Genomic DNA, 40,436 nt, shown 5'->3' on the forward strand with positions numbered 1-40,436 from the left:
CGGTGGTGCGCGAGGACGGGCGAGTGCTGGCGATCCGCCGGGCCGACAACGGGACCTGGGAGCCGCCGGGCGGGGTGCTGGAGCTGGCCGAGTCGTTCGAGGACGGCGTGCGCCGCGAGGTCTACGAGGAGACCGGGATCAAGGTCGGCGTGGAGCGGCTGACCGGCGTCTACAAGAACGTGAGCCGGGGGATCGTCGCCCTCGTCTTCCGCTGCCGACCGGAGAGCGGTGCCGAGCGGCTCTCGGACGAGTCGGTCGAAGTCGATTGGCTCACACCGGCCGAGGTCTCCGACCGTATGGCCGAGGTCTACGCCGTGCGCCTACTGGATGCGCTTCGGGACGACAAGGCACCGAGCATCCGGAACCACGACGGCCGAAATCTGCTCGGCCGGATGGACACGGGCGGGGAGCGCGGGTGCGGTCGGTCATAGTGGGTGGAGCCGCGTGGGGCCGCCCCTGACTCACGGTCGACGACAGCCCTGGACGCCCTCGGGGCTTTCGACCTGCACGGGCGGTTCCTCGTTCGGGTGAAACGATGGCGGGCCGCCCGGCAGTGCGGAACCATGGAGTACGGTCGGTTCGGATTCGCGTACGGAGTGGAGGTGCCGCAGTGTCGTACGAGCCGAGGCTTGCGGCCGCGCTGTCCGGCGCCACTCTGCGCCAGCTCTCGCACTGGCGAAAGGCGACGGCTTCACGGGGCCCTGTCCTAGTGCCGGAGCTTTCCGCAGCCCGACCGATCCTCTACTCGTTCAGGGACGTCGTCGCCCTCCGGATCTGTGTCCGACTGCGTCAGGAAGCCTCGCTCCAGAAGATCCGTCGCGCACTGGACACCCTGCGCGACGGTCTCGATGAACAGAAGCACCTGTCCAGCTACCAGTTGGTGGCCGGGGACGACACGATCTATTTCGTCGCGCCCGACCACGCTGTGGACCTGGTGCGCAGGCGCGGCAACGTGGTCATTCACGAGATGGTCGATGTGCTTCAGCCGTTCTACCGAAACGGCCGCCAGATTCCGAACTTGCTGCACCCCAGGAACCACCTGGCTGTGGATCCGTTGATCCGTGGCGGGGAGCCGGTGATCGAGGGAACTCGAATTCCCGCTTCCGAGGTCGCGGCCCTTCTGAAGGACGGCATCCCGCCGGAGTCGATCAAGGATTTCTACCCCGGTGTCACGCCCCAGGCGGCGCGTGACGCTGCGGACTTCACCGCCTACGTCGACAGTTACTCGGATGAGGGTCCCCGGCAGGCCGCATCTTGAGGATCCTGCTCGACGAGAACGTGCCTCTCCCCTTGGCGCACATGGCCCGACTACTCGTGAAGCAGCATGAACTTCAGCATGTGACCGAAATCGATGGCTGGGCGGGGACCAAAGACGTCGATCTCTATGCGCGAGCAGTCTCGGCAGGATTCCATGCCGTGATCACCAATGACACCAAGCAGATGTCCCGGCCCCAGGAAGTGGCCGCGATCGCCGAGTCAGGGCTGCACAGGATCGAGTACCGCCACAACCACAAACACGGTGGCCTGGTGGGTCTCGGCGTTGCGGTTGCGACCGTGTGTGCCGGACTTCCGCATGCGCTGGGCGAGTTGGAGAAGGCTACCGGTCAGCTCCTGATATCCCTCACCTCGATCGATCCCTCGCACCAGAGCCGACTTCGAATCGTCGACCCGTCCGCGAGCCCGCCGAAGCACTGGCCCGCCTCTGGGACGTGACTGGTGTTCCCCGGTCAGGTTGCGATGATGGCCCGCTCGGCGAGCAGGCCGCCGGGCAAGGGAGTTACCTACTGCACCTGCTGGTACCAGCGGCGGTGCACCAGGGGCTCGACGCACAGCATGGCGGCGCCCGCGACCGCGCCGACCAGCAGGCCGCACGCGCCGCCGCCGCCCAGGACCGCGCCGAGGCAGGCGATAGCGACGGCGAGCGGGCGCAGCAGGGTGAGCGGGCCCAGGCCGATGACCGTCGCGAGCGTGCTGGCGCGGAACGGCAGGGTGAAGTAGGCGGCGAGGGAGAGCAGTACGGCTGCGGCGTAGGGGATGAGCGGGAGCAGGTATCCGTTGCCGCCGGCGGCCATGGTGGCGTAGCCCGCCCCGAGGGAGCCCGCCATCGAGCGATCAGCCCTCGGCTCACCCGGCCGGAGGACTTCCCGGAGCCCGGCCCGGCCTGTCTGACCTGGGGGATCGCGCGATGCTGCGGTCCGGATGACGCACCTCGCGGGTACGCACGACGGGTGGCACCCAAACCGGGTGAGCGGGGGCGGTGGGGCGTGATAGACCAGTCGGCATTATGAATATCTGCGTTTTCTGCTCCGCGTACTCGCTCGATGACCGCTACACCGCCCCCGCCGCCGAGTTCGCCCGGCTCCTGGGGGAGGGCGGCCACACCCTGGTCTGGGGCGGGTCCAACGCCGGGCTGATGGGGCTGCTGGCCGACGAGGTGAAGGCGGCGGGCGGCCGACTGGTCGGCGTGCTGGTCGAGATGCTGAAGCACAAGGGGTACGTCGGCGCCGACGAGCTCGTCATGACCGCCGATCTCGCCGAGCGGAAGCGGGAGTTGGCTGCCCGCGCGGACGCCATCGTGGTGCTGGTCGGCGGGTTGGGGACCATGGACGAGGTCACCGAGGTGCTGGAGCTCAAGAAGCACGGGATCTTCGACAAGCCGGTGGTCGTCCTGGACACCGAGGGCTTCTACGCAGGTCTGCGCACCCAGCTGGAGCGGATGGACGCCGAGGGTTTCCTGCCGCGGTCGCTCTCCGAGCTGATCAGCTTCGCCGACACGCCCGCCGAGGTGTTTGCGCAGCTCAAGGCCTGAGAGGATCGGAGCCATGGCTGCACATCTGATCACCGGCGCCGGTTCCGGCATCGGCGCCGTCCTGACCGAGAAGCTCGCCGAGCGCGGGGACGAGCTCTGGCTGCTGGCCCGCGACGCCCGTCGGGCCGCCGAGCTGCGCGACCGCTTCCCGGGCGCCCGCACCCTGGTGGGGGACCTCGGTGACCCCGGCAAGCTGTCCTGGGCCTTCGGGCACCAGCAGCTGCCCGTCACCCTCGACTCGCTGTTGCACGTCGCGGGCACGGTCGAGCTCGGCACGGTCGGCGACCTGCCGGTGAAGGCCTGGCAGGAGACGCTCAACGTCAACCTGGTCGCCCCCGCCGAGCTGACCCGGCTGCTGCTGCCCTCGCTCCGCCTCGCCAAGGGCCACGTGGTCTTCGTCAACTCCGGCGCCGGCCTCACCGCCCACGCCGAGTGGTCGGCGTACGCAGCCAGCAAGCACGGCCTCAAGGCGCTGGCCGACGCGCTGCGCCAGGAGGAGCACACGAACGGCGTCCGGGTCACCTCGGTCTACCCCGGCCGCACCGCCACCGCGATGCAGGTCAAGGTGCACCAGCAGGAGGGCAAGGAGTACGACGCCGGCCGCTGGATCGCCCCGGAGTCCGTGGCCAGGGCGATCATCGCCGCCCTGGACGCCTCCCGGGACGCCGAGATCACCGACCTCACCGTCCGCCCGGGGCAGTAGGCCTGCTTCCAGGCGTACTGACCCCGCTTCCGAACCACCGGCGGCCCCCGGTGCCGAGCTCCGCGCTCGGCACCGGGGGCCGTTCGTGTGCAGGCCCAAGACCGGTCAAATCCGCGTTGGCGAGGCCCTCTTGGCTATGGAATGATCCGCTCCGCCCTCCGTTCGATCGTGTTCGGACAGCGGAGGGTCACAAAGCGTCATTCACGCTGAGAACATGCCCAGGGGGGCTCCCATTTCCAGAACCCGTACCGCGCTGACCGTCGGCGCGCTGCTCGTCGGGACGGTCGGTCTGCCGGCTGTCGGTGCGAGTGGTGCGGCCGCGGCGGGCAGCACGCTCTACGTCAACAACGCCGCGGGTGCCAACTGCACCGACAGCGGCACCGGTGCCCAGTCGGCGCCGTTCTGTACGATCGCCGCCGCCGCGGCGGTCGTGCAGCCGGGGCAGACGGTCGAGATCGCCGCGGGTGGCTACAACGGCTTCGCGGTGACGGTGACCCACTCCGGCACCGCCGACGCCCCGATCACCTTCCGCGGCCCGGCCCAGCAGTACTCGGCGGGCGGCCAGGCGAGCTTCTCCGGAGGGGCGCCGAACTACCCGGACAGCGCCATCGTGGTGAAGGGCGCCGACCACCTCCGGTTCGAGAACCTGTCGCTGCAGAGCCACCAGCGGCCGGCCGTCATCGTCGACGGTGGGCACGACATCTCGTTCACCAACATCGCGGCCTGGGGCGGCGGGGCCAAGATCACCAACGCCTCCGACAAGGTGACCTGGGCCCGCGGCGAGTTCGGCTACGCGCCGGGCCCGCTGTTCCAGGTCGACGGCGGCTCCACCGGGACCGTCCTGACCACCAACGTGATCCAGCCCAACAGCGTCGACAACATGACCGGCATCCTGGTCAAGGACGCCCCCAACACCGTCGTGGTGGCCAACACCATCAACTCGCCCTGTTTCAACGGGATCGTGCTGGACGGCACGTCGACCGGTGCGGTGGTCGAGAACAACGTGGTGAACACCGCGAAGAACCAGAACGCGGCCTGCGACACCCCGGCCAACGCCACCGGGATCAGCGTCGCCGCGAACGCCACGTCCGGCACCAAGGTCGACTACAACCTGATCGACCCGCGCAGCGGTGGCGCCGCTTACAGCTGGGCCGGTGCGAACTTCACCACCCAGAACCAGCTCGCCGCGAACACCGGTCAGGGCGTGCACGACTTCGTCGACCTGACCTACGTGTCGAAGGGCCCGAACGCTCCGGTCGACCACCGGATCGACTCGGCCGACGAGAACGCCCCGGGCATGCTGCCCACCGACCGTGGCGGCTACGCCCCGGTGGACGACCCGACGACGCCCAACACCGGTACGGGCAGCGGCATCCGCGACCGCGGTGCGATCGAGGCCCAGGACTTCGGCAGCGCCTTCACCCCGGCCGGTCCGACGCGTCTGCTGGACACCCGCCAGCCGATCGGTGTCCCGGTGGCGCAGCCCGTCCCGGCGTGGGGCACCGTCGATCTGCCGGTGACGGGTGTGGCCGGTGTTCCGGCCACCGGTGTGACGGCCGTGACGATGAACGTGACGGTGACCGAGCCGCAGCAGGACGGGCACCTCACCGTCTTCCCGCACGGTGACGGCCTGCCGACCGCCTCCAACCTGAACTGGACGGCCGGGCGGACGATTCCGAACCTGGTGACGGTGCCGGTGAAGGACGGCAAGGTCTCCTTCTACAACGCCTCCGGCGGCACCGTGCACCTGATCGCCGACCTCGCGGGCTACTACAGCCCGAAGGGCTCGCTGTTCCACGCCCAGGGTCCGACGCGTCTGCTGGACACCCGCCAGCCGATCGGTGTCCCGGTGGCGCAGCCCGTCCCGGCGTGGGGCACCGTCGATCTGCCGGTGACGGGTGTGGCCGGTGTTCCGGCCACCGGTGTGACGGCCGTGACGATGAACGTGACGGTGACCGAGCCGCAGCAGGACGGGCACCTCACCGTCTTCCCGCACGGTGACACCCTGCCGGACGCGTCGAACCTGAACTGGACGGCCGGGCGGACGATTCCGAACCTGGTGACGGTGCCGGTGAAGGACGGCAAGGTCTCCTTCTACAACGCCTCCGGCGGCACCGTGCACCTGATCGCCGACCTCGCGGGCTACTACGCCACCGAGGGCAAGCTCACCTACCGCCCGGTCGGCCCGGACCGGGTCGTCGACACCCGACAGGACACCTACTGGGAGACGGGCGTCCGACCCGCGGGCACCGTCCCGGCCTGGGGCACCCTGGACATCCCGGTCGGCGACCTCCCGAACCTCGCGGCGGTGACCCTGAACGTGACCGTCACCGAGCCGGGCGCCCAAGGCCACCTGACCGTCTTCCCGCACGGTGACACCCTGCCGGACGCGTCGAACCTGAACTTCCTCCCGGGGGAGACCATCCCGAACCAGGTCGTGGTCCCGGTGAAGGACGGCAAGGTCTCGCTCTACAACGCGAGCGGCACCCCGCTGCACCTCGTGGTCGACGAGTTCGGCTACCAGGGGTACTGATCCCGCTGACCCCGGTCCCCAGCCGACGGCCCCGGTCCCGAGCCCCGCGCTCGGCACCGGGGCCGTCCGCATGAGTAGGCTCGGACGGGTGAGCACTCCACACCCCTTCCCCGACCTGCGAGGCGCCGCGACCGGCGTCGGCTCGCTGCCCGGCACCGACGCCCGCGAGGCCGCCAAGACCTCCACCGGGGCGCTGGAGCAGCTGCCGTTCCTGCCCGAGCTGCCCGCGCGCGGCCCGGGCGCCGACATGATCGGCCGCAGCGCCGGCCTGCTGGTCGAGCTGTTCGCGCAGACCGAGCCCAGCGGCTGGCGCTTCGCCGACCGCCCCGGCCGGGACACCCGGCGCGCCCACTCCTGGCTCGGCGAGGACCTGGACGCGCTGGAGGAGTTCACCCAGGGCCACCAGGGCGCGCTCAAGGTCCAGGCCGTCGGCCCGTGGACGCTGGCGGCGAGCATCGAGCTCAAGCACGGCGAGAAGGCGCTCGCCGACCACGGCGCCTGCCGGGACATCGCCGGCTCGCTCACCGAGGGCCTGCGCCGCCACCTCGCGGACGTCCGCAAGCGCGTTCCGGGCGCACAACTCGTCCTCCAGCTGGACGAGCCCTCGCTGCCCGCGGTCCTCGCGGGCCGGGTGAAGACCGCGAGCGGCTTCCAGCGGCTGCGCGCCGTCGACCGGCAGATCGCCGAGGAGGTGCTGCGGGAGCTGATCCGCGGCCTGGACGCGCCCGTGGTCGTGCACAGCTGCGCTCCGGACGTCCCGGTCCCGCTGCTGCGCCGCGCCGGAGTCGCCGGGATCTCGCTCGACTTCTCGCTCCTCAGCGAGCGCCAGGACGACGACCTCGGCGAGGCGGTCGAGGCGGGCACGACGATCCTCGCTGGTGTCGTCCCCTCCACCGACCAGGCGGTGTCGGACCCTGCCGGTAGTGTCCAGGGGGTCAGGACCTTGTGGCGCAGGCTCGGGTTCGCCCCGGAGCTGCTGGGCCGCCGCGTGCTGGTGACACCGACCTGCGGGCTGGCCGGGGCCTCCCCGGCGTACGCGCGCAAGGCGCTGTCGCTCGCCGATCGGGCGGCACGGAGCCTGGTGGACAACCCGGAATGAGAACGTAGGAGGGCTTGCGGTGACGGCTGTCGAGGGCTGGGAGGACATCCCGGCGGAGGTGCGCAGGCGGCACGCCGAACTGGCGACGGAGATCACCGACCACCGGGCCCGGTACTACGAGCAGGACGCTCCGATCGTCAGCGACGCCGAGTTCGACACGCTGATGCGCGAGCTGGAGGCGATCGAGGCCGGGCACCCGGCCCTGATCACCCCGGACTCGCCGACGCAGAAGGTCGGCGGTGCCCCGACCGAGCTGTTCGCCGAGGTCGAGCACCGCGAGCGGCTGCTCAGCCTCGACAACGCGATGGACGACGACGAACTCGCCGCCTGGGCCGAGCGCGTCGCCACCGAGCTGCACGGCATCGACTACCACTACCTGTGTGAGCTCAAGGTGGACGGCCTGGCCGTCAACCTCACCTACGAGAACGGTCAGTTGGTGCAGGCGGCGACGCGTGGCGACGGCCGGGTCGGCGAGGACATCACCGCCAACGTCCGCACCATCAAGGAGATCCCGCACCAGCTCAAGGGCGACAACGTCCCCGAGCTGGTGGAGATCCGCGGCGAGGTCTACTTCCCGACCGAGGCCTTCGAGGCGCTCAACGCCTCCTTCGCGGAGGAGAACGAGCGCCGTCGGCAGGAGAACGAGGAGCGCGCCAAGGAGGGCAAGCGGCCCCGGGCGATGATCCGGCTGTTCATGAACCCCCGCAACGCCGCCGCCGGTTCGCTGCGCCAGAAGGACCCGCACGTCACCGCCTCCCGCCCGCTGCACATGGTGGTGCACGGCATCGGCGCCCGGGTCGGCTTCGACATCGACTGCCAGTCGCACGCCTACGACCTGCTGCGCGACTGGGGCCTGCCGACAGCCCGGCACAACAAGGTGGTCAAGACCCTCGACGAGGTGCGGGAGTTCATCAAGCACTTCGGGGAGCAGCGCCACTCGGTCGAGCACGAGATCGACGGCGTGGTCGTCAAGGTGGACGAGATCGCCCTCCAGGGCCGGCTCGGTGCCACCTCCAAGTCGCCGCGCTGGGCGGTCGCCTGGAAGTACCCGCCGGAGGAGGTCACCGGCAAGCTCGCCGAGATCAAGGTCGGCATCGGCCGCACCGGCCGGGCCACCCCGTACGCGGTGCTGGCCGAGCCGGTGAAGGTGGCCGGCTCGATGGTCCAGTACGCGACGCTGCACAACCAGGAGGTCGTCAAGACCAAGGGCGTACTGCTCGGCGACACGATCGTGCTGCGCAAGGCCGGCGACGTCATCCCGGAGATCCTCGGCCCGGTGGAGGACCTGCGGGACGGCACCGAGCAGGCCTTCGTGATGCCCTCGCACTGCCCGGAGTGCGGCAGCGAGCTGCGCCCGATGGCCGAAGGGGACATCGATCTGCGCTGCCCCAACGCGCAGCACTGCCCGGCCCAGATCCGCGAGCGGATCGCCTTCCTGGGCGGCCGCTCCTCGCTGGACATCGAGGGCCTGGGTTACGTCGCGGCCACCGCGCTGACCCAGCCGCTGGAGCCGGCCGAGGCGCCGGTGAAGAACGAGGGTGACATCTTCGGTCTGACCGAGGAACAGCTACTGCCGATCAAGGTGCTGGTGCGCGACCAGAAGACCGGCATGCCCAAGCTGGACGACGTCACCGGCGAGGAGAAGGAGGTGTTCTTCTTCGCCACCACCACGGGCGCGGCGAAGAAGAACACCGGACTTCTGCTGGAGAACCTCAACAACGCCAAGGACCGGCCGCTCTGGCGCTACCTCAACGGGCTGTCCATCCGGCACGTCGGCCCGGTGGCCGCGCAGGCGCTGGCGCGCGAGTTCCGCGACCTGGACGCCATCTTCGCGGCCGACGAGGAACGCCTGGCGGCCACCGAGGGGGTCGGGCCCGGCACTGCCCGGGCGATCACCGAGTGGTACCAGGTCGACTGGCACCGCGACATCCTGGAGAAGTGGCGCGCCGCCGGCGTCCGCTTCACCGAGGAGTTCGCGGACGAGGAGGAGGCGGAGCGCCCGCTGGAGGGCCTGACCGTGGTCGTCACCGGCACCCTGGCCGGGCACACCCGGGACGGCGCCAAGGAGGCGCTGACCTCGCGCGGAGCGAAGGTGACCGGCTCGGTTTCGAAGAAGACCGATTTTGTGGTCGCCGGTGACAACCCGGGATCCAAGTACGACAAGGCCGTTCAGCTCGGACTGCCGGTGCTGGATGACGCGGGCTTCGCCGTCCTGCTCGCCGACGGACCGTCGGCCGCCCGCGCCCACCTGGGACTTCCGGAGCCGGAGGAGGCGGTCGGGCCGCAGGAGGCGCCCGCCGAGGGCTGATCCGGGGCCGCCCCGAGCGGCCGGTGCCCTGATCCGTGTTGTTATCGTCCTGATGCAGCGTCACCGGGTGTCGTTCAGTGAAAGCGGGCATTGTGTCACTGTGCGGCACCCGGGCGCGGTGGCGCGTTTCCGGTTGTCCGAAAGTCTGCCCACCGGGTGGAGCCCGGCATACCCTGGAGCGCAACAGAGTGTCAGCAGGGGTGGGGGCACCGGCTGAGCCGGGGCTCCTCGGGGTCGCTCCATGCCCGGCAGCTGTCGGTACCAGTGCGGTGCCTCACCGTAAGGCGGCCTGACGGGGGCGGGCCCGACGGAGGACAGGGCTTATGGATCGTACGACCGGCGACGCGCCCACACGCCCGCCGCAGGGGGTGGCGGGTGCGGTCCTGCTGCTCGGCGTGCTGCTGGCCGGAGCCGCTCCGCTCATCCCGCTGGCCGTCCTGGTCTACCGGTACGAACCCGAACTGCTGCCGCTGTTCGCGGTGCCGCTGGCGGTGCTGGTGGCCGCCTGGCGGATCGCCCGGGACCGCGCCCGCGACCAGCTGACCGATCCGCTGACGGACCTGCCCAACCGTCAGGCTCTGCTGCTGGCCGCCCAGGAGGCGATCGCCGAGCGCGAGGAGGGCTACAGCGTCGGTCTCATCCTGCTCGATCTCGATCGATTCCGATCGCTCAACGACACACTAGGACATACGGCTGGTGACCGGCTGCTGGTTCACATCTCCCGCCGGCTCCACCGCGCGCTGCGCTCCGGCGGCACGGCCGGCAGCGCCACCCGGGAATCCATCGACGACGTCTTCGTCGGCCTGCCCCGGCACTACCGGCGCGGCCGCCCGATGGTGGCCCGGATGGGCGGCGACGAGTTCGCCGTGCTGCTGCCCGGCATCAACTGCCCGGACAGCCTGGAGCGGGTCGCCAAGGCGCTGATCGCCGAACTCGCCGCGCCGATCCGCCTGGACGGCCTGCTGCTGGTGCTGGAGGCCAGCGCCGGTGTCTGCGTCTACCCGCAGGACGCCCAGGACGCCGAGTCGCTGCTGCGCCGCGCCGACGTGGCGATGGGCCACGCCCAGCGCGAGTGCAGCGGCGTCGCCCAGTACGACGAGACCCAGGACGCCGACACCCCGTACCGGATCGCGCTGCTCGGGGACCTGCGCCGGGCCCTGGAGACCGGCGAGGTGCAGTTGCACTACCAGCCGAAGGTCGCCTTCGACGGCCGGGTGGTCGGCCTGGAGGCGCTGCTGCGCTGGGAGCGGCCCGGGCAGGGGAGGGTCTCGCCGGACGAGTTCGTCGGGCTCGCCGAGTCCAGCGGCCTGATGCCCCGGCTCACCGACTACGTGCTGGAGGCGGCCGTCGGCCAGCTCGCCTACTGGCGCGACATGGGCCTGCAGGTGCAGGTCGCGGTCAACGTCTCGCCGCGCGACGTGCTCAACCCCGGCTTCGCCCAGCGCGTCGCCGGACACCTCGTCCGCCACCAGGTGCCGGCCCACGCGCTCCAGCTGGAGATCACCGAGCGGCTGCTGCTGGACGACTCCCGGCGAGCCGCCGACACCCTGGCCGAGCTGCGCGGCTACGGCGTCGGGATGTCCCTGGACGACTTCGGCACCGGACACTCCTCGCTGGTGCGGCTGCGCAGCCTGCCGGTCGGCGAGCTGAAGATCGACCGCTCCTTCGTCTCCCGGATGGTCGCCGACGACCACGACGCGGCGGTGGTGCGCTGCTCGGTGGAGCTCGCCCACTCGCTCGGCCTGACCGTGGTGGCCGAGGGCGTCGAGGACGACGAGACCTGGGAGCGGCTGCACCGCATGGGCGTGGACGCCGTCCAGGGCTGGCTGGTGTCGGCCGCGCTGCCCGCCGAGCAGGCCACCGCCTGGCTGCGGGTGCACCGCACCACCTCCGCCCCGCCGGTGGAGCGCCTCGGCGCCCCGCCGCAGCTCCCGTCGATCATCAAGCCGGTCGCCCAGCCGGTCGCCCAGCCCACCCCGCTGCCGCCGGTGCTGCCCCCGGTGCTGCCCCCGGTGCTGCCGCCGGTGCTGCCGCCGACGATGCCGCCGGTACTGCCCCCGGCCGTCCGGGCCGTGCCGTGCAGCCAGCCGTTGCAGGCCGCGCAGCTGGAGATCAAGGCGCCCGGCACCCAGGGGTGGGCCCGCACCAGGCCGCAGTAGCCGCGCCTCGGGACGCCGCGCCGTCCGTGGTGAAGGGGGGCACACCGTAACTCGTTGGAAGGTGGCCGGGCCCGGCCCCATAGGATGGGGTCCAAAGACCACGAGGACGGAGCGCCGAACCAGGCTGCTCCTGCCCGGGCCCGGCACCGCCGCAGGCGACGCCGGGTCTCACCAGAACTCACCCTGAGGATCGCTGCATGCCTGGCATCACGCGCGAGGAGGTCGCCCACCTCGCCCGGCTGTCGCGTCTTGAGCTGAAGCCCGAAGAGCTGGACCACTTCGCCGAGCAGCTCGACGTGATCATCGGCGCGGTCGCCCGCGTTTCCGAGGTCGCCGGACAGGACGTCCCGCCGACCTCCCACCCGCTGCCGCTGACCAACGTCATGCGTGCGGACGAGGTGCGGCTGTCGCTCACCCCGGAGCAGGCGCTGTCCGGCGCCCCCGCCGCCGAGGAGCAGCGTTTCCGTGTGCCGCAGATCCTCGGGGAGGACTGACCGAGATGACCGAGCTGATTCACTACACCGCGGCTGAGACCGCCGCCGCCATCGCCAAGGGCGAGGTGTCCGCCGTCGAGGTGGCCCAGGCGCACCTGGACCGCATCGAGGCCGTTGACAAGAAGGTCAACGCCTTCCTGCACGTCGACACCGAGGGCGCGCTGAACGCGGCCAAGGCCGTCGACGACAAGCGCGCCAAGGGCGAGGAGCTGGGCCCGCTGGCCGGCGTCCCGCTGGCGCTGAAGGATGTCTTCACCACCAAGGGCGTCCCGACCACCTGCGGCTCCAAGATGCTCGAGGGCTGGATCCCGCCGTACGACGCCACGCTGACCAGCCGTCTCAAGGACGCCGGCGTCGTCATCCTCGGCAAGACCAACATGGACGAGTTCGCGATGGGCTCCTCCACCGAGAACTCCGCCTACGGCCCGACCGGCAACCCGTGGGACCTCACCCGCATCCCCGGCGGCTCCGGCGGCGGTTCGGCCGCTGCGCTGGCCGCCTTCGAGGCCCCGCTGGCGATCGGCACCGACACCGGCGGCTCGATCCGCCAGCCCGGCGCCGTCACCGGCACCGTCGGCGTCAAGCCGACCTACGGCTCGGTGTCCCGCTACGGCCTGGTCGCCTTCTCCAGCAGCCTGGACCAGGGCGGCCCGTGCGCCCGCACCGTGCTGGACGCGGCCCTGCTGCACGAGGCCATCGCCGGGCACGACCCGCTGGACTCCACCTCGATCGACGCGCCGGTCCCGGCCGTGGTCGAGGCCGCGAAGCTGCGCGACGTCCGCGGCATGCGGATCGGCGTGGTCAAGGAGTTCGCCGGCGAGGGCTACCAGGCCGGCGTGATGCAGCGCTTCAACGAGTCGGTGGAGCTGCTGCGCGAGCTGGGTGCCGAGGTCGTCGAGGTCTCCTGCCCGTCCTTCACCCTGGCGCTGCCGGCCTACTACCTGATCGCGCCGTCGGAGTGCTCCTCCAACCTGGCCCGCTTCGACGCGATGCGCTACGGCCTGCGGGTCGGCGACGACGGCAGCCGCTCGGCCGAGGAGGTCACCGCGCTGACCCGCGAGGCCGGCTTCGGCGACGAGGTCAAGCGCCGCATCATCCTGGGCACCTACGCCCTGTCCTCGGGCTACTACGACGCCTACTACGGCTCGGCCCAGAAGGTGCGCACGCTCATCTCGCGCGACTTCGACGCCGCCTTCGCCGGGGTGGACGTGCTGGTCTCGCCGACCACGCCGACCACCGCCTTCCCGATCGGCGAGCGCGCCGACGACCCGATGGCGATGTACCTGGCCGACCTGTGCACGATTCCGTCGAACCTGGCGGGCAACGCGGCCATGTCGCTGCCGGTCGGCCTGGCCCCGGAGGACAATCTCCCGGTCGGCCTGCAGATCATCGCGCCCGCGATGGCGGACGACCGCCTGTACCGCGTGGGCGGCGCCGTCGAGGCCGCACTCAACGACAAGTGGGGGCACACCCTGCTGGAGGAGGCACCGGCACTGTGAGCAAGATCGAGAAGGCCAAGGCCCAGTCCGCCTCTTTGAAGGGGTGGAAGCACACCAAGCCCGGTCTCTGGCTGTCCATCGGCACCAGCGCCTTCGGTGCCATCTCCGTGGTCAAGGACGTCCGCAAGGCCCGCGAGGAGAGCGACACCCTCAAGCTGGTCAACGCCCTGGTCGGCGCCGCCGCGCTGATCACCGGCACCGCCCTGCTGGTGCGCGAGCTGCGTCAGCTGGGCTCCGACGACGTGCTGCTGGGCTGAGCTGAGCGCCCCGGCCCGGCCCCGCGTCACGCGGCGGCCGGGCCCGTACCTCCCAAGCTTCAAGTGAGAAGGGACGCTGTGAGCGTCATGAACCTGGTCTCCTACGAGGACGCTCTCGCGTCCTACGACCCGGTAATGGGCCTTGAGGTCCACGTCGAGCTCGGTACCAAGACCAAGATGTTCTGCGGTTGCTCGACCGGGCTGGGCGCCGAGCCGAACACCCAGACCTGCCCCACCTGCCTGGGCCTGCCGGGCTCGCTGCCGGTGGTCAACGCGGTGGGCGTGGAGTCGGCCGTCAAGATCGGCCTGGCGCTGAACTGCGAGATCGCCGAGTGGTGCCGGTTCGCGCGGAAGAACTACTTCTACCCGGACATGCCCAAGAACTTCCAGACCTCGCAGTACGACGAGCCGATCGCCTTCAACGGCTACCTCGACGTGCAGCTGGAGGACGGCTCGACCTTCCGCGTGGAGATCGAGCGCGCCCACATGGAGGAGGACACCGGCAAGTCCAGCCACGTCGGTGGCGCGACCGGCCGCATCCACGGCGCCACCCACTCGCTGCTCGACTACAACCGGGCCGGCATCCCGCTGATCGAGATCGTCACCAAGCCGATCACCGGCGCCGGCGAGCGCGCCCCCGAGGTCGCCAAGGCGTACGTCGCCGAGCTGCGCGAGGTCATCCGCTCGCTGGGCGTCTCCGAGGCCCGGATGGACAAGGGCCAGATGCGCTGCGACGTCAACCTGTCGCTGCGCCCGAACGGCACCGAGACGTTCGGCACCCGCTCGGAGACCAAGAACGTCAACTCGCTGCGCAGCGTGGAGCGGGCCGCCCGGTTCGAGATCCGGCGGCACGCCACCGTGCTGACCGACGGCGGCACCATCGTCCAGGAGACCCGCCACTTCCACGAGGAAGACGGCAGCACCACCTCGGGCCGGATCAAGGACAACGCCGAGGACTACCGCTACTTCCCGGAGCCGGACCTGGTGCCGGTGGCCCCCGCCCGCGAGTGGGTCGAGGAGCTGCGCGCCGCCCTGCCGGAGCTGCCGCGGGTGCGCCGCGCCCGGCTGCAGGCCGAGTGGGGCCTGTCCGACAAGGACATGCAGTCCGTGCTCAACGCCGGTGCGGTGGAGCCGATCCAGGAGACCATCGCGGCCGGTGCCCCGGCCGACCAGGCCCGCAAGTGGTGGATGGGCGAGCTGGCCCGCCGCGCCAACGAGACCGGCACCGAGCTGACCGAGCAGCCGATCACCCCGGCGCAGGTCGCCCGGGTCGCCGCGCTGGTCGCCGAGGGCAAGCTGAACGACAAGCTGGCCCGCCAGGTCATCGAGGCCGTGCTGGCCGGCGAGGGCGAGCCGGACGAGGTCGTCGAGAAGCGCGGCCTGGCCGTGGTCTCGGACGACTCCGCGCTGGGTGCCGCCGTCGACCAGGCCATCGCCGAGAACGAGGCGATCGCCGCCAAGATCCGCGACGGCAAGGTCCAGGCCGTGGGCGCGCTGGTCGGCGCGGTCATGAAGGCCACCCGCGGCCAGGCGGACGCCGCCCGCGTGAAGGACTTGATCCTGGAGAAGCTGGGCGCTGCCTGAGTCCTGAGGGGCACCTAGGCTGTCAACCCCGCCTTCCTAAGGCATCTAAGGCATCTAAGGCCCTCTAAGTAAGGCCTAAGGCCCGGTCTCACCTCCGTATTGGGGTGAGGCCGGGCCTTAAACCTTTTTCCAGGCCCGATCTAAGGCGTCCGGGCCCCGGAAGATCGGGCACGCTCCCGATGTGGCACCCCCGCCTGGGGGAGGAAGCTCTTACTCGACAGCGAAACGCAGTGAGACCCAAAAGGGGAACCCGAAGTGATCGAGTACGAGATCATCCAGCAGCAGGCCCACGAGCTCGAGGCCCGCGCCGAACACGAGCGCCTGGTGCGTGAGGCCAAGGAGGCGCGCCGCCTGCGCCGCCGTCCGGTCGCCGCCCGCTTCCAGCGGCGCCCCGTGCGTCAGACCGAATGCTGACGGTCCGGCACCGTGACGGTGCCGAAGGAGTTCCGGAGGGGGAGGCGCCGCAGGAGAGCGCCTCCCCCTCCGGGCTTTCCACCACGCTCTCGTCCACGCTCTCGTCCATGCCCGCGGCCGGACGTTCGCCCGGGGAGATAACCTCTCCTCCCGCCACCACCGGCTATGGCATGCTCGCCTCCATGCAGCAGATATCGGTCAGTCCCGTCTTCGTCGGCCGCGGCAGCGAGATCACCGAACTGACCGAAGCGCTGCGCCGGGCGGGCACCGGCAGCCCCCAGGCCGTCCTGATCGGCGGCGAGGCCGGCGTCGGCAAGACCCGGCTGCTGGAGGAGTTCCTGCAGCGGGCCTGCGACCGCGGAGCGGTCATCACGCTCGGCCGCTGTCTGGAGGTCGGCGCCGAGGGCCTGCCGTACGCGCCGCTGGCCGCCGCGCTGCGCCGGCTGCACCGTTCGCTGGGCGCCGAACTGGAGGCCGCCGCGGCCGGCAGCGAGGGGCATCTCGCCCTCCTGCTCTCCGAGTTCGGCGAGGTGGACGGCGAACCCAACGACGAGTACAGCCGGGCCCGGCTGTTCGAGCACACCGCAAGACTGTTCGAACGGCTCGGCGCGGAGCGTACCCTCGTCCTCGCCGTCGAGGACCTGCACTGGTCCGACCGCTCCACCCGCGAACTGCTGGCCTTCCTGGTGCGCACCCTGCACCGCTCCCGGGTACTGCTGGTCGCCACCTACCGCACCGACGACCTGCACCGCCGCCACCCGCTGCGCCCCTTCCTGGCCGAGCTCGAACGGCTGCGCACCGTCCAGCGGTTGGAGCTGGAGCGGTTCCGCCGCCGCGAGGTCGCCGCCCAGCTGGCCGGCATCCTCGGCACCGCCGCCCCCGACCGCCAGCTGGTGGACCGCATCCACCGCCGCTCGGAGGGGAACCCGTTCTTCGTCGAGGAGCTGGCCACCGCCTTCCAGGACGGCTGCGGCGCCGGGCTGACCGACTCGCTGCGGGACATCCTGCTGGTCCGGGTCGAGAGCCTGGACGAGGAGGCCCAGCGGGTGGTGCGGATCGCCGCCGAGGGCGGCTCGCACGTCGAACACGCCCTGCTGGCCGCCGTCCTGGCGGACGACGAGGAGGCGCTGATCGAGGCGCTGCGGGCGGCCGTCGGCGCCAACATCCTGCGCCCGGACAGCGAGGGCGAGGGCTACCGCTTCCGCCACGCGCTGGTCCGCGAGGCGGTCTCGGACGACCTGTTGCCCGGCGAACGGCACCGGATCAACCGCAAGTTCGCGCTCGCCGTGGAGGCCCAGCCGCACCTCGTCCCCGGTGATGCGCTGCCCGCCCGGCTGGCCAACTACTGGTACCAGGCGCACGACCCGGCCCGAGCCCTGCCGACCGCCCTGGACGCCGCCCGCGCGGCCCGGCGCCGCAACGCCTTCGCCGAGCAGCTCGGTCTGCTGGAACGCGCCCTGGAACTGTGGGACATGGTCTCCGAGGAGGTGCTGGCGCACACCCTGCGCCCGTACGACTGGGCCGAGACCTACCCGCCCGGCTCCTGCGACCACAGCTCCGCCGACGCGGACTGCGACCGGATCCAGCTGGTCGACGTGCTGGCAGAGGCGGTGGTCGCGGCCCGGCGCTGCGGCGACCGCGAGCGCGGCCTGAGCCTGGCCAAGCGCGGGATCCGGCTGGTCGACGAGAGCGAGCACCCGGTGCGCGCGGCCTGGTTCCGGATCAACCGGGCCCGGATGCTGGGCAACCTGCGCCGCTCCGGTGACGACGAGGAGATCGCCCGCGCGTACGCGCTGGTCGACCACCTGTCGCCGTCCGCCGTGCAGGCCGAGGTGTTCGCGCTGGCCGCCGGGACGGCGATGCTCAAGAAGGCCGGCCCCGAGCACATCGAGCTGGCCGAGCGCGCGATCCGGATCGCCCAGCAGGTCGGCGCGCACTCGGTCGAGGTGCACGCCCGGATGACCCTCGGCGGCCTGCGCCACGACGTGCAGGGCGACGCCGACGGCGGGCTGGCCGAGCTGGTCGGGGCAGTCGAGGCGGCCCGCCGGCTGGGCGTGCCGGACCTGCTGCTGCGCGGCATCAACAACCTGGCCAGCGCGCAGCGCGGGCTGGGCCGGGCGGAGGAGGCCGTACGGCTGGCCCGGGAGGGCCTGGACTTCGCGGACGGCAACGGCCTGCTGCGCAACATCGGCACCATCCTGACCGGCAACCTGGTCGAGGCGCTGCTCGACCTCGGCCGGGTGCAGGAGGCCGACGAGGTGCTCTCCGCGTGCGAGCTGAGCAGCCTGAGCGGCACCCACGCCGAGTTCCTGGACCGGATGCGCGGCGAACTCGCCCTGCTGGCGGGGGACCTGCCCACCGCGGCGACCATGCTGGCCCAGGCGCGGGCGGCCAACCGGATCGGCCAGGTCCAGCACAGCGTGCCGATCAGCCGGCTGGCGATGCGGGTCGCCGCGTACGGCGGGCGGCCGCTGGAGGCCCGGGCCGAACTGCTCGCCGCGCTCGCCGAGGACGGGCGGATCGGCCACGAGTCCGACGTCTACCCGCTGCTGGTGGAGGCCGCCGGGGTGGAGGCGGACAGCCGCGGCCTGCCCGAGGCCGAGGCGGGCCGGGCCGAGACGCTGGCCGCGATCGCCGCGGCGGCCGCCGAACTGCGCCCCCGGGCACCGCTGCACCAGGGCTGGGCCCGGCTGCTGGAGGCCGAACTGGACCGGGCCCGGGGGGCGGACACCCCCGGGCAGTGGGCCGAGGCGGTCACCGCGCTGCGGGCGGCCGCACTGCCCTACCCGCTGGCGCTCGCCCTGCTGCGCGGCGGCGAGGCCGAGGTGCAGGCCGGGCGGCGCGAGGCGGCGACCGAACTGCTGCGCGAGGCGGCCGAACTGGCGACCGCCCGGGGTGACCGGCTGCTGGGCTCGCAGATCACCGCGCTGGCCGAGCGGGCCGGGCTGAACCTGGCCCCGGCCGGTCGCCCGGCCGCCGAGGCCGCGCCGACCGGGTCCCCGGGGGACTCCTTCGGCCTCACCCCCCGTGAGCGGGACGTGCTTCGGTTGCTCGCGCGCGGCTGGACCAACCGGCAGATCGCCGAGGAGCTGTACATCTCTCCGAAGACGGCAAGCGTGCACGTGTCCAACATCCTGGGCAAGCTCGGGGTCGGCGGTCGCGGCGAGGCGGCCGCGCTGGCCCACCGACTGCGCCTGTTCCCCGAGGACCTGGACCCCGCAGGCCGCTGAGACCGCGGGCCGCTGAGACCGCGGGAAGCCGGCCGGGCCCGGACGGTCGCCGACCAGGGCCTGTCTCTTGGGTCCTCGGCACGGGCAGGGCGGGTGGGCGCGCCGTCGCGTGCTCCCGTGCGCGCCGCGTGAGCCCCCGCCCGCGCGCCGCCGCCAACCGGGCCGATCCGTCGGAATCCGGTGTATCCGCCCACCATGTCGCCATTACTCTAAGTTGAGTGTGCGTGTCATTGAGTGACGGAATTGGTGTAGGGTCCCGATCGGGAGCATCGGTGCGGTGCGGCGGCCGGAAGGGCGCCCACCCCCTGGGCCGCCGTCCCGACGGGGCGCCAGGTCGCCGCGTACGGCCGAGAGGTGCGCGGCCGGTGGTCCGTGGCCGGGGCGCCGGGCCCCGGGCCGGAGGGGGAGAGGCCGAGTGAGCTCCACCGACACGGTGCTGCCCGGAGCCGGACGGCCGGGCGTACCGCCCGCCGACACGTCCGCCGTCGACCCGCCGGAACCCGCCCGGCGCGGCCCGCTGCGCAGGCTCCTGGGGAGCCGCGCGTTGCCCGGCCTCGCCCTCGGCGGGCTCTGCCTGGCCTACGCGCTGGGCGCGGCCGCCGACTGGGGATCGTGCCAACTCTCCATCTTCATGGGCGACTTCGGCCTGGCCGCGGCGGCCCTCGCGGCCGCCCTGTCCTGCCTGGTGTACGGCTGCACGGTCGACGGGCACGCCCGCCCGGCCTGGCTGCTGTTCGGCCTCTCCTCGCTCATGGTCGCCTTCGGCAACGGCACCTGGGGCTGGTACGAGCTGGTCGTGCGCACCCCGCTGCCGCAGGACTCGCTCGCCGCGTACGCCTTCCTGCTGTTCGCCCCGCTCTCCATCATCGGCGTCCTGGTGCTCGCCCAGCGCCCGCGCTCGGCGGCCGGCTGGCTCTGCCTGCTGCTCGACGGCTGGCTGATCGCCGGCTCGCTGTTCACCCTCAGCTGGAGCCTGGCACTCGGCCGGATCGCGGCCGGCGAGGACGGCTCCCCGCTGCGCATCGCCCTCAGCCTGGCCTACCCGGTGCTGGACATCCTGCTGGTCAGCCTGGTGATCGGCCTGCGCTTCCGCGGCCGGGACGGCAACCGGGCATCCGTGCACACCGCGATGCTCGCGCTCGCCCTCACCGTGCTGTGCGACGCCCTGTTCACCTCCCCGGAGCTGCACAGCAACTACCACTCCGGCGAACTGCTGGACGCCGGCTGGTTCTCCGGCAGCCTGCTGCTCGCCTGGGCGCCGTGGTCCCCGCGCTGGCGCCGTCCGCTGCGCGAACACCCCTCGGCCGGCGGCCTGCCGCGCCGCCGGGTGGCCACCACCTTCAGCGCGCTCACCCCGTACGCGGCGGCCGCCGTGTGCATCGCCGGAATCCTCTACAACGCCCTCGGCGGGCGCGAGTTGGACCGGGTGGTGGCCGCGGCCGCCTGCACCGTCGGGCTGGCACTGATCCTCAGGCAAGGCGTGATGCTGCTCGACAACCTGTCGCTGGCCCAGGAGCTCGGCCACAAGGAGGCGCACTTCCGTTCCCTGGTGCAGGGGTCGAGCGACGTCATCATGATCGCCGGGGCCAACGGCGTGCTCTCGTACGTCTCCCCGGCCGCGCTCGGTGTCTACGGGCGGGACCCGGAGGAACTGGTCGGCGGCAACCTGCTGGACCTGGTCCACCCCGAGGACGTGGACCGGGTGCTCTCCGAGGTCCGTCGCTACCTCGCGCGGGTGCGGCTCGCCGCCCACCGCACCCCGGGCACCGCCGAGCCCTCGGCCCGTGTGGAGTGCCGGATCAGCGCCGGCGCCGGCGAGTGGCTGCACGTCGAGTCGACGGTCAGCCGGCACCGCGACGGCCTGCTGCTCAACAGCCGGGACGTCACCGAACGCGTCATGCTCCAGGCCCAGTTGCAGCACAACGCCTTCCACGACCCGCTCACCGACCTGCCCAACCGGGCGCTGTTCACCCAGCGGCTGCGCGGCGCCCTCGGCGCCCGCGGCCAGCAGGGCGGGACGGGCGCCGGGATCGCGGTGCTGTTCCTCGACCTGGACGGCTTCAAGGCCGTCAACGACAGCGCCGGCCACCAGGTCGGCGACGAACTGCTGGTGCAGGCGGCCCGCCGGCTGCAGGGCGCGGTGCGCTGCGAGGACACCGTCGCCCGGTTCGGCGGTGACGAGTTCGCCGCGCTGGTCTGCGGCCGGCTCGGCCGGCTGCAGGTCCAGGAGCTGGCCGAACGGCTGCGGGTCGCGCTCTCCGCGCCGTACTGGATCGGCGGGGCCGAACTCGGCGTCGCCGCCAGCATCGGCATCGCCTTCGGCACCCCCGAACGGGGTCCGACCGCCGACCCCAGAGCCGCGGCCGACGAGCTGATGCGCAACGCCGACCTCGCGATGTACCGGGCCAAGTCCGAGGGCAAGGGCCGGGTGGTGCTCTACGTCCCGGCGATGCGGGCCGACCTGGAGCGCCGCAGCGAGCTGGAGGAGCGGCTGCGGGTGGCCGTCCGGGAGGGCGGCTTCACCCTGCTCCACCAGCCCCTGGTCGACCTCGGCAGCGGCGCGGTGACCGGCGTCGAGGCGCAGGCCCGCTGGCGCTCGGCGGGCGGCCTGCTGCTCACCCCGGGCGAGTTCCTGCACTCGGCCGAGCGCGGCGACGCGGGCGCCCGGTTCTCCCGCTGGCTGGTGCACGAGGCGGTCGCGGCCGCCGCCGACCGGCGCGCCCTGTCCGGCCGCGGCCGCGGCGGCGCGGTGCCCGTCCCGGTGGCCGTGCGGCTCTCCGCCCAGCGGCTCTGCTCGCCCGGCCTGTACGAGACGGTGGCCGCGGCGCTGCGCGACAGCGGACTGCCGGCCGGCGAGCTGGTGATCGAGGTGGCCCGGATGGGGCCGGACTCGCTCGCCGACGAACTCGGCCGCCGGCTGGCCGCGCTGCGCCGGCTCGGCGTCTCCACCCGGCTGGCCGGCTACGGCGCCGGGAGCGGCTCGCTGGGGGCGCTCGCCCGGCTGCCCTTCGACGGGCTGAAGCTGGACCGCACGCTGGTCCAGGGCCTCGGCGAGTCCTCGCTCAGCAGAACCCTGGCCGGGCACGCCCTGCGGCTCGGCCGCGACCTCGGGATGAGCACCGGCGCCGAGGGGGTGGACCTGCCCCGCCAGGTCGCCGCGCTGCAGGAGCTGGGCTGCCGCCAGGCCCAGGGCTCGGCCTTCGCCCCGCCGCTGGACGAGACCCGGCTGCGCCGGGCGCTGACCCGCCGCGGCTACCCGGTGCCCAAGCCGCTCGGCTCGCTCTCCTCCCGTCGCGGATGCCTGGCCGCGGACACCCGGACGGGTGGCTGTGCGGACGCCCCGGGAAGTCGTGTCGTAGATCACCAGGCGACTCCCCAGCCCGACCAGGGGGCCTCGGACCTGCCCGAACGCCGTGCCGTCGCCGGTCCAGGGGCGGGTCCGCATGGCGAGACGGTGATCCCACCTGCTTGACACGCCACCCCGGTCGGGAGGAAGGTCGTTGCCATGCGCACCCGAATTCTCGTACTTGGCGGGCGCGTCGGCTGAGTGGGCTCACACGCCCCGCTCGTGACAGACCGACGCGCCACCCCTCGCATGCCCTTGGGCACGAGGGGTTTTTTGTTGCACCGACGCTGTTCCACTCCCGCAAGACCCCTGGCCCGATCGCCCCGAGAAGTCCGATTCGTCGGATTCGAGCGGGACGATGGAGGCAGAGCCGGCGATCGGCCCGGACCGGGACCCCACCCTCGCAGCACCGGGGCCCGCAGCACCGGACCGGCAAAACCCGAGAAGAGACAGGCAGATGACTGAGCACGCCGCATCCCCCCGCCGCGGGGACAACCCGGCCGCCCACGCTCCCGCTCCCCAGCACGTCGCCGAGACCATGACCGGAGCCCAGTCGCTCATCCGCTCGCTTGAGGCCGTAGGCGCGGACACCGTCTTCGGCATTCCGGGCGGGGCCATCCTTCCCGCGTACGACCCGCTGATGGACTCCACCAAGGTGCGCCACATCCTGGTCCGGCACGAGCAGGGCGCCGGCCACGCCGCCACCGGCTACGCCCAGGCCACCGGCCGGGTCGGGGTCTGCATGGCCACCTCCGGCCCCGGCGCGACCAACCTGGTCACCCCGATCGCCGACGCGTACATGGACTCCGTGCCGATGGTCGCGATCACCGGCCAGGTCGCCTCCAAGGCGATCGGCACCGACGCCTTCCAGGAGGCGGACATCTGCGGCATCACGATGCCGATCACCAAGCACAACTACCTGGTCACCGACCCGGCCGAGATCCCCCGGGTGATCGCCGAGGCCTTCCACATCGCCGCGACCGGCCGCCCCGGCCCGGTCCTGGTCGACATCGCCAAGGACGCCCTGCAGGCCACCACCACCTTCCGGTGGCCGGTCGAGACCGCGCTGCCGGGCTACCGCCCGGTCACCAAGCCGCACGCCAAGCAGATCCGCGAGGCCGCGAAGATGCTGGTCAGCGCCAAGCGCCCGGTGCTCTACGTCGGCGGCGGCGTGATCAAGGCGCAGGCCACCGCCGAGCTGCGGATCCTCGCCGAGCTGACCGGCGCCCCGGTCGTCACCACCCTGATGGCGCTCGGCGCCTTCCCGGACAGCCACCCGCAGCACCTGGGCATGCCCGGCATGCACGGCTCCGTCCCGGCGGTCACCGCGCTGCAGAAGTCCGACCTGCTGTTCACCCTCGGCGCCCGCTTCGACGACCGGGTCACCGGCAAGCTGGACAGCTTCGCCCCGTACGCCAAGGTCGTGCACGCCGACATCGACCCGGCCGAGATCGGCAAGAACCGCCCGGCGGACGTGCCGATCGTCGGCGACGCCCGCGAGGTGCTCGCCGACCTGATCGTCGCCGTCCAGGCCGAGTTCGACGCCGGCCACAAGGGCGACTACTCGGAGTGGTGGGAGAAGCTCAACGAGTGGAAGAAGACCTACCCGCTGGGCTACGAGCCGGCTCCGAGCGGCCAGCTCTCCCCGCAGCAGGTCATCGAGCGGATCGGCCAACTCGTCGGCTCGGACGCCATCTACGCGGCGGGCGTGGGCCAGCACCAGATGTGGAGCTCGCAGTACATCCGCTTCGAGCGGCCCGGCACCTGGCTCAACTCCGGCGGCGCGGGCACCATGGGCTACGCCGTCCCGGCGGCGATGGGTGCCAAGGCCGGCCGCCCGGACAGCGCGGTCTGGGCCATCGACGGTGACGGCTGCTTCCAGATGACCAACCAGGAGCTGGTCACCTGCGCCCTGAACGGCATCCCGATCAAGGTCGCGGTCATCAACAACGGCTCGCTGGGCATGGTCCGGCAGTGGCAGACGCTGTTCTACAACCAGCGCTACTCCAACACCGTGCTGCACTCCGGCCCCGAGCACGACGGCATCGAGCCGCCGGCCCAGGGCACCCGGATCCCCGACTTCGTCCTGCTGTCCGAGGCGATGGGCTGCGTCGGCCTGCGCTGCGAGCGCCCCGAGGACCTGGACGCGGTCATCAAACAGGCGATGGAGATCAACGACCGCCCGGTCGTCATCGACTTCATCGTCCATCAGGACGCCATGGTCTGGCCGATGGTCGCGGCCGGCACCAGCAACGACGAGATCCAGTTCGCCAAGGGCGTCCGCCCCGACTTCGGCGACGACCTCGACTGACGGCCCCCTATCCAGAACGACTGAGGAATCCCATGTCCAAGCACACCCTCTCCGTCCTGGTCGAGAACAAGCCCGGCGTGCTCGCCCGCATCGCCGCGCTGTTCTCCCGTCGGGGCTTCAACATCGACTCCCTCGCCGTCGGCCCGACCGAGCACCCGGACGTGTCCCGGATGACGATCGTGGTCAACGTCGAGGACCTCCCGCTGGAACAGGTCACCAAGCAGCTCAACAAGCTCGTGAACGTGATAAAGATCGTCGAACTCGACCAGGCCGCTGCGATCCAGCGGGAACTGGTCCTGGTGAAGGTCCGCGCCGACAACGAGACCCGGTCGCAGATCGTCGAGATCGTCCAGCTGTTCCGGGCCAAGACGGTCGACGTGTCACCTGAAGCGGTGACCATCGAGGCCACTGGTAGCTCGGACAAGCTGGAGGCCATGCTCCGGATGCTGGAGCCTTACGGCATCAAGGAGTTGGTCCAGTCCGGCCTGGTCGCCATCGGCCGCGGCGCCCGTTCCATCACGGACCGGTCGCTGCGCGCCCTCGACCGCAGCGCCTGAGCCGGCGCCGGCTCAAGCGCGGCGACTCACGCGAGCGCCGTCTCGCCCACCCGTCGCCCGCCACCACCCATCCAACGGCGCGCTGGCGCGCGACACCTTTTAGCGACGACCCCACACCACCCCCGGCTGCGCATACGGTAGGACCCGCGCACCCGGCACCAACACGCAAGGAGATGTGCCCCCGTGGCCGAGCTGTTCTACGAAGACGACGCCGACCTGTCCATCATCCAGGGCCGCAAGGTCGCGGTCATCGGCTACGGCAGCCAGGGCCACGCCCACGCGCTGTCCCTGCGTGACTCCGGCGCCGACGTCCGCGTGGGCCTGAAGCCGGACTCCAAGTCGCGTGCCAAGGCCGAGGAGGCCGGCCTGCGCGTCGTCACCCCGGCCGAGGCCGCGGCCGAGGCCGACGTCATCATGATCCTGGTCCCGGACCCGATCCAGGCCGACGTCTACGAGGCGGACATCGCCCCGCACCTGAAGTCCGGCGACGCCCTGTTCTTCGGCCACGGCCTGAACATCCGCTTCGGCTTCATCAAGCCCCCGGCGGACGTCGACGTCTGCATGGTCGCCCCGAAGGGCCCGGGCCACCTGGTCCGCCGCCAGTACGAGGAGGGCCGTGGCGTCCCGGCGATCGTCGCCGTCGAGCAGAACGCCTCCGGCAAGGCCTTCGAGCTGGCCCTGTCGTACGCCAAGGGCCTGGGCGCCACCAAGGCCGGCGTCATCAAGACCACCTTCACCGAGGAGACCGAGACCGACCTGTTCGGTGAGCAGGCCGTCCTCTGCGGTGGCACCGCAGCCCTGGTGAAGGCCGGGTTCGAGACCCTGGTCGAGGCCGGCTACCAGCCGGAGATCGCCTACTTCGAGTGCCTGCACGAGCTGAAGCTCATCGTCGACCTGATGTACGAGGGCGGCCTGGAGAAGATGCGCTGGTCGGTCTCCGAGACCGCCGAGTGGGGCGACTACGTCACCGGCCCGCGCATCATCACCGACGCCACCAAGGCCGAGATGAAGAAGGTCCTCGCCGAGATCCAGGACGGCACCTTCGCCAACACCTGGATCGCCGAGTACAAGGCGGGCCTGCCCAAGTACAACGAGTACAAGACGGCTGACGAGAACCACCTGCTGGAGACCACCGGCAAGAAGCTGCGCTCGCTGATGAGCTGGGTCAACGAGAAGGCCTGAGCCCCCCGGGGCCGCTGATTTTGTCACTGCCTTGTACAAGTAGGCTGCTCCCGTCCGGGTGATTTCGCCTGACGGGAGCAGCCTCGTACTCTGCCCGCCGATACACTCCGAGTGCGCGTCAGGCCCACAGCGTCGTGCGTCTACCTACGCGGCATGCCACCTTCCCCCGCTCTCCACGCCACCCACGTGCGCCGGGGAACCGGACAGTTAAGGACACACTGTCGTGAGCACTGCGACCACTGTGAAATCTGGCGTCGTCCTGATCGCCGAAGAGCTTTCGCCCGCCACCGTCGACGCCCTCGGCCCCGACTTCGAGATCCGCCACTGCAACGGCGCCGACCGCACCGAGCTGCTCACCGCGATCGCCGACGTGGACGCGATCCTGATCCGCTCCGCCACCAAGGTCGACGCCGAGGCGCTGGCCGCCGCCCGCAAGCTCAAGGTCGTCGCTCGGGCGGGCGTCGGCCTGGACAACGTCGACGTCGCAGCCGCCACCAAGGCCGGCGTGATGGTCGTCAACGCGCCGACCTCCAACATCGTCACCGCCGCCGAGCTCGCCTGCGGCCTGCTGATCTCGGTCGCCCGCAACATCTCCCCGGCCAACGCCGCGCTCAAGGGCGGCGAGTGGAAGCGCAACAAGTACACCGGCGTCGAGCTGAGCGAGAAGACCCTCGGCGTGGTCGGCCTGGGCCGGATCGGTGTCCTGGTCGCCCAGCGGATGTCCGCCTTCGGGATGAAGATCGTCGCGTACGACCCCTACATCCAGGCCGCCCGCGCCGCGCAGATGGGCGTCAAGCTGGTCTCGCTGGAAGAGCTGCTGGAGATCTCGGACTTCATCACCGTCCACCTCCCCAAGACCCCGGAGACGATCGGCCTGATCGGCGACGAGGCGCTGCACAAGGTCAAGCCGACCGTGCGCATCGTCAACGCCGCCCGCGGCGGCATCGTGGACGAGGAGGCGCTCGCCGCCGCCCTGCGCGAGGGCCGGGTGGCCGGCGCGGGCCTGGACGTGTACGCCAAGGAGCCGTGCACCGACTCCCCGCTGTTCGCCTTCGACAACGTGGTCGCCACCCCGCACCTGGGCGCCTCCACCGACGAGGCGCAGGAGAAGGCCGGTATCGCGGTCGCCAAGTCGGTCCGCCTCGCGCTGGCCGGCGAGCTGGTACCGGACGCGGTCAACGTCCAGGGTGGCGTGATCGCCGAGGACGTGCGCCCGGGTCTGCCGCTGGCCGAGAAGCTCGGCCGGATCTTCACCGCGCTGGCCGGCGAGGTGGCCGTCCGCCTGGACGTCGAGGTCCGCGGCGAGATCACCCAGCACGACGTGAAGGTGCTCGAACTGTCCGCGCTGAAGGGCGTGTTCGAGGACGTGGTGGCGGAGACGGTGTCCTACGTCAACGCCCCGCTGTTCGCCCAGGAGCGTGGCGTCGAGGTCCGTCTGACCACCTCCAGCGAGAGCCCCGAGCACCGCAACGTGATCACCGTGCGCGGCACCCTCGCGAACGGCGAGGAGATCGCGATCTCCGGCACGCTGTCCGGCCCGAAGCAGATCCAGAAGATCGTCGGCGTGGACGCCTTCGACGTGGACGTGGCGCTCACCGACCACATGGCCTTCTTCAAGTACGAGGACCGCCCCGGCGTGGTCGGCGTGCTCGGCCGGCACCTGGGCGACGCGGGTGTCAACATCGCGGGTATGCAGGTCGCCCGGGACGGCGGCAGCGCCCTCGCCTCCATCACCGTGGACAGCGAGATCCCCCAGGACGTGCTGACGGCGATCGCCTCCGAGATCGGCGCCCGCTTCGCGCGCTCGGTCGACCTGGGCTGATCCCCCCGGCCTGAACAGGGCCCGGACCGCCGTTCGGACGGTGGTCCGGGCCCTGCTGCGTGCTCCCGGGTGGCTCCCGTCTCAGATACTAGGAAATCCAAGTATTCGTGCAGACACGGCCGGGGCGGGGCCTTACGGTGGAGGAGCCATACGGTGTGCCGCCCCTGTAGCCAGGGCGTGCGGCCCGTGTGCGCGTGCGCCGTCACGGGCAGGCGATCCCTGCTCCCGCGCTCCCACCCGTCGCCCGCCGCCACCCTTTTGGGACGCTCCCCCAGCCTTCGGCCGGGGGGACCCCCATCGCGCGGCACCTTTCGAGTCTCCCCTCTCGTGCTGCTTGTCCGCAGCGCCGCTTCCAAGGAGCCCGGTATGCCCTCCACCGCTGACCGTCACGTCACCACCACCCCCGCCGCCACCCCCGTCCGCGCCCCGCGCCGTCGCCGGGCCGCCGAGCGGAACCCCTTCGCGGCCGCCGCCCTGCAGCGCTCGCTCGACCGCCGCGACAACGGCGGCGTGGCCGGCCACAACTGACCGGTGCCGCCGGTGGCATTCATCGGCCTACTGGGCCGTTCGGGCTGACTGCGGGTCACTCCGTAGGGTGCAACTCGGCTCCATTCGAGGGAAGTTGCTCGCCCTCCCCGGCGCGATCATCCTAATTTGGGGCCCCCGGAAGGGTGATCGACGTCCGCGCGGGCGGGCGTCAGCGACACGCTGTGCGGATCATTCCCCCGGCCGGGGGAGAGGGCCCAGTGCGTCTGCCACCCGTTCGCCGACCGATCGCCCGGATCGGTCTCACCCTGGTCCTGCTGGCAGCTGCGTTCGTTCCGAGCAGCGCCGTGCTCGCCGCCATCCCGGCGGCCGGCGGCCCGTCCAGCGCGGGACCCCCGGGCCGGGGCCGTACCGCCTCCGTCCTGCTGGAACTCACCACCGAGGCGGCCGGCCCCGCTTGGCAGCGGGCCGCCGAGACGGCCCGACGGGCCCAGCGCTCGCCGGAGGCCGTCCGTCGGGAGGCCGCCCGGGCCGGAGCCGTCCAGCGCGGCCGGGCCGGGGACGCGCTCGACCGGCTCGCCGACGCCGTCCACCGGGCGGCGCCCGCCACCCGCGAGCTCTACCGCACCCGCACCCTGCTCACCGGCCTCGCGGTCAGCGCGCCCGCCGACCGGCTGCCCGCGCTGCGGGCGCTGCCCGGTGTCCAGGCCGTCCACCCGATCGTGAACAAGCAGCGCGACAACGCCCACTCCGTCCCGCTGATCGGAGCCCCGAAGGTCTGGGAGGGCGACTCGGCCCTCGCCGGGAACACCGGCCGGGGCATGCGGATCGGGATCATCGACAGCGGCATCGACTACACCCACGCCGACTTCGGCGGCCCCGGCACCGAGGCGGCCTTCCGCTCGGTCGAGCGCGGCAAGCCCGCGCCGGCCGGGCTGTTCCCCAACGCCAAGGTGGTCGGCGGCAAGGACCTGGTCGGCGACGACTACAACCCCGACCCGGCCTCCCCGCAGTACCAGCCCGTCCCGCACCCCAGCGACAACCCGATCGACTGCGTGCGCAACGGGCACGGCACCCACGTCGCCGGAACGGCGGCCGGGTACGGCGTCACCACCGACGGCCGTCCGTACACCGGCCCCTACCGGCCCGGGCTCGACCCGGCCTCGTTCAAGATCGGCCCCGGCGCCGCCCCCGGCGCGCAGCTCTACGGGATCCGGGTGTTCGGCTGCGACGGCGCCACCGACCGGATGGCCCAGGCGCTCGACCTGGCCGCCGACCCGAACGGCGACGGCGACCTCGGCGACCGGCTCGACGTGGTCAACCTCTCGCTCGGCAGCCGCTTCGGCAGCCCCGACGACGCCGACTCCCTGGCCGTCGACCGGCTCGCCGCGCTCGGCACCGTGGTGATCGCCGCCGCCGGCAACGAGGGCGACGTGTACGGCATCGGCGGCAGCCCCGGCACCGCCGCCCGGGCCATCACCGTCGCCGCCTCCGTGCACGGGCACGCCGAAGTGGACGGCATCACCGTGCTCGACCCCGCCCCGCTGGCCGGGGTCGTCCCCGGGCACTGGAGCGGGCGCTACCAGGGCTGGTCCACCGCCGAGGTGAGCGGCGCGCTCGCCGTGCCCGTCGACCAGGCGGACGGCTGCGCCGCGTTCAGCGAGGCCGACAAGCAGCGGCTCAAGGGCAGGATCGCGCTGCTCACCTGGCGCACCGGCGAGGCCGAGCGGGCCTGCAACTCCGGCCCGCGCGCCGACCACGCGGCCGACGCCGGGGCCATCGGCGCGCTCTACGCCGCCGACAGCGACCACCTGGCCGAGATCTCGGGCGACGACCGGATCCCGGCCGTGCTGCTCGGCCACGCCGACGGCGAGCGGCTGCTGAAGGCCGCGGCCGCCGGGGACGTCCGGGTCCGGCTCGCCGCGCCCGGCAACCCGCTGCACGGCTCGGTCCCCCAGAACCAGCCGTCCAGGGTCGACACCCTCACCGACTTCACCTCCCGGGGCATCGGCGTGCCCGGTGTGGTCAAGCCCGACCTCGCGGCCCCGGGCGAGACCATCTGGTCGGCCCTGGTCGGCAGCGGCAGCGGCGGCCAGCGCGAGAACGGCACCTCGATGGCCGCCCCGCACGTGGCCGGGCTGGCCGTGCTGGTCCGCGCCGCGCACCCGGACTGGCCGGTCGAGCAGGTCAAGGCCGCGCTGATGAACACCAGCACGGACACCTGGCTCGGCGACGACCACGGCGGGCCGGTCTACGGGCCCGAGCGCACCGGGGCCGGACGGGCCCGGGTCGACCAGGCGGTCCGCACGCCGGTGGTCGCCTACGCGGCGGGGGAGGGCGCCGAGGCGGGCAGCGTCGGGGTCTCCTTCGGCCCGGTCGAGATCGGCGGGCCGACGGCGCTCGGACGGGAGATCGAGCTGCGCAACTACTCGGGTTCTCCGTTGACTTACCGCACCGGCTACGCCGCCGCGACCGAACTCCCGGGCGCCTCCTACCAGGTGACGCCTGCCGAGGTCGACGTGCCGGCCGGCGGCACCGCACGGGTGAAGGTGACGCTGTCCGTACCGGGGGAGTTGGGGCGCACACCGGACCCGACCATCGACACCCTGCAGGGCGGCAAGGCCCGCAGCTACCGGGGCGAGCTCTCCGGGCGGGTGCTGCTCAGCCCGGTCGACGGAGCGCTGCCGCAGCTGCGGGTGCCGGTGTTCGCCGCCCCGCGCCCGGCGAGCGACCTGACCGCGGCGGCCTCCGTCCGGACCACCCGGGACGGCACCCTGGTCGCGCTCGGCGGCAGCGCGGCGCCCGGTGAGCGGCCCGGGCTGGTCAGCGCCCTCGCGCTCGGCGGCGAGGCCGCCCGCTGGCCCGACTGCCCGCCCGGCGGCGGCAAGGCCGTCGGCCCCGGCTCGGGCATCCGGCCCGCGGACGCGGCCGAGCCAGCCGACCAGCCGAAGGACCTCTGCGTCGAGCACCCCGGCGACCGGGCCGCCAACCTGCGGGCGGCGGGGGCGGCGGCCGACGCCGACCAGCTGTACGTGGGCGTGCGGCTGTGGGCCCCGGCGGCGACGCCGGTCGGGCTGTACGGGGTGCGGGTGTCGCTGGACACCGACGGGGACGGCGTCACCGACGTGATCCTCAAGGCCGACCGGCTGCACGGCAGCGACGTCCTGGTCTCCCGCGCCCTGGACGCGCGCACCGGCGCCGAGCTCGACGTCCAGCCGCTCAACGCCCGTTGGGGCGACACCGACACCGAGCTGCTGGACAGCGACGTCCTGGTCCTCCCGGTCCGGCTGAGCGCCCTGCCGGGCGTCAAGCCCGGCCACAGCACCGTCCGCTACGGCGTCTGGACCGGCGTCGTGGGCGGCGACCGGCCCGATCCGGCCGACGCCTACTCCTCCATCGGCCTGCGGGGCACCGTCCCGACCGTCCCGCTGGACGTCCTGCACCCGGCCCTCTCCGTCCAGGCCGGCCTCACCGGCCCCGCCGCGGTGGTGGCCCCGGCCGGCCCGGGCACCGTCCTCGACGTGCACCGGGCGGCGGGCGACAGCTCCCGGCTCCTGCTGCTGTACCACCTCAACCCGGCGGACCGGCGGGCCCAGGTGCTCACCCTGCCGTGATCACCGACCAGTGGGGCGGCCCGCCGGGACTCCGGCGGGTCGCCCCTCGTCACGCCCCGTCGGGGCCCTGGGCGGCCAGGCGGCGGTCGCGGCGCGGGATTCGGGTCGGGCGGCGGGAGAGGCGGGCGAAGACGGCGACCAGGGCGAGGACCGCGGCGGTGCCGGAGGTGACGGTGAGGCCCTCGGTGAGGCCGGGCGGGCGGAAGGCGCAGGTGAGGCGGGAGGCGCCGCCGCCCAGGGGGACGCCGATCATGCCGAGGACGGGGGTGGGGACGGTGGCGGGGCGGCCGTCGACGGCGCAGGTCCAGCCCTCGGTGGCGGGGACCGAGAGCAGCGCGGTGCCGGTCGAGCCCGCCGGGAGGGTCGCCGCGACGGTGTGCCCGCCGGCCTCGACGCGGGTGGCGCCGGTGGCGGTGAGGTGGGCGACGGCGGCCTCCAGGGCGCCGGCCCGCAGGCAGCCGATCGGGCGGGCCGGGACCTGACTGACGACGTCCGAGCGCAGGGTCACCCGGACCACCCCGTCCGCCGGGACGGTCCCCAGCCGGTGGATCGCCACCGCCGTGGTGGGCTGCTCGCCGTCGCTGCGGTAGCTGGTGCCCAGGCCGCTGACCGTGCCGCGGTACCAGACCCCGTGGAAGTAGGCCGTCCCGCCGGGGGCGCAGCCGGCGGTGAACACCGTGCCCTCGCCGCCGCCCGGCACCGACCAGCCGCTGGTGCCGTGCAGGGTGGGCGCCGGGCCGCCGGCCGGGACGGGCAGCGGGGTGTCGTAGACCTGGCTGCCGAGCAGCGACTCCTGCCGGGACCAGACCGAGGAGGTGTCCGGGCGGGCCCCCGGCGGCAGCACGGTGACCAGCGGGGGCGCGGCCGCCCGTACGGGGGTGAAGCCGTCCGGGGGCGGTCCGTCGTCCAGGTGGGCGCGGACCGCGAACAGGGCCCGCCCGACCGGGTCGGTGACGCTGGTGGTCTGCCGCCCGCCGGCCGTCCAGCCCGCGCCGAGGTCGTGCAGCAGCAGGGCGGTGACGGTGGGCAGGGAGGCGCTGAAGTAGCCGCCGCCCTGGCCGTTCAGCAGCAGCGGGTCGTTGGCGCCGAAGGCGTGCGGGCCGGGGTCGCTGCGGCCGTCAGGCCAGTCGGCGGCCTCCCGTACGGCCGCGTACCCGGCCCGCACGGCGGCCGGGGAGGCGGTGTCGGCCGGGGCCGCGCCGAGCGCCGCGTACCCGGACCAGACGGCGTTGCCGAGCACCGCGCCGCCGAGCACCCAGGTGGCGAGGACGTTCGCCCGGCGGTCGGTGTGCCGGCGGTCCAGCACCAGGAGCGCGGCCAGCAGCACGACGCCGCCGACGCCCAGCAGCACCCAGGTGGAGGCGGGGACCGCGTGCCGGCTCGCCGCCAGCCCGGCGACCACCGCCGTGACGGCCGAGCCGCCCAGCAGGGCGAGCCAGTCCGGCCGGTGGGCCAGCGACACCCAGCCGGCCAGCACCAGCAGCCCGCTGAGCACGAAGGCGGCCCGGTACGGCCCGCCGGCCGGGATCGCCAGGCCGTGCCAGACCAGCACGGTCGGGGTCCAGACGAAGCTGAGCACCACCAGCACCAGTGCCGCGCACCAGACCGCCCGCTCGCGGATCCGCACCCGGCGGTTGAACGCCAGCCCGCACACCAGCAGCAGCCCGAGCACTCCGATCGCCACGTCCGGCAGCGGCTGCCCGCCCTGGGCGGTGGGCAGCAGCCGGGCGAGGTGGCCGCCGAGCCCGCCCGGGCCGACCGGCTGCACCGGGGACTCGGGCTGGGCGCCCCGCGCGGCGCGGACGGCGACGAACAGCACGGGGGAGGCGAGCAGCACCCCGGTGGTGGTCAGGGTGACGGCCCGCCCGGTGGCCCGGACCCGGTGCCGGAACGGCCGCGGGGTGGCGAACGTGCGGACAGCGAACAGGAGTCCGGCGATCAGGGTGGCCAGTGCGGCGGTGTAGAGGTTGCCCGCCCAGACGAGGGCCACGCACAGCGAGCCGGCCACCCAGCGCCGCTCGTGCAGGCACCAGTCCCCGACCAGGCCGAGCAGCGGCAGCGACACCAGGCCCCAGAGCCACATCGGTGCCGTGCCGCCCACGTCCAGCACCCAGGCGCAGAGCCCGTACCCGACGGCGGCGATCGCCCGCAGCCAGTGGGGGCCGGGGTGCAGGCGGCCGAGCAGATGGGCCATCAGGGCGGTGGCGAGGCCGATGGTGGCCAGGGCGACCAGGAAGACGGCGAGCGGCCCCTGGTCGCGCGGGAGCAGCGCGGTCGGCCAGGAGAAGGGGTTCATGAGGTAGGCGAAGAAGTCCGGCAGGAAGGGGGCGCCGTAGCCGCTGTTCCAGTTGAACAGCAGGTCCCCGGCGGCCTGTCCGTGCAGCAGGTCCCACAGGTGGGCGTGGTACGGCACGGAGAGGTCGCCGACCCCGGTCGGCCACCGCCCGCGCAGCCCGGCGGCCAGCGCGTACCCGCCCGCCGCCAGCCCGGCCGCACCCCCGCAGACCAGCACCTCCCGCCGCCGCTCGGTCCTCACGCACGCGCCCCGTTTCTGCCAGGAACCTCGGACCACGCCACCCTATGGGCGCCCCCGGCGCAACTCTGATCACCCGCGCTCCCTCGAAGGAGTGGCGCCTGCGAGCGCTTCGCCGAGTAGCCTTGGAGGGCCGCCAGGATGCCCGTATGGGAGGAACCATGAGCATCGCGCCGTACCCCGACTGGATTCGGCCTCCTGCTGGTGGCTACACCGCAGAGGATCTTGACCGGCTGCCTGATCTCCCGCCGCACACTGAGCTGATCGACGGGAGCCTGATCTTCGTGAGTCCGCAGACGAAGTTCCATGTCCGAGCGAAGCGCGTGCTCGAACGAGGGCTGGAGAAGGCGGTTCCGGAGGGCTGGGAAGTGTGGCCGGAGATGACCGTCACGCTAGACCGGCGGAACCGGCCGGAGCCTGATCTCCTCGTGGTTCACGAGGACTCGGACACGGGCTATCGCCAAACGGGTTTCTCCGCCGAGCATGTCCTGCTTGCGGTCGAGGTCGTCTCGGAGGAGTCCCGCGAGCGTGACCGGGAGATCAAGCCGGGCAAGTACGCGGCAGCCGGCATTCGTCATTTCTGGCGCGTCGAATGTGACGAGGGCCGCCCGGTCGTTTACACGTTCGAGCTTGAACCGGCGTCCAAGCGGTATTTCCCGACCGGGATCTACCACAAGCAGTTGAAGGTCGATCAGCCGTTCCCAGTGGAAATCGATCTGACCTGATCGTCCAGATGCTGGACGTGAGGTGTCAGCACCTGGGACACCGGAGTAGGGTCCGAGCATGTCTCGCACCATTCGTCTCGCAGTTGTCCCGGGTGACGGCATCGGCCAGGAAGTGGTGGCCGAAGGTCTGAAGGTCCTGGAGGCCGTGCTTCCCCCCGACGTGAAGCTGGAGACCACCGAGTACGATCTCGGCGCCCGGCGCTACCACCGGACCGGCGAGACGCTGCCGGACAGCGTGCTGGCCGAGCTGAAGGCCTTCGACGCGATCCTGCTGGGCGCCATCGGCGACCCGAGCGTGCCGTCCGGAGTGCTGGAGCGGGGCCTGCTGCTCAAGCTGCGGTTCGCCTTCGACCACCACATCAACCTGCGGCCGGGCCGGCTCTTCCCCGGCGTGCAGTCCGTGCTGGCCGGACAGCCGCAGATCGACTTCGTGGTCGTCCGCGAGGGCACCGAGGGCCCGTACGTCGGCAACGGCGGCTCGCTGCGCACCGGCACCCCGCACGAGGTGGCCACCGAGGTCAGCCTGAACACCGCGTACGGCATCGAGCGCGTGGTGCGCGACGCCTTCCGCCGGGCCCAGGCGCGGCCGCGCAAGAAGCTCACCCTGGTGCACAAGAACAACGTGCTGGTGCACGCCGGGCACCTGTGGTCGCGGATCTTCGCGGAGGTCGGCCGGGAGTTCCCGGAGGTCACCACCGAGTACCTGCACGTCGACGCTGCCACCATCCACCTGGTCACCCAGCCGGAGCGCTTCGACGTCATCGTCACCGACAACCTGTTCGGCGACATCCTGACCGACCTGGCCGCCGCCGTGACCGGCGGCATCGGCCTCGCCGCGAGCGGCAACATCAACCCGAGCGGCGAGTACCCGGCCATGTTCGAGCCGGTGCACGGCTCGGCGCCGGACATCGCCGGCCAGGGCAAGGCCGACCCGACCGCCACCGTGCTGTCGGTCGCCATGCTGCTGGAGCACCTCGGCTTCGCCGCCGAGGCGGCCCAGGTGGAGGCCGCCGTCGCGGCGGACCTCGCCGAGCGCTCCGGCGTCCGCTCCACCTCCCAGGTCGGCGACGCGCTCGCCGCCCGAGTATCCGGCTAGCGGGCCGGATCCGAAGTACGGGATTCCGGCTAGCGGCCGGATCGCGACAATGTCCGGCCAGGTGGGCCGGACCGCATAACCGCAGCTTGCAGCTCCCCAAGGAGAGGGAAGCTGTTCGGCACGGCCCTCTGGATGCGAGTATCGACAGTGGGCCGTGCCGTTGTGCGTCCGTTCCGGCGTTGGATCGCCGTAACGTTCCTTCGGCGGGGCGGCCCGAACCAACCCCACGGTGAAGGAAACAGCCATGAGCACGCCCACCCAGGCGCCCATCACGTTCGACCTCAAGCCCTCCGCCCATCCGCTGTCCGCAGCGGAGCGCGAGGCCCGGCTGACCAACCCCGGCTTCGGCCGCGTCTTCACCGACCACATGGTCACCATCCGCTGGACCGAGGGCCGCGGCTGGCACGACGCCCAGCTGGTCCCGTACGCGCCGGTGGAGATGGACCCGGCGAACATGACGCTGCACTACGGCCAGGCGATCTTCGAGGGCCTGAAGGCCTACCGCCAGACCGACGGGTCCATCGCGACCTTCCGCCCGGAGGCCAACGCCCTGCGCTTCCAGGCCTCGGCCCGCCGCCTGGCGATGCCGGAGCTGCCGGTCGAGTCCTTCGTCGAGGCCGTCGAGCTGCTGGTCCAGCAGGAGCGGGAGTGGGTCCCGAACGAGCCGGAGCAGAGCCTCTACCTGCGTCCGTTCATGTTCGCCACCGAGGTCGGCCTGGGCGTCCGCCCGGCGAACTCCTACCTCTTCATGATCATCGCCTCCCCGGCCGGCGCCTACTTCCAGGGCGGCATCAAGCCGGTCTCGGTCTGGCTGTCCAAGGAGTACGTCCGGGCGGCGCCCGGCGGCACCGGCGCCGCCAAGTGCGCGGGCAACTACGCGGCCTCGCTGGTCGCCCAGGCCCAGGCCGCCGAGAAGGGCTGCGACCAGGTGGTCTGGCTCGACGCCGCCGAGCACCGGTGGGTCGAGGAGATGGGTGGCATGAACCTGTACTTCGTCTTCGGCGAGGGCAAGGACGCCAAGATCGTCACCCCGGAGCTGTCCGGCGCCCTGCTGCCCGGCATCACCCGTGACTCGCTGCTGCGCCTGGCCTCGGACCTCGGCTACGCGGTCGAGGAGCGGAAGATCTCCACCGACGAGTGGCAGCAGGCCAACGCCGACGGCACCCTCACCGAGGTCTTCGCCTGCGGCACCGCCGCCGTCATCACCCCGGTCGGCTCGGTCAAGTCCGCCGCCGCCGACTGGACCGTCGGCACCGGCGAGCCCGGCCCGATCACCATGGAGCTGCGCCGGGCCCTGCTGGCCATCCAGGGCGGCCAGTCGCCCGACACCCATGGCTGGCTGCACAAGATCGTCTGATCGTGCTGCCGGGCGCTCCGAGGCACCGGAGCGCCCGGGCCGAAACCTCCTCGGAGCCTTCCTGGCGCTCGACGCCCCTCCAGGATTCAAGGCTGAGCTGATCGAAGGGGAGATCGTCGTGACCTCAGCGCCGGACGGTGAACACGGCCTCACCCTCGACACCGCCGAGCCGGTCGAGTAGCCGTTCCGCATCGCGAGACGGGCGGGCCGGATCGCGGAAGCTGTGTCAGACTGCGAGCGTGTCCTCGCTTTCGCTGATTATTAGCAGCAGGCGCGCCGGTCCGCAGTGACCGCTTCCGCAGGACCCGATGCGGAGCGACCATGAGCGTCCAGACCCGCGCGCAGACCTCTCGCACCCGCGAGGGGTTTTTTGCTTTTTGGGCGCAGCCCCATCGAGCACAGATCCCGGACCGGCCGACGGCCCCCACAAAGGGCTCGGGGACACCGGGGGCGCACGCGGGATCCTGGACAGTGGAGCCGGGACGAAGATCCGGCAGAGCAGTACCAACCCCCCCCGAACGGAGAACCAGGGGCCATGACCGAGGTCAGCCGTACCGACGACAGCTTCCACGTGTTCGACACCACCCTGCGCGACGGCGCGCAGCGGGAGGGCATCAACCTGACGGTGGCCGACAAGCTGGCCATCGCCCGGCACCTGGACGAGTTCGGCGTCGGCTTCATCGAGGGCGGCTGGCCCGGGGCCAACCCGCGGGACACCGAGTTCTTCGCCCGCGCCGCCGCCGAGCTGGAGCTGCGCAACGCCCAGCTGGTCGCCTTCGGCGCCACCCGCCGGGCCGGCGGCAAGGCGGCCGACGACCCGCAGCTGGCCGCGCTGGTCGCCTCCGGCGCGCCCGTGGTGACCCTGGTCGCCAAGGCGCACGACCGGCACGTGGAGCTGGCGCTGCGCACCACGCTGGACGAGAACCTGGAGATGATCCGGGACAGCGTCGAGTTCCTGCGCGCCCAGGGCCGGCGGGTGTTCATCGACTGCGAGCACTTCTTCGACGGCTACCGGGCCAACCGCTCCTACGCCCTCGCGGTGGTCCGCGCCGCGCACCAGGCCGGGGCGGACGTGGTGGTGCTGTGCGACACCAACGGCGGGATGCTGCCGGCGGGTGTGCGGGAGACGGTCGCCGACGTCCTCGCCGACTGCAACTCCTACAAGCCCGGCGCCCGGCTCGGCATCCACGCCCAGGACGACACCGGCTGCGCGGTGGCCAACACCCTGGCCGCGGTGGACGCGGGCGCGACGCACGTGCAGTGCACCGCCAACGGCTACGGCGAGCGGGTCGGCAACGCCAACCTGTTCCCGGTGGTCGGCGCACTGGAGCTCAAGTACGACCGGCGGGTGCTGCCCGCGGGCCGGCTGGCCGAGATGACCCGGATCTCGCACGCGATCGCCGAGCTGGTCAATCTGGCCCCGTCCACCCACCAGCCGTACGTCGGTTTCTCGGCCTTCGCCCACAAGGCGGGCCTGCACGCCTCCGCGATCAAGGTCGACCCGGACCTGTACCAGCACATCGACCCCGAGCTGGTCGGCAACACCATGCGGATGCTGGTCTCCGACATGGCCGGCCGGGCCTCGGTCGAGCTCAAGGGCAAGGAGCTCGGCTACGACCTCTCCACCGACCGGGACCTGGCCGGCCGGGTGGTGGCCCGGGTGAAGGAGCAGGAGAACCTCGGCTACACCTACGAGTCCGCGGACGCCTCCTTCGAGCTGCTGCTGCGCGACGAGGTGCGCGGCAGCCGGGACCGCTTCTACACCCTGGAGTCCTGGCGGACCATCAGCGAGCAGGGACCGAACGGGATTTCCGGCAACGAGGCGACGGTCAAGCTGTGGGCCAAGGGCGAGCGCCGGATCGCCATCGGCGAGGGCAACGGCCCGGTGAACGCGCTGGACCAGGCGCTGCGGAGCGCCCTGGAGAGCATCTACCCGCCGCTGGCCACCTTCGAGTTGGTGGACTACAAGGTCCGCATCCTGGAGGGCCAGCACGGCACCGGCTCCAAGACCCGGGTCCTGATCGAGTCCACCGACGGAACCGCGGCCTGGTCCACGGTCGGCGTGGCCGACAACGTGATCGCCGCCTCCTGGCTGGCACTTGAGGACGCGTACACCTACGGCCTGATCCGGGCCGGGCTGGAGCCGGCCGAGTAACCGCCCCGAACGCGCCTGCGGCCCGCGGGACTTCACCAAGTCCCGCGGGCCACAGGCACGTTCGGGCGCTCTCGGGCCGGTCCCGCCTCAGCGGAGCCGGGCGAGCAGGGCGTGTTCGACGAGGGTGATGAGGGCGCTCTTGGCGCTGTCGCGGCGACGGGCG

Annotated in this window: 27 protein-coding genes and 3 pseudogenes (1 of these 30 only partly in view); 27 read left to right on the top strand and 3 right to left on the bottom strand. The window is 72.4% G+C overall.

The window, feature by feature from the left end:
• The 3 genes from ACIRYZ_RS33370 to ACIRYZ_RS33380 all read left to right on the top strand — a co-directional run.
• Positions 1 to 431, top strand: partial view of an NUDIX hydrolase gene (locus ACIRYZ_RS33370; protein ID WP_402951658.1) — the 3' portion only. It extends 46 nt beyond the left edge of the window; only the last 431 of its 477 coding nucleotides appear in the window; the start codon falls outside the window, past its left edge; the stop codon is at positions 429 to 431.
• A 179-nt stretch (positions 432 to 610) separates the two neighbouring features.
• Entirely contained in the window at positions 611 to 1,258 is a 648-nt protein-coding gene (locus ACIRYZ_RS33375) for a DUF433 domain-containing protein (protein ID WP_402951660.1), read from the top strand.
• Entirely contained in the window at positions 1,255 to 1,713 is a 459-nt protein-coding gene (locus ACIRYZ_RS33380; RefSeq protein ID WP_402951663.1) for a hypothetical protein, read from the top strand. The genes ACIRYZ_RS33375 and ACIRYZ_RS33380 overlap by 4 nt, the downstream gene beginning before the upstream one ends.
• Positions 1,714 to 1,781: 68 nt before the next feature.
• Here the strand turns inward: ACIRYZ_RS33380 and ACIRYZ_RS33385 are convergent, their stop codons facing one another.
• Positions 1,782 to 2,105: a hypothetical protein gene (locus tag ACIRYZ_RS33385; protein WP_402951665.1), complete on the bottom strand. Its 324-nt coding sequence runs from the start codon at positions 2,103 to 2,105 to the stop codon at positions 1,782 to 1,784.
• Between the two features lie 179 nt (positions 2,106 to 2,284).
• On the opposite strand from ACIRYZ_RS33385, the gene ACIRYZ_RS33390 reads away from it, so the two are divergent.
• The 19 genes and pseudogenes from ACIRYZ_RS33390 to ACIRYZ_RS33480 all read left to right on the top strand — a co-directional run bounded on the left by ACIRYZ_RS33390 (position 2,285) and on the right by ACIRYZ_RS33480 (position 32,407).
• Positions 2,285 to 2,809 (top strand): TIGR00730 family Rossman fold protein, encoded by a 525-nt coding sequence (locus tag ACIRYZ_RS33390; protein ID WP_393029614.1) that lies wholly within the window; start codon positions 2,285 to 2,287, stop codon positions 2,807 to 2,809.
• A 13-nt stretch (positions 2,810 to 2,822) separates the two neighbouring features.
• On the top strand, positions 2,823 to 3,512 hold the full coding sequence (locus ACIRYZ_RS33395) for an SDR family oxidoreductase (RefSeq protein WP_402951668.1): 690 nt from the start codon (positions 2,823 to 2,825) through the stop codon (positions 3,510 to 3,512).
• Between the two features lie 214 nt (positions 3,513 to 3,726).
• Positions 3,727 to 6,045, top strand: coding sequence for a right-handed parallel beta-helix repeat-containing protein (locus tag ACIRYZ_RS33400; RefSeq protein WP_402951671.1), 2,319 nt, complete (start codon positions 3,727 to 3,729; stop codon positions 6,043 to 6,045).
• Between the two features lie 70 nt (positions 6,046 to 6,115).
• A complete protein-coding gene (locus ACIRYZ_RS33405) occupies positions 6,116 to 7,144 on the top strand; it encodes a methionine synthase (protein ID WP_402951674.1) in 1,029 nt (342 codons plus the stop codon).
• A gap of 19 nt (positions 7,145 to 7,163) precedes the next feature.
• Positions 7,164 to 9,452 (top strand): NAD-dependent DNA ligase LigA, encoded by a 2,289-nt coding sequence (gene ligA, locus ACIRYZ_RS33410; protein ID WP_402951677.1) that lies wholly within the window; start codon positions 7,164 to 7,166, stop codon positions 9,450 to 9,452.
• Between the two features lie 386 nt (positions 9,453 to 9,838).
• A pseudogene (locus tag ACIRYZ_RS33415) lies at positions 9,839 to 11,611 on the top strand (putative bifunctional diguanylate cyclase/phosphodiesterase); the annotation flags it as partial.
• Between the two features lie 197 nt (positions 11,612 to 11,808).
• On the top strand, positions 11,809 to 12,105 hold the full coding sequence (gene gatC, locus ACIRYZ_RS33420; RefSeq protein WP_402951680.1) for an Asp-tRNA(Asn)/Glu-tRNA(Gln) amidotransferase subunit GatC: 297 nt from the start codon (positions 11,809 to 11,811) through the stop codon (positions 12,103 to 12,105).
• Positions 12,106 to 12,110: 5 nt separating this feature from the next.
• A complete protein-coding gene (gene gatA / locus ACIRYZ_RS33425) occupies positions 12,111 to 13,604 on the top strand; it encodes an Asp-tRNA(Asn)/Glu-tRNA(Gln) amidotransferase subunit GatA (RefSeq protein ID WP_402951682.1) in 1,494 nt (497 codons plus the stop codon).
• Positions 13,601 to 13,861 carry a hypothetical protein gene (locus tag ACIRYZ_RS33430; protein WP_402951685.1) on the top strand — a complete coding sequence of 87 codons (261 nt, stop codon included), beginning with the start codon at positions 13,601 to 13,603 and terminating at the stop codon, positions 13,859 to 13,861. The genes gatA and ACIRYZ_RS33430 overlap by 4 nt, the downstream gene beginning before the upstream one ends.
• A 78-nt stretch (positions 13,862 to 13,939) precedes the next feature.
• Positions 13,940 to 15,445, top strand: coding sequence for an Asp-tRNA(Asn)/Glu-tRNA(Gln) amidotransferase subunit GatB (gene gatB, locus ACIRYZ_RS33435; protein ID WP_402951687.1), 1,506 nt, complete (start codon positions 13,940 to 13,942; stop codon positions 15,443 to 15,445).
• A 255-nt stretch (positions 15,446 to 15,700) separates the two neighbouring features.
• Positions 15,701 to 15,859: a hypothetical protein gene (locus tag ACIRYZ_RS33440; RefSeq protein ID WP_393029421.1), complete on the top strand. Its 159-nt coding sequence runs from the start codon at positions 15,701 to 15,703 to the stop codon at positions 15,857 to 15,859.
• Positions 15,860 to 16,041: 182 nt separating this feature from the next.
• Positions 16,042 to 19,089, top strand: a complete 3,048-nt coding sequence (locus tag ACIRYZ_RS33445; protein WP_402951690.1) for an AAA family ATPase — start codon at positions 16,042 to 16,044, stop codon at positions 19,087 to 19,089.
• A gap of 517 nt (positions 19,090 to 19,606) precedes the next feature.
• Complete coding sequence (locus ACIRYZ_RS33450) at positions 19,607 to 22,561, top strand: putative bifunctional diguanylate cyclase/phosphodiesterase (RefSeq protein WP_402951716.1); 2,955 nt, start codon at positions 19,607 to 19,609, stop codon at positions 22,559 to 22,561.
• A gap of 331 nt (positions 22,562 to 22,892) precedes the next feature.
• Complete coding sequence (locus ACIRYZ_RS33455; RefSeq protein WP_402951692.1) at positions 22,893 to 24,746, top strand: acetolactate synthase large subunit; 1,854 nt, start codon at positions 22,893 to 22,895, stop codon at positions 24,744 to 24,746.
• Positions 24,747 to 24,778: 32 nt separating this feature from the next.
• Positions 24,779 to 25,303: an acetolactate synthase small subunit gene (gene ilvN / locus ACIRYZ_RS33460; RefSeq protein ID WP_097236150.1), complete on the top strand. Its 525-nt coding sequence runs from the start codon at positions 24,779 to 24,781 to the stop codon at positions 25,301 to 25,303.
• 183 nt (positions 25,304 to 25,486) lie between these two features.
• Complete coding sequence (gene ilvC / locus ACIRYZ_RS33465; protein ID WP_393029412.1) at positions 25,487 to 26,485, top strand: ketol-acid reductoisomerase; 999 nt, start codon at positions 25,487 to 25,489, stop codon at positions 26,483 to 26,485.
• Positions 26,486 to 26,726: 241 nt separating this feature from the next.
• Positions 26,727 to 28,307 (top strand): phosphoglycerate dehydrogenase, encoded by a 1,581-nt coding sequence (serA, locus tag ACIRYZ_RS33470; protein WP_402951718.1) that lies wholly within the window; start codon positions 26,727 to 26,729, stop codon positions 28,305 to 28,307.
• A 366-nt stretch (positions 28,308 to 28,673) separates the two neighbouring features.
• Positions 28,674 to 28,835 carry a hypothetical protein gene (locus ACIRYZ_RS33475; protein WP_402951695.1) on the top strand — a complete coding sequence of 54 codons (162 nt, stop codon included), beginning with the start codon at positions 28,674 to 28,676 and terminating at the stop codon, positions 28,833 to 28,835.
• Positions 28,836 to 29,053: 218 nt separating this feature from the next.
• A complete protein-coding gene (locus ACIRYZ_RS33480; RefSeq protein ID WP_402951698.1) occupies positions 29,054 to 32,407 on the top strand; it encodes a S8 family serine peptidase in 3,354 nt (1,117 codons plus the stop codon).
• Positions 32,408 to 32,456: 49 nt separating this feature from the next.
• Here ACIRYZ_RS33480 and ACIRYZ_RS33485 read toward each other — a convergent pair whose 3' ends face one another.
• Positions 32,457 to 34,943, bottom strand: coding sequence for a YfhO family protein (locus ACIRYZ_RS33485; protein ID WP_402951701.1), 2,487 nt, complete (start codon positions 34,941 to 34,943; stop codon positions 32,457 to 32,459).
• Between the two features lie 158 nt (positions 34,944 to 35,101).
• Here ACIRYZ_RS33485 and ACIRYZ_RS33490 point away from each other — a divergent pair, with 158 nt between their 5' ends.
• The 5 genes and pseudogenes from ACIRYZ_RS33490 (at position 35,102) to cimA (ending at position 40,273) form a co-directional block, all read left to right on the top strand.
• Positions 35,102 to 35,665: a Uma2 family endonuclease gene (locus ACIRYZ_RS33490; protein WP_402951704.1), complete on the top strand. Its 564-nt coding sequence runs from the start codon at positions 35,102 to 35,104 to the stop codon at positions 35,663 to 35,665.
• A gap of 58 nt (positions 35,666 to 35,723) precedes the next feature.
• Positions 35,724 to 36,761, top strand: coding sequence for a 3-isopropylmalate dehydrogenase (locus ACIRYZ_RS33495; protein ID WP_402951706.1), 1,038 nt, complete (start codon positions 35,724 to 35,726; stop codon positions 36,759 to 36,761).
• Between the two features lie 244 nt (positions 36,762 to 37,005).
• Positions 37,006 to 38,118, top strand: a complete 1,113-nt coding sequence (locus tag ACIRYZ_RS33500) for a branched-chain amino acid aminotransferase (RefSeq protein ID WP_402951709.1) — start codon at positions 37,006 to 37,008, stop codon at positions 38,116 to 38,118.
• A 61-nt stretch (positions 38,119 to 38,179) separates the two neighbouring features.
• A pseudogene (locus ACIRYZ_RS33505) lies at positions 38,180 to 38,263 on the top strand (Uma2 family endonuclease); the annotation flags it as partial.
• A 390-nt stretch (positions 38,264 to 38,653) separates the two neighbouring features.
• Positions 38,654 to 40,273, top strand: a complete 1,620-nt coding sequence (cimA, locus tag ACIRYZ_RS33510) for a citramalate synthase (RefSeq protein WP_402951711.1) — start codon at positions 38,654 to 38,656, stop codon at positions 40,271 to 40,273.
• Positions 40,274 to 40,360: 87 nt separating this feature from the next.
• Here the strand turns inward: cimA and ACIRYZ_RS33515 are convergent.
• A pseudogene (locus ACIRYZ_RS33515) lies at positions 40,361 to 40,436 on the bottom strand (ATP-binding protein); the annotation flags it as partial.

The sequence above is a fragment of the Kitasatospora sp. NPDC101155 genome, assembly GCF_044768305.1.
Taxonomy (GTDB): Bacteria; Actinomycetota; Actinomycetes; order Streptomycetales; family Streptomycetaceae; genus Kitasatospora.

Coding starts and splice junctions, on each gene's coding strand:
- ACIRYZ_RS33400 (WP_402951671.1), top strand. CDS start 3,727: ATGCCCAGGGGGGCTCCCATTTCCAGAACCCGTACCGCGCTGACCGTC.
- ACIRYZ_RS33385 (WP_402951665.1), bottom strand. CDS start 2,105: ATGGCGGGCTCCCTCGGGGCGGGCTACGCCACCATGGCCGCCGGCGGC.
- ACIRYZ_RS33455 (WP_402951692.1), top strand. CDS start 22,893: ATGACTGAGCACGCCGCATCCCCCCGCCGCGGGGACAACCCGGCCGCC.
- ACIRYZ_RS33395 (WP_402951668.1), top strand. CDS start 2,823: ATGGCTGCACATCTGATCACCGGCGCCGGTTCCGGCATCGGCGCCGTC.
- ACIRYZ_RS33390 (WP_393029614.1), top strand. CDS start 2,285: ATGAATATCTGCGTTTTCTGCTCCGCGTACTCGCTCGATGACCGCTAC.
- ACIRYZ_RS33405 (WP_402951674.1), top strand. CDS start 6,116: ATGAGTAGGCTCGGACGGGTGAGCACTCCACACCCCTTCCCCGACCTG.
- ACIRYZ_RS33445 (WP_402951690.1), top strand. CDS start 16,042: ATGCAGCAGATATCGGTCAGTCCCGTCTTCGTCGGCCGCGGCAGCGAG.
- cimA (WP_402951711.1), top strand. CDS start 38,654: ATGACCGAGGTCAGCCGTACCGACGACAGCTTCCACGTGTTCGACACC.
- ACIRYZ_RS33500 (WP_402951709.1), top strand. CDS start 37,006: ATGAGCACGCCCACCCAGGCGCCCATCACGTTCGACCTCAAGCCCTCC.
- ACIRYZ_RS33475 (WP_402951695.1), top strand. CDS start 28,674: ATGCCCTCCACCGCTGACCGTCACGTCACCACCACCCCCGCCGCCACC.
- gatC (WP_402951680.1), top strand. CDS start 11,809: ATGCCTGGCATCACGCGCGAGGAGGTCGCCCACCTCGCCCGGCTGTCG.
- ACIRYZ_RS33490 (WP_402951704.1), top strand. CDS start 35,102: ATGAGCATCGCGCCGTACCCCGACTGGATTCGGCCTCCTGCTGGTGGC.
- ACIRYZ_RS33495 (WP_402951706.1), top strand. CDS start 35,724: ATGTCTCGCACCATTCGTCTCGCAGTTGTCCCGGGTGACGGCATCGGC.
- ilvN (WP_097236150.1), top strand. CDS start 24,779: ATGTCCAAGCACACCCTCTCCGTCCTGGTCGAGAACAAGCCCGGCGTG.
- gatA (WP_402951682.1), top strand. CDS start 12,111: ATGACCGAGCTGATTCACTACACCGCGGCTGAGACCGCCGCCGCCATC.